53 protein-coding genes and 1 pseudogene (1 of these 54 cut by a window edge) are annotated in these 57,256 nt (G+C 52.7%); 21 read left to right on the forward strand and 33 right to left on the reverse strand.

The window, feature by feature from the left end; translation table 11 throughout:
• Positions 1 to 77: 77 nt before the first annotated feature.
• Genes EDC30_RS18120 through EDC30_RS19845 form a run of 3 tightly spaced genes read left to right on the forward strand, consistent with a single transcriptional unit; the run spans position 78 to position 4,321 of the window.
• Entirely contained in the window at positions 78 to 692 is a 615-nt protein-coding gene (locus tag EDC30_RS18120) for a copper-binding protein (protein WP_481348064.1), read from the forward strand.
• Positions 689 to 3,841 (forward strand): efflux RND transporter permease subunit, encoded by a 3,153-nt coding sequence (locus tag EDC30_RS18125; protein WP_132260276.1) that lies wholly within the window; start codon positions 689 to 691, stop codon positions 3,839 to 3,841. Before EDC30_RS18120 ends, EDC30_RS18125 begins: the two co-directional genes overlap by 4 nt.
• A gap of 15 nt (positions 3,842 to 3,856) precedes the next feature.
• Positions 3,857 to 4,321 (forward strand): copper-binding protein, encoded by a 465-nt coding sequence (locus EDC30_RS19845; protein ID WP_243656854.1) that lies wholly within the window; start codon positions 3,857 to 3,859, stop codon positions 4,319 to 4,321.
• Between the two features lie 204 nt (positions 4,322 to 4,525).
• Here the strand turns inward: EDC30_RS19845 and pdxR are convergent, their stop codons facing one another.
• Positions 4,526 to 6,043, reverse strand: coding sequence for a MocR-like pyridoxine biosynthesis transcription factor PdxR (pdxR, locus tag EDC30_RS18135; RefSeq protein WP_132260277.1), 1,518 nt, complete (start codon positions 6,041 to 6,043; stop codon positions 4,526 to 4,528).
• 142 nt (positions 6,044 to 6,185) lie between these two features.
• Here pdxR and EDC30_RS18140 point away from each other — a divergent pair, with 142 nt between their 5' ends.
• The 4 genes from EDC30_RS18140 to EDC30_RS18155 all read left to right on the forward strand — a co-directional run bounded on the left by EDC30_RS18140 (position 6,186) and on the right by EDC30_RS18155 (position 8,331).
• On the forward strand, positions 6,186 to 6,824 hold the full coding sequence (locus EDC30_RS18140; RefSeq protein ID WP_132260278.1) for an FMN-binding negative transcriptional regulator: 639 nt from the start codon (positions 6,186 to 6,188) through the stop codon (positions 6,822 to 6,824).
• A gap of 98 nt (positions 6,825 to 6,922) precedes the next feature.
• Positions 6,923 to 7,279 carry a cupin domain-containing protein gene (locus EDC30_RS18145; RefSeq protein ID WP_132260279.1) on the forward strand — a complete coding sequence of 119 codons (357 nt, stop codon included), beginning with the start codon at positions 6,923 to 6,925 and terminating at the stop codon, positions 7,277 to 7,279.
• Between the two features lie 32 nt (positions 7,280 to 7,311).
• Positions 7,312 to 7,932, forward strand: a complete 621-nt coding sequence (locus EDC30_RS18150) for a LysE family translocator (RefSeq protein ID WP_132260280.1) — start codon at positions 7,312 to 7,314, stop codon at positions 7,930 to 7,932.
• A gap of 69 nt (positions 7,933 to 8,001) precedes the next feature.
• Positions 8,002 to 8,331 (forward strand): antibiotic biosynthesis monooxygenase family protein, encoded by a 330-nt coding sequence (locus EDC30_RS18155; RefSeq protein ID WP_132260326.1) that lies wholly within the window; start codon positions 8,002 to 8,004, stop codon positions 8,329 to 8,331.
• A 202-nt stretch (positions 8,332 to 8,533) separates the two neighbouring features.
• Here EDC30_RS18155 and EDC30_RS18160 read toward each other — a convergent pair whose 3' ends face one another.
• Genes EDC30_RS18160 through EDC30_RS18175 form a run of 4 tightly spaced genes read right to left on the reverse strand, consistent with a single transcriptional unit; the run spans position 8,534 to position 10,535 of the window.
• On the reverse strand, positions 8,534 to 9,334 hold the full coding sequence (locus tag EDC30_RS18160; protein ID WP_132260281.1) for a sulfite exporter TauE/SafE family protein: 801 nt from the start codon (positions 9,332 to 9,334) through the stop codon (positions 8,534 to 8,536).
• A 2-nt stretch (positions 9,335 to 9,336) separates the two neighbouring features.
• Entirely contained in the window at positions 9,337 to 9,774 is a 438-nt protein-coding gene (locus EDC30_RS18165) for a YeeE/YedE family protein (RefSeq protein ID WP_132260282.1), read from the reverse strand.
• A gap of 9 nt (positions 9,775 to 9,783) precedes the next feature.
• Positions 9,784 to 10,215, reverse strand: coding sequence for a YeeE/YedE family protein (locus EDC30_RS18170; RefSeq protein WP_132260283.1), 432 nt, complete (start codon positions 10,213 to 10,215; stop codon positions 9,784 to 9,786).
• Positions 10,212 to 10,535, reverse strand: coding sequence for an ArsR/SmtB family transcription factor (locus EDC30_RS18175; RefSeq protein ID WP_132260284.1), 324 nt, complete (start codon positions 10,533 to 10,535; stop codon positions 10,212 to 10,214). Before EDC30_RS18175 ends, EDC30_RS18170 begins: the two co-directional genes overlap by 4 nt.
• A gap of 218 nt (positions 10,536 to 10,753) precedes the next feature.
• Between EDC30_RS18175 and EDC30_RS18180 the strand changes: the two genes are divergently transcribed.
• Genes EDC30_RS18180 through EDC30_RS18190 form a run of 3 tightly spaced genes read left to right on the forward strand, consistent with a single transcriptional unit; the run spans position 10,754 to position 12,412 of the window.
• The gene (locus EDC30_RS18180) at positions 10,754 to 11,167 is read left to right on the forward strand and encodes a hypothetical protein (protein ID WP_132260285.1); all 414 of its coding nucleotides are present in this window, start codon (positions 10,754 to 10,756) and stop codon (positions 11,165 to 11,167) included.
• 22 nt (positions 11,168 to 11,189) lie between these two features.
• Positions 11,190 to 11,939 carry an MBL fold metallo-hydrolase gene (locus EDC30_RS18185; protein WP_132260286.1) on the forward strand — a complete coding sequence of 250 codons (750 nt, stop codon included), beginning with the start codon at positions 11,190 to 11,192 and terminating at the stop codon, positions 11,937 to 11,939.
• A gap of 29 nt (positions 11,940 to 11,968) precedes the next feature.
• Positions 11,969 to 12,412: a protein tyrosine phosphatase family protein gene (locus EDC30_RS18190; RefSeq protein WP_132260287.1), complete on the forward strand. Its 444-nt coding sequence runs from the start codon at positions 11,969 to 11,971 to the stop codon at positions 12,410 to 12,412.
• Between the two features lie 50 nt (positions 12,413 to 12,462).
• Here EDC30_RS18190 and EDC30_RS18195 read toward each other — a convergent pair whose 3' ends face one another.
• Positions 12,463 to 13,155, reverse strand: a complete 693-nt coding sequence (locus EDC30_RS18195; protein ID WP_165973874.1) for a DUF305 domain-containing protein — start codon at positions 13,153 to 13,155, stop codon at positions 12,463 to 12,465.
• 292 nt (positions 13,156 to 13,447) lie between these two features.
• Here EDC30_RS18195 and EDC30_RS18200 point away from each other — a divergent pair, with 292 nt between their 5' ends.
• Positions 13,448 to 14,386: a diguanylate cyclase domain-containing protein gene (locus tag EDC30_RS18200; RefSeq protein WP_132260289.1), complete on the forward strand. Its 939-nt coding sequence runs from the start codon at positions 13,448 to 13,450 to the stop codon at positions 14,384 to 14,386.
• A gap of 37 nt (positions 14,387 to 14,423) precedes the next feature.
• Here the strand turns inward: EDC30_RS18200 and EDC30_RS18205 are convergent, their stop codons facing one another.
• The 4 genes from EDC30_RS18205 to EDC30_RS18220 are packed head-to-tail and all read right to left on the reverse strand — an operon-like array spanning position 14,424 to position 21,261.
• Positions 14,424 to 17,099: a bifunctional acetate--CoA ligase family protein/GNAT family N-acetyltransferase gene (locus EDC30_RS18205; RefSeq protein ID WP_132260290.1), complete on the reverse strand. Its 2,676-nt coding sequence runs from the start codon at positions 17,097 to 17,099 to the stop codon at positions 14,424 to 14,426.
• Positions 17,100 to 17,120: 21 nt separating this feature from the next.
• Positions 17,121 to 18,104 (reverse strand): zinc-dependent alcohol dehydrogenase family protein, encoded by a 984-nt coding sequence (locus EDC30_RS18210; protein ID WP_132260327.1) that lies wholly within the window; start codon positions 18,102 to 18,104, stop codon positions 17,121 to 17,123.
• Between the two features lie 23 nt (positions 18,105 to 18,127).
• On the reverse strand, positions 18,128 to 20,776 hold the full coding sequence (mgtA, locus tag EDC30_RS18215; protein ID WP_243656855.1) for a magnesium-translocating P-type ATPase: 2,649 nt from the start codon (positions 20,774 to 20,776) through the stop codon (positions 18,128 to 18,130).
• A gap of 35 nt (positions 20,777 to 20,811) precedes the next feature.
• Positions 20,812 to 21,261 (reverse strand): pyridoxamine 5'-phosphate oxidase family protein, encoded by a 450-nt coding sequence (locus tag EDC30_RS18220; protein WP_132260291.1) that lies wholly within the window; start codon positions 21,259 to 21,261, stop codon positions 20,812 to 20,814.
• Between the two features lie 191 nt (positions 21,262 to 21,452).
• On the opposite strand from EDC30_RS18220, the gene EDC30_RS18225 reads away from it, so the two are divergent.
• The 4 genes from EDC30_RS18225 to EDC30_RS18240 are packed head-to-tail and all read left to right on the forward strand — an operon-like array spanning position 21,453 to position 27,007.
• Positions 21,453 to 22,919 carry a complex I 51 kDa subunit family protein gene (locus EDC30_RS18225; protein ID WP_132260292.1) on the forward strand — a complete coding sequence of 489 codons (1,467 nt, stop codon included), beginning with the start codon at positions 21,453 to 21,455 and terminating at the stop codon, positions 22,917 to 22,919.
• Positions 22,907 to 25,573, forward strand: coding sequence for a formate dehydrogenase subunit alpha (fdhF, locus tag EDC30_RS18230; RefSeq protein WP_132260293.1), 2,667 nt, complete (start codon positions 22,907 to 22,909; stop codon positions 25,571 to 25,573). Before EDC30_RS18225 ends, fdhF begins: the two co-directional genes overlap by 13 nt.
• Positions 25,542 to 26,126 carry a CBS domain-containing protein gene (locus EDC30_RS18235; protein ID WP_243656856.1) on the forward strand — a complete coding sequence of 195 codons (585 nt, stop codon included), beginning with the start codon at positions 25,542 to 25,544 and terminating at the stop codon, positions 26,124 to 26,126. The genes fdhF and EDC30_RS18235 overlap by 32 nt, the downstream gene beginning before the upstream one ends.
• Before the next feature lie 41 nt (positions 26,127 to 26,167).
• Positions 26,168 to 27,007 carry a universal stress protein gene (locus EDC30_RS18240; RefSeq protein ID WP_165973875.1) on the forward strand — a complete coding sequence of 280 codons (840 nt, stop codon included), beginning with the start codon at positions 26,168 to 26,170 and terminating at the stop codon, positions 27,005 to 27,007.
• A 167-nt stretch (positions 27,008 to 27,174) separates the two neighbouring features.
• Here the strand turns inward: EDC30_RS18240 and EDC30_RS18245 are convergent.
• The 7 genes and pseudogenes from EDC30_RS18245 to EDC30_RS18275 all read right to left on the reverse strand — a co-directional run bounded on the left by EDC30_RS18245 (position 27,175) and on the right by EDC30_RS18275 (position 32,131).
• Positions 27,175 to 27,788: pseudogene (locus tag EDC30_RS18245) on the reverse strand (tyrosine-type recombinase/integrase).
• 184 nt (positions 27,789 to 27,972) lie between these two features.
• Positions 27,973 to 28,311, reverse strand: a complete 339-nt coding sequence (gene fdx, locus EDC30_RS18250; RefSeq protein ID WP_132260295.1) for an ISC system 2Fe-2S type ferredoxin — start codon at positions 28,309 to 28,311, stop codon at positions 27,973 to 27,975.
• 64 nt (positions 28,312 to 28,375) lie between these two features.
• The gene (locus EDC30_RS18255; protein WP_132260296.1) at positions 28,376 to 28,582 is read right to left on the reverse strand and encodes a heavy-metal-associated domain-containing protein; all 207 of its coding nucleotides are present in this window, start codon (positions 28,580 to 28,582) and stop codon (positions 28,376 to 28,378) included.
• Positions 28,583 to 28,684: 102 nt separating this feature from the next.
• Positions 28,685 to 28,972: a hypothetical protein gene (locus EDC30_RS18260; RefSeq protein ID WP_132260297.1), complete on the reverse strand. Its 288-nt coding sequence runs from the start codon at positions 28,970 to 28,972 to the stop codon at positions 28,685 to 28,687.
• A gap of 26 nt (positions 28,973 to 28,998) precedes the next feature.
• Entirely contained in the window at positions 28,999 to 29,289 is a 291-nt protein-coding gene (locus EDC30_RS18265; RefSeq protein WP_132260298.1) for a DUF2933 domain-containing protein, read from the reverse strand.
• A 21-nt stretch (positions 29,290 to 29,310) separates the two neighbouring features.
• A complete protein-coding gene (locus EDC30_RS18270; RefSeq protein WP_207907325.1) occupies positions 29,311 to 31,707 on the reverse strand; it encodes a heavy metal translocating P-type ATPase in 2,397 nt (798 codons plus the stop codon).
• A gap of 46 nt (positions 31,708 to 31,753) precedes the next feature.
• A complete protein-coding gene (locus EDC30_RS18275; protein ID WP_132260299.1) occupies positions 31,754 to 32,131 on the reverse strand; it encodes a hypothetical protein in 378 nt (125 codons plus the stop codon).
• 365 nt (positions 32,132 to 32,496) lie between these two features.
• Here EDC30_RS18275 and EDC30_RS20035 point away from each other — a divergent pair, with 365 nt between their 5' ends.
• Positions 32,497 to 32,874: a four-helix bundle copper-binding protein gene (locus EDC30_RS20035; RefSeq protein ID WP_132260300.1), complete on the forward strand. Its 378-nt coding sequence runs from the start codon at positions 32,497 to 32,499 to the stop codon at positions 32,872 to 32,874.
• Positions 32,875 to 32,982: 108 nt separating this feature from the next.
• Here EDC30_RS20035 and EDC30_RS18285 read toward each other — a convergent pair whose 3' ends face one another.
• From EDC30_RS18285 to EDC30_RS18310, 6 genes are all read right to left on the reverse strand, one after another.
• Positions 32,983 to 33,696 carry a DUF305 domain-containing protein gene (locus EDC30_RS18285; RefSeq protein ID WP_165973876.1) on the reverse strand — a complete coding sequence of 238 codons (714 nt, stop codon included), beginning with the start codon at positions 33,694 to 33,696 and terminating at the stop codon, positions 32,983 to 32,985.
• Positions 33,697 to 34,028: 332 nt separating this feature from the next.
• On the reverse strand, positions 34,029 to 34,385 hold the full coding sequence (locus EDC30_RS18290; protein ID WP_132260302.1) for a copper-binding protein: 357 nt from the start codon (positions 34,383 to 34,385) through the stop codon (positions 34,029 to 34,031).
• Between the two features lie 16 nt (positions 34,386 to 34,401).
• Complete coding sequence (locus tag EDC30_RS18295) at positions 34,402 to 34,851, reverse strand: DUF411 domain-containing protein (RefSeq protein ID WP_132260303.1); 450 nt, start codon at positions 34,849 to 34,851, stop codon at positions 34,402 to 34,404.
• A gap of 35 nt (positions 34,852 to 34,886) precedes the next feature.
• Positions 34,887 to 36,284: a multicopper oxidase family protein gene (locus tag EDC30_RS18300; protein ID WP_132260304.1), complete on the reverse strand. Its 1,398-nt coding sequence runs from the start codon at positions 36,282 to 36,284 to the stop codon at positions 34,887 to 34,889.
• Between the two features lie 12 nt (positions 36,285 to 36,296).
• A complete protein-coding gene (locus EDC30_RS18305; protein WP_243656857.1) occupies positions 36,297 to 37,712 on the reverse strand; it encodes a TolC family protein in 1,416 nt (471 codons plus the stop codon).
• Between the two features lie 14 nt (positions 37,713 to 37,726).
• Positions 37,727 to 38,095, reverse strand: a complete 369-nt coding sequence (locus tag EDC30_RS18310) for a hypothetical protein (protein ID WP_132260305.1) — start codon at positions 38,093 to 38,095, stop codon at positions 37,727 to 37,729.
• 877 nt (positions 38,096 to 38,972) lie between these two features.
• Here EDC30_RS18310 and EDC30_RS18315 point away from each other — a divergent pair.
• The 3 genes from EDC30_RS18315 to EDC30_RS18325 all read left to right on the forward strand — a co-directional run bounded on the left by EDC30_RS18315 (position 38,973) and on the right by EDC30_RS18325 (position 40,921).
• A complete protein-coding gene (locus EDC30_RS18315) occupies positions 38,973 to 39,416 on the forward strand; it encodes a hypothetical protein (RefSeq protein ID WP_132260306.1) in 444 nt (147 codons plus the stop codon).
• Positions 39,417 to 39,626: 210 nt separating this feature from the next.
• Positions 39,627 to 39,995 carry a copper homeostasis periplasmic binding protein CopC gene (gene copC, locus EDC30_RS18320; RefSeq protein ID WP_243656858.1) on the forward strand — a complete coding sequence of 123 codons (369 nt, stop codon included), beginning with the start codon at positions 39,627 to 39,629 and terminating at the stop codon, positions 39,993 to 39,995.
• Between the two features lie 2 nt (positions 39,996 to 39,997).
• On the forward strand, positions 39,998 to 40,921 hold the full coding sequence (locus tag EDC30_RS18325; protein ID WP_132260307.1) for a copper resistance D family protein: 924 nt from the start codon (positions 39,998 to 40,000) through the stop codon (positions 40,919 to 40,921).
• 185 nt (positions 40,922 to 41,106) lie between these two features.
• Here the strand turns inward: EDC30_RS18325 and EDC30_RS18330 are convergent, their stop codons facing one another.
• The 4 genes from EDC30_RS18330 to EDC30_RS18345 all read right to left on the reverse strand — a co-directional run bounded on the left by EDC30_RS18330 (position 41,107) and on the right by EDC30_RS18345 (position 48,170).
• Positions 41,107 to 46,494 carry an NACHT domain-containing protein gene (locus EDC30_RS18330; protein ID WP_207907326.1) on the reverse strand — a complete coding sequence of 1,796 codons (5,388 nt, stop codon included), beginning with the start codon at positions 46,492 to 46,494 and terminating at the stop codon, positions 41,107 to 41,109.
• A 334-nt stretch (positions 46,495 to 46,828) separates the two neighbouring features.
• The gene (locus EDC30_RS20025; RefSeq protein ID WP_132260308.1) at positions 46,829 to 47,146 is read right to left on the reverse strand and encodes a YHYH domain-containing protein; all 318 of its coding nucleotides are present in this window, start codon (positions 47,144 to 47,146) and stop codon (positions 46,829 to 46,831) included.
• Positions 47,147 to 47,170: 24 nt separating this feature from the next.
• Positions 47,171 to 47,482 carry a hypothetical protein gene (locus EDC30_RS18340; protein ID WP_132260309.1) on the reverse strand — a complete coding sequence of 104 codons (312 nt, stop codon included), beginning with the start codon at positions 47,480 to 47,482 and terminating at the stop codon, positions 47,171 to 47,173.
• A gap of 94 nt (positions 47,483 to 47,576) precedes the next feature.
• Entirely contained in the window at positions 47,577 to 48,170 is a 594-nt protein-coding gene (locus tag EDC30_RS18345) for a hypothetical protein (RefSeq protein WP_132260310.1), read from the reverse strand.
• Between the two features lie 526 nt (positions 48,171 to 48,696).
• On the opposite strand from EDC30_RS18345, the gene EDC30_RS18350 reads away from it, so the two are divergent.
• The gene (locus tag EDC30_RS18350) at positions 48,697 to 49,185 is read left to right on the forward strand and encodes an SOS response-associated peptidase family protein (RefSeq protein ID WP_279389775.1); all 489 of its coding nucleotides are present in this window, start codon (positions 48,697 to 48,699) and stop codon (positions 49,183 to 49,185) included.
• Positions 49,186 to 49,377: 192 nt separating this feature from the next.
• Here the strand turns inward: EDC30_RS18350 and EDC30_RS18355 are convergent, their stop codons facing one another.
• The 6 genes from EDC30_RS18355 to EDC30_RS18380 form a co-directional block, all read right to left on the reverse strand.
• The gene (locus EDC30_RS18355; protein ID WP_132260312.1) at positions 49,378 to 51,066 is read right to left on the reverse strand and encodes a hypothetical protein; all 1,689 of its coding nucleotides are present in this window, start codon (positions 51,064 to 51,066) and stop codon (positions 49,378 to 49,380) included.
• A 122-nt stretch (positions 51,067 to 51,188) separates the two neighbouring features.
• On the reverse strand, positions 51,189 to 52,064 hold the full coding sequence (locus tag EDC30_RS18360) for a hypothetical protein (RefSeq protein ID WP_132260313.1): 876 nt from the start codon (positions 52,062 to 52,064) through the stop codon (positions 51,189 to 51,191).
• Between the two features lie 186 nt (positions 52,065 to 52,250).
• A complete protein-coding gene (locus EDC30_RS18365; RefSeq protein ID WP_132260314.1) occupies positions 52,251 to 52,697 on the reverse strand; it encodes a TetR family transcriptional regulator in 447 nt (148 codons plus the stop codon).
• The gene (locus EDC30_RS18370; protein WP_165973877.1) at positions 52,678 to 54,513 is read right to left on the reverse strand and encodes a tyrosine-type recombinase/integrase; all 1,836 of its coding nucleotides are present in this window, start codon (positions 54,511 to 54,513) and stop codon (positions 52,678 to 52,680) included. The genes EDC30_RS18365 and EDC30_RS18370 overlap by 20 nt, the downstream gene beginning before the upstream one ends.
• Positions 54,500 to 56,128, reverse strand: a complete 1,629-nt coding sequence (locus EDC30_RS18375; RefSeq protein WP_132260316.1) for a hypothetical protein — start codon at positions 56,126 to 56,128, stop codon at positions 54,500 to 54,502. Before EDC30_RS18375 ends, EDC30_RS18370 begins: the two co-directional genes overlap by 14 nt.
• Complete coding sequence (locus EDC30_RS18380; protein ID WP_165973878.1) at positions 56,125 to 57,099, reverse strand: tyrosine-type recombinase/integrase; 975 nt, start codon at positions 57,097 to 57,099, stop codon at positions 56,125 to 56,127. The genes EDC30_RS18375 and EDC30_RS18380 overlap by 4 nt, the downstream gene beginning before the upstream one ends.
• An 89-nt stretch (positions 57,100 to 57,188) precedes the next feature.
• On the opposite strand from EDC30_RS18380, the gene EDC30_RS18385 reads away from it, so the two are divergent.
• A protein-coding gene (locus EDC30_RS18385) for a hypothetical protein (protein WP_132260318.1) crosses the window boundary here: on the forward strand, positions 57,189 to 57,256 show its 5' portion. The gene runs 298 nt beyond the window's last position; the window shows 68 of its 366 coding nt (coding positions 1-68); it begins with the start codon at positions 57,189 to 57,191; the stop codon falls past the right edge of the window.

The raw sequence follows: 57,256 nt of genomic DNA on the forward strand, positions 1-57,256 counted from the left end.
GCCAATGATTTGTTCTTCGGTGAATCGCTTCTTCATACTGCCTCCCAAGAGGCAGACTCTACATCAAGTCCGTACTAATCTCGGGTAGCAGGTCACAGGCACGCCTTGAACTAGACAACCGGGATGGCAGCCTGATTCCCGGCATGCTCATGCGCGTACGCCTAGGTACAGACAAGCCGGCTTCCCGCCTTCTTGTTCCCACTGAAGCAGTGATTACAAGCGGTAAACGCTTCGTTGTCCTGGTAGCAGGAGAAAACAATGCCATGCAACCTGTGGTTGTCACGACCGGCCGGGACATCGGCAGCGATACCGAAATACTGAGTGGCTTGAGTGAAGGGCAAAAGGTCGTCGCGTCCGGCCAGTTCCTAATCGACTCCGAGGCGAACCTGAAATCCGTCCTTCCAAAACTCTCGGGTAATCAAGATAAACCGGATACCAAGCCTGCAGCCAAGACCAGTGCTATTTTTCAGGCGGTTGGCAAAGTTGAGCAGGTGACGCCCGAGGCGCTCACTATCTCTCACAATGCCATCCCGGAACTTAAATGGGGCGCAATGACAATGGATTTCGATAAGCCTCGTCCTGACGCATTCCCAGAAATCAAAGCGGGACAGGAAATCCATTTTTCCTTCAAGGAGACTGACGAGGGATACGTGCTTGAAAGCGTGTCGCCATCTCATGGAGGCCACAAATGATTTCTCGAATTATTCGTGAATCCATCGCTCACCGATTCTGGGTATTGCTTGCCGCAGTCGCGGTGGCCGGATGGGGGCTGTGGTCGCTTGGTAAGACACCGTTGGATGCCCTTCCCGACTTGTCGGATACCCAGGTCATCATACGTGCTCAGTATCCAGGCAAAGCACCGCAAATTGTCGAAGACCAGGTCACTTACCCGTTGACCACCGCCTTATTGGCAGTGCCAGGAGCGAAGACTGTCCGAGGATACTCGTTCTTCGGTGATTCCTTTGTCTATGTGCTCTTCGATGACAGCACGGACTTGTACTGGGCACGCTCTCGCGTACTGGAATACCTCAATCAAGTGCAGAGCCGGCTACCGCAAGGGGTACGAGCCGAGCTCGGCCCGGATGGCACTGGCGTAGGCTGGGTCTATGAGTACGCTTTGGTAGACCGTACGGGGCAGCATGACCTGAGCCAATTGCGGGCATTGAACGACTGGTTCATGCGCTTTGAGCTGAAAACGGTTCCTGATGTCTCTGAAGTGGCGAGCATTGGCGGCATGGTGAAACAGTACCAAGTCGTACTTGACCCGGACAAGCTACGTGCATTCGGCATTTCCCATACCAAGGTGATGGATGCCCTATCCAAAGGGAATCAAGAATCTGGCGGGTCGGTTGTGGAAATGGCCGAAACAGAATACATGGTTCGCTCCCGGGGATACTTACGCTCCCTGGAAGACTTCCGCAATGTCCCGCTATCGGTCAATGAGGCAGGTACGCCCGTTATGCTCAGGGATGTCGCCACTGTACGTCTTGGGCCGGAAATGCGCCGTGGTATTGCCGAGCTGAATGGTGAAGGCGAGGTGGCTGGCGGCGTGGTGGTTATGCGCTCCGGTAAGAACGCGCTGGAAACCATTGATGCCGTCAAAGCCAAGCTGGCGACGCTCCAGACCTCACTTCCGAAAGGTGTTGAAGTCGTCGCAACCTACGACCGTTCTAATCTGATTAACGCTGCAGTCAAGAACTTGCGCAACAAGCTCATCGAGGAATTCATCGTCGTTGCTATTGTTTGTGCGATTTTCCTGTTCCACCTGCGCAGCGCCTTTGTCGCCATTGTGTCACTGCCCTTAGGCGTACTTGCCGCGTTCATCGTGATGCGTTACCAGGGTGTCAACGCCAATATCATGTCACTAGGCGGTATCGCCATTGCCATTGGCGCCATGGTCGATGCAGCGATTGTCATGATTGAAAATGCGCATAAGCACTTGGAAAAATACGAGCATGACCATCCAGGGCGGGAGCTTCAAGGCAAAGAACGTTGGTCCTTGATTGCCGAAGCCTCTATCGAGGTTGGACCAGCCTTGTTTTTCTCGCTGCTCATCGTGACCTTGTCCTTTATCCCTGTGTTTGCTTTGGAAGCTCAGGAAGGCAAGCTTTTCTCGCCGTTGGCCTACACCAAAACCTACACGCTTGCAGCAGCCGCCGGATTGGCAATCACCTTGGTGCCTGTCTTAATGGGATACCTCATCCGTGGACGTATTCCTAGTGAAGCATCCAACCCCATCAACCGGGTGTTGATACACGCCTATCGCCCTTTACTGGAGACGAGTTTGCGGCACCCAGTCGCGACCATTGGCATCGCTGTTGTCGCGCTAGTTTTGACGGTCATTCCGCTGTCTCGTCTTGGCGGTGAATTCTTGCCGCCGCTGGATGAAGGGGACCTGCTGTATATGCCTTCGGCGCTACCCGGCTTGTCTGCCTCCAAGGCCAGCGAGCTGCTGCAGCAGACGGACCGGCTCATCAAGACAATACCCGAGGTGCAAACCGTCTTTGGCAAAGCTGGGCGGGCAGAGTCGGCAACCGACCCGGCACCGCTGGAAATGTTCGAAACCACCATCCAGTTCAAGCCTCGTGACCAGTGGCGCCCTGGTATGACACCGGCAAAGCTGGTGGAAGAACTTGATAGCGTCGTGAAGGTGCCCGGTCTTTCCAATGTTTGGGTACCGCCTGTACGCAATCGTATTGACATGCTTTCGACCGGCATTAAGACACCGGTCGGGATTAAGGTGTCCGGACAGGATTTGGCCCAAATCGATAAGATTGCGCAGCAAATTGAGGCTGCCGTGAAACCCGTAGCAGGCGTAACGTCTGCATTGGCAGAGCGTGTTGGTGGCGGGCGCTACATCGATGTCAACATTGACCGGTTACGCGCAGCGCGCTATGGGCTTTCCGTCGCCGATGTGCAATCCGTCGTGTCGTCTGCGATTGGCGGAGAAAACGTTGGCGAAGTGATTGATGGGCGACAACGCTTCCCGATTAACATCCGTTATCCGCAGGATTATCGCAATTCTGTCCAATCGCTGCGGGAATTGTCAGTCGTAACGGAGCGCGGCGCCCAGATTCGCCTTGGTGACGTGGCGGACATCCAGGTGAACGATGGTCCGCCAATGATTCGCAGCGAGAACGCACGTCTTTCTGGCTGGGTTTATGTGGATGTGCGCGGCACCGATTTGCGGACTGCTGTAAAGGCCATGCAAGAAGCGGTTGCCAAAGAGGTCAAGCTCCCTGCTGGATACTCAATTGGCTGGTCAGGTCAGTTCGAGTATATGGAGCGCGCTGCGGCCAAGCTTCAGACGGTGATTCCATTGACCTTGGCTGTCATTTTTATTCTGTTGTATCTGGCATTCAGGTCTACGTCTGAAGCGTTATTGCTCATGTTGACCGTGCCATTTGCCCTTATCGGCGGCTTCTGGTTTATCTGGCTTCTGGGGCATGCTGTGTCCATTGCGACGGCAGTCGGCTTCATTGCCTTGGCCGGATTGGCGGCAGAATTCGGCGTGGTGATGCTGGTGTATCTACGTAACTCTCTTCATCATCGACTACAGGCTGGGCAATCCCTAAGCAAGGAGTTGATTATGGATGCCATACGCGAAGGGGCTGTTCTGCGTGTACGACCCAAAGCAATGACTGTAGCAGTCATCCTGGCTGGCTTATTGCCGATTATGTATGGTTCTGGAGCAGGCTCGGAGGTCATGCAGCGGATAGCAGCACCGATGGTTGGCGGCATGATTACCGCTCCGCTGTTGTCGTTATTTGTCATTCCTGCGGCTTGGCGGCTCCTGCAAGAGCGCAAGCTGCGTAGAATTGGCACTGGCCAGTCATATTAACAAGCACAAGTTTGAGTGCTGGCTGCGGTATTGACTTTTTTATTGCCAATAGAGGAAAGTTTGCCGAACTCGTTTCTGAAAATTGCCGCAGCATGCGGCGTCGTTGCGCTTGCCTTGAGTGCTTTTGCGGGCCAAGAAAAAGGAAATAAGTCTGCGGAAGTTGACAGCACGAGGAAGGCTTGTGGAAGCTCCCATCCTGACAAGAATGCGGCGGAGATGGGTTGCCGGCCCAATCAAGTCAAGATGCCTCTAGCCATGAGCGATGGAGTAGTAGAAGAGGTGGATAAGGAAAACAGAAGCATCACGCTTAGGCATGGCCCTATCAAAAGTGCGACCATTGAGATGGGGCCTATGACCATGCCTTTTCCTGTAAGGGATGCCTCATTATTGGCTAAGGTGAAGGTAGGCGACAAGGTTAGATTCACTGCCGAATTCATTGACAATGAAGCGACAATCACTTCATTGGTTGTTCGCAAGTAGACGGTAATTCAGGCAGTTGGGACGTTAGCCCATTTCAGCTCAACCGTCTTCCTTCACCTGGTTGATTGCGTATTCACATCAATGTGGCCAGTATTTGGCATACTAATTTGCGCAGCTAAAAGTCTTAATACGAAAAGTCTGCTTTCGGCCAGAAGCGGACGTACGCGTCCTCACGGCAACGACGTCACGCGTTCTAGCGAACTTTCATGAAATAGCGCGGGTGCGTGGTTTGGTTTTTCTCAGCGACCTAATGATTACAGCAAGGGCGCGAACCGCTGCTTCCATCTGTTCGTTGCTGAACCCGCCTAAACCAAGAACCAGCCCCGAACGACCATTGCCCTGAGAATACATTGGAGACACAGCGCGCACAGCGACTCCCGCCTCCATAGCGCGTGTAGCTAGCAGGGTGTCGATTATGTCACTCGCTAGCCAGAGCACCAGGTGCATGCCCTGATCACTCGGCTGCAACCATCCCAGGTCCTGGGGAATCCATCGATTGAGCATGCTTATCAACTGACTTCGCCGGTCAGCGTACACACTGCGAATGCGTCGGATGTGCCGGTCAAGATGGCCTTCGTTAATGAAAGCAGCGAGGACGTGCTGGTCGGCGCTTGGTGCATGTCTATCCATGAGCAAGCGCGCACCGCAGAAAGCCGGCACCAAAGCGTCAGGGACGATGGCATAGCCAAGGCGTAGGGACGGAAAAAGGATCTTACTGAAGGTGCCAAGATAAACCACACGATCCGGTGCAAGTCCTTGCAGTGATGGAAATGGGTGGCCAGCATAGCGCAGTTCGCTGTCATAGTCGTCTTCCACGATCCAGGCACCGTTCTTCTGCGCCCAAGCCAGCAGTGCATTCCTGCGCCCCATGCTCATCGGCATCCCCAAGGGGTATTGATGCGAAGGCGTGACGAATGCAGCTCGCGCATGCTTTGCCATGGCGACGCCTGTTTCAACGTCAATGCCGGCATCGTCAACCGGAACGCGCACCATACGATCCTGTCGTCCAGTGCTTTCAAAAATCCCCGTGATACCTCGGTAAGCAGGGTCTTCCACCCAAGCCAGGTCGCCAGCGCCAAGCAGAACCTGGCAGGCAATGTACAAGCCTTGCTGGGTCCCAGACGTGATGATGACTTGGTCAGCGCTGCACTGCACCGAGCGCGACCTCCGGACGTACGCGGCCACCGCTTCCCGAAGAGATTTGACGCCTTGTGGATGGTCGTAGCCCGACGGCGCACCTGATCCGCGAGCACGGATGCGGTTGCCGAGCCGTCTCCACGTTTCGTCGGGTGCCGCTGGCCCGATAGGAACAGAAACAGCAAAGGGTACTGGCGGGAGTGTCGTGAATTGCTCCGCGAATTTAACAAAGCCAGCTGCAGGTGTCGGCAGTACAGGTGGCGCGGCATTGGCTACTGGATTTTGCGAACCTCTATCAGTGGAGCGCGATTTGGCGAGTGCTGACGTCACGCGTGTGCCGGCTCTTGGCTGAGAATCGAGAAATCCCTCGGCGACTAGTTGCTCGTATGCCTCCAGCACTGTACCGCGCGCGATGCCGAGCGAAGTGGCCAACTGTCGGGTTGATGGCAAAAGATCGCCGGGCTTCAAGTTGCCAGCACGTATAGCTTCGCGTAGCGCCTGCGTTAATTGGCGGCCAAGATGCCCGCTTGTGCGGTCCAGCCCGCTAATCGGCGGTAATTCTACGGCTTGGGGGCGCCTTGGCATGTAATTCTGGCCTACTAAAATATGCTGATTGTGGATCTACATGGTAATCCAGAAAATAACGATAATCCAGGCCATACGATGAACCAACGGCAGGGAAGCGCCTAGAGCTCGGCGAACTTGCCACAAGGTCAGGAGAACCGATATGTACGTACCCGCCCATTTCAACGAGTCGCGCCCTGAAGTGTTGCAGGACCTTATCAAGCAGCATCCTTTTGGCATGCTGGTCACACATGGTGCAAGTGGGTTAGATGCCAACCATATTCCTTTTGAACTCAATCCTCAGCAGGGTGAGTTGGGTGTGCTGACTGCCCATGTGGCGCGCGCCAACCCAGTGTGGCAGGATGTCGCTTCTGGCGATGAGGTGCTGGTAGTTTTTCGGGCTGCTGATGCTTATATTTCGCCCAATTGGTATCCGTCCAAGCAGGAGTTCCACAAACAGGTGCCGACCTGGAATTACATGGTAGTCCATGCCTATGGGCGCATCAGCATCCGCGACGACGAGCGCTTCGTACGTGGCGTGGTCGCCCGATTGACCAGAACCCATGAGGCTACTCAGCCGACGCCTTGGAAGATGACCGATGGCCCCAAAGATTACATTGACACCCAGCTCAAAGCAATCGTGGGTCTGGAAATTGAAATCACACGCCTTATCGGCAAGTCAAAACTGAGTCAGAACAGAGAAGTACGTGACCTACGTAGTGCTGGCGAAGCGCTCAAGGCCCAAGGTGATAGTGTGATTGGCGATGCCATGTTGGCCTGTGCTAACACCAAGTCAGCATAACTCCAACCGGTGTCGAGCCATCTGGACTCGAGCAGTCACCCTAGCAGCTTCGGACCAACGCGCGCATCCCAAGAAACACGACAAGCAGGAGATCTCATATGAGTGATACCGACCGTGATTTCATTTTTATCTGCCATGCCGACTTGCCCTGGACGCCGTCAAAGTTCACGCAGGGAGTCGAGGTGAAAAACCTTGGAAAAGCCAATGACCGAGCCATGCAGCTGGTACGCTTTCAGCCTGGTGCCTCGTTTCCAGCACATTTGCATGCGGACGTAGAGTTTTTGTTCATGTTAGAAGGCGAAGTGCTGCAGAACGGCCATAAGCTGCACGCAGGATGCTCCACCGTTGCGCCTGCTGGCACATACGATACTGAGTTCATCAGCCCGTCAGGTTGTACCTTCTTGTTGATATATGCTTTGAGCACTAGCGACAGATTCAACGCTCAGACAAGTTAGCCAAAATTTAAGGTTTATTCAGGACCCAAGCCATGCTTCCATCCATTACCTTCCTGCTCACCGCGACACTCCTGGCCATTACGCCCGGACCGGGCATTGCCTATGTTGTAGCTCGTACAGTTGCCGGTGGAAGGGCAGAAGGAATTGCATCCTGTATCGGCACCGCCATTGGCGGAATGGCCCATGTCTTGGCAGCTGCACTAGGCCTGTCTCTACTGCTTGCCCAGTCTGCTCTTGCCTACACCATCGTGAAATACCTTGGGGCGGCTTACTTAATTTACCTCGGCGTTAAAATTCTTGTCTCGCGTGCTGCATCTACGGAATTGCCAACGATTGAGCGAGCAGGAACAAGCAAGGCACTGAGAGATGGCGTTCTTGTTGAGGCACTCAATGTAAAGACTGCGATGTTCTTTCTTGCCTTCATTCCCCAGTTCGTATCAGCCAACCATGCATTGGCATCGCAATTCATTTTGCTCGGAACGATTTGTGTCCTACTTAATGCCGCGGTAGATGTGTTGGCTGTGCTTGCTGCAAACCGTTTCGTTGCCTCTGGCACAGCTAAAGCGACAAGAGAGCGATTACTGTCACGAGTGTCTGGAGCCACCATGCTTTCTCTTGGATTGATTGTGGCCGCAGCCAATCGAGAAAGTTAGAGCTAAAACACTGTTCATTCCAGCTTCATAATTTCCGGACTATCAATCACTATGGCAATCACAAACTCTATTTATTCCTCGACCTTTATTTTCGCCAAAGGCCAATATGACGAGGAGTTTTATAAGTTGGATGAAGAAATTGCAGCGGTAGCCAAGTCCATTCCCGGCTATATTGGAGAGGAAGCCTGGGAAAACCCGAGCAACGGATTGATCTCAAACGTCTACTACTGGGAATCTATAGAAGCCTTGCAACAATTGGTCTCGCATCCTAAACACCGAGAGGCAAAAGAAAAGCAATCCAAGTGGCTCGCCGGCTATCAGGTCGTCATTTCCCAAGTTCTACGCACATATGGCGATTCAAAGCTCGCAGATTTGCTTCCCAAACTTTCCACATCCTAATTTGCGTGTTATGTCCGCTTCGGGTCGGAAGCGGACCTTTGCCAATGACTGCTTCCGACCCAAAGCGTACTATTACCCCAGCGGCCTTAATATACTTTAGTCTGATCTACCTGGCTGATGCCAAAGGGAGGACGGAATGCACTCGCTTTTGGCAGCATGAGGCATTACGAAACTCATTCCCTTTTAAAACTTGTTAGAAGCTTTAAATAAAAGCCTTAATTAACATCCCAATTCCAACCGCCACCGCTACCGTTGCAAATCCTTTCTGCAAATGCTCTCCCTTGAGAGAGTGAGAAATGATTTTCCCCATGATTATTCCCCCCACCGCTCCCCCTGCAAACGGCAAGGCGGTCAACCAGTCAAAGTTGCCGGAGGATGCGCTAAATATCACACCGCTCACTGCAATGAGCGCAGTTACGGCCAGCGAGGTGGCAATAATCGATTGCGTATCCAGGTCGCTATAGCGGCGCAGGCATGGCACCATCACGAAACCACCGCCTACGCCAAGCAACCCGGAAAGCAGCCCGGCGACGGCACCTGCGGTGCCTAAAGCACGGGCACATTGACTCGTCCAGACAAAGCGCCCATCGGCTGCGCTACGCACGCAAGGCAATGCCTCGGCACAGTCGATCCCCTGGGCCGGTTCGGGTTCGTTGGCTTGTCTGAACGTCCGGTAGGCGACGAATAACAGAACTGCGCCAAAAATCACGCTCAGCCATTGTGCGTCGGTGCGCTTGGCTAGCCACACGCCTACTGGCGACAGTACGACGCCCATTGCCGCCATCAATAACGCCGCGCGGTAACGTACAACGCCTTCCTTCAGACCTAATACCGTCCCCAGCAAGGCAGCGATACCGACGGCTAACAATCCGATTGGACCTGCATCAGCAACACTCATGTGCAGGCCGAATACCAATAAAGGCACTGCCAATATGCCCCCGCCGGCGCCGGTCAGCGCCATGATCGCACCGACAATCAAACCCAAGCCGATATTAGCCGCCATGGTTAGCTCGCCGTAGACGCCTTCGATAGTCCTATCCGATCCTGGATCTCGTAAATCGCCATTCCAGCGAGCATGGCGAGAACGAAGAGCAAGGGCTTGCTACTGCCTGTCGCCAGCGAGGCCAGCGCAGGCCCAGGGCAATATCCGGCCAATCCCCATCCAATTCCAAAGGTCATGCCGCCTAACACCAGGCGACAGTCGATCTGGGTGGCCGTCGGCATACGCATGACGTCGCCCAGAAGGGACTTTTCGCGGTCAGAAGCAAATTGAAAGGCGAAGGAAGCAACTAGGATCGCTCCTCCCATCACAAATACGAGCGATGGATCCCAAGTGCCGGCCAAATCCAGAAAGCCGAGCACTTTGGCAGGATTGGTCATCCCGGAAATAATCAAGCCGATACTGAAGATTACGCCGGTGACAAATGCCATGACGAGTTGCATGATGACTCCTTAACCCAAAAGATGGCGTACAACAAAGACGGTCGCGAACCCCGCCAGCATGAAAGCGGCGGTCGCCACCAGCGATCTTGGCGACCGCCGCGACAGACCGCAGACGCCATGGCCGCTAGTACATCCTGAGCCGTAACGTGTTCCTACTCCGACCAGCAAACCTGCTAAGACCAGCGTGGTTGTATTGGCATCAATGCGGACTTCTGGAAGCCCGATGATTAATCCATAGAGAACCGGTGCGATCACCAGCCCGAACAGAAAGGCAAAGCGCCAAGCGATATCGCCTTTGACGGGCCGTAACAGGCCGCCCAGAATGCCGCTGATACCGGCGATACGCCCATTAAAGAGTAGGAAAACCGCCGTCGCCAATCCAATTAGGATGCCGCCGCCCAACGATGTCCATGGGGTAAAGTTTGCCCAATCTATAGTCATTTCCTTGCTCCTTTACCACGATGGCAATACAGCTCGTACAAGACTTGCAGCACAGCCAATGCTTCCTTGCTGGCGATGGTGTAGTAAATCTGCTTGCCTTCCCGGCGTGTCATAACGAGTTGCTCCTCACGTAAAACCGTTAGCTGCTGCGAAAGCGTCGGCTGCGTGACGCCAGTCAACTCTTCAAGCTCGCTCACGCAAAACTCGCCCTGCGTCATTTGACATAGAAGCAATAGCCGGTCAGGGTTCGACAGGACCTTTAATAGGCCTGTTGCCTCCAAAGCTGCTGCCTGCAAGGCTGCCAAATCAATCTGCTGCATATTTCCTTAATAGTCTGTATCCACCATGGTGGTGGGATCTTTAAACATTATATGAACTTATATATTATTATCTTATCAGACGTTGCAAGGAGCCGCTTAGTTCAATGTGATGTCTGAAGTTTTGCAGAGCAGCGGACTCACCAGGTAAAGCAGCGCTTTTCCACAATGAATGACGAAGCTGAGCCATTGAATAACATTTACTTCGATTGGAGGTTGGCATGTTTACGTATGCAGAAGATCCCACCAAATTCAGCGCTGACCGTGTCCGGCGTTCTACCGCCATTGATCTCAACGACAGGATCGACAGAGTTACAGAAAGCAATATCCAACGTTATGCCAACAGCAACCATTCGACAATTCTGAAACGCATTGAAGAGTTGGATAAGGAATGGGATGTAGAGCGGGTCCTGGAAGTCAATGCGTCCACGCTGGCATTGACCGGTTTGGCATTGAGCTTAACCGTGAACAAAAAGTGGCTTGCCTTGCCTGCGGTGGTGATGGGATTTTTGTTTCAGCATGGCGTACAGGGCTGGTGCCCGCCTTTACCGATCCTGCGACGTCTCGGCATACGCACACGCAGCGAAATCGACCGCGAAAAGTATGCGCTGAAAGACCTCATGGCACGTCGCTGATTTTTTCTGAATGGGAGTAGCCATGATTTTCCGCCAGTTGTTTGAACCCTTATCGAGTACCTATACTTATTTGCTGGGATGCGAAGACACCGGACAAGCGATACTGATTGATCCGGTGATCTCAGCGATGGAACGGGATCTCGCTGAAATCCATCGTTTGGGATTGAAGCTTGCTTATAGCGTCGACACCCATATTCACGCCGACCATATTACTGCGGCCATGCACCTGAAAAAGGAAGTAGGCAGCAAGATTGCGGTTCCCGCACATGACCGCCTTCCCTGCGCAGACGTCGGCATCGAGGAAGGTAAACCATTCCAAATGGGTAGCATTACGCTGCAGCCGCTCCACACTCCTGGGCACACCGATGGTCATTTCGCCTATTTGTTTGGCGATAGACTTTTTACCGGGGATGCCCTATTGATTGAAGGCTGCGGGCGAACCGATTTTCAGAACGGCGATGCGGATGCGTTATATAAAAGCGTGCGGGAAAAGCTCTTTACCTTGCCGGATGAAACGCTGGTCTACCCGGCGCACGATTATAAAGATCGCTTCGTGTCATCCATCGCACAAGAGAAGAAACGCAATCCACGCCTGGGTGGGGACAAAACGCTCGAAGAATTTAAGGAGATTATGGCAAATCTGAATCTGCCATACCCAAAGTTTATTGATTACGCGGTGCCAGGCAATAAACAATGCGGCGTCTGTCCAAGTGATCTGCCCGAAAATCTGGACAAATACTGTCAGCAAATGACGGAAAGTCCACAAGGATAACCGCCTTCAGTGCATTGAAAGGATTAATCATGGAACGGTTCAAACAGATTGGCGAAGACGTGTTCATTGGCCCTCAGCCGACGGCCGCAGATCTGAAGGAAGCCAAGCAACGGGGCATTGCAACAGTGATTGATTTTCGCATGCCGGCAGAGACGTCTGCATCCAATGAGGAACTAGCAAAAAGCTGCGGACTGGACTACGCTAATATTCCCGTCAATAAGGAGTCGCTGTCCAAGGAGCAGATTAGCCAGCTAGATGAAGTCATGCAGCACAAACGAGGTCCGTTTCTACTACATTGCGGAATCGGGACGCGGGCGGCGACGCTGTATGCGTTAAAGCTCGCATCCCAGCATCACTGGAATGCCGAGCAAACCTTTGAAGCGGCGAATTCCATGGGATTTGATTTACAAAGTTCGCCCCAATTTGCCGAGTTCGTGGCCCGCGCAACAGAGAACCACACACCTGCCAAATAACCAGATGTGATGGCGTTACAAGTCGCTTTTGTTAGCGCTTAGAAATCCTACTACTTTTGCGTCACTTTCCACTGTTTTTTCCAAGCCTCCATTTTTTTCATGTCTTCCTGCTGGCTGGCTTTCATTTTCTCCGCCATATCCTTCACTTCTTGATGGGTAAACTTTGGCATCATGGCGCTACTGATCTTGATCGCTTGCTGGTGATGGCGAGTCATCATGTCTAAAAACATTTTGTCAAAGGTCTCACCTTTGCTGTTTTCGAGCTTTTGCATACTTGTTTGTCTGCCTTTCATAGCCCCTCTCATACCAGGCATTTGCATGTTGGCAGCGCTTCCCTGATCTGCAAATAGCTTCTGCCTGACTTCTTGCATTTGATTGATATCTTGACGCTGCTCATCGATCATTTTTTTAGCAAAGGATTTCAGTTCATCATGGGCCGCTCTGGACTCAACAAGCTCCGCCATCTTGATGCCTTGCGCGTGGTGCGTTGTCATGGTATCCAGAAATTGTTGATCCGCAGGAGCCTTATCCGGATTGGCGTGGCGTTGCATGCCAGGCCCACCTTGATGCATGCCGGTTTGTGGCCATTGAGTTCCTGATTCGCTTTGGCCTTGTGCTGAGGCTGGGCCGGCCAATATCAAGGCTGCAACCATAATTGTCAGTGTTTTATAAGTCGGCATAAGAATTCCCATCAAAATTAACACTCCTGCGATACATCCCCTCTTGCTAATATCTGCAGACATGGGTGCCTGTAAAAAACGGTAGCAGCTGCAGCTCATTGAAGTGTCACGCCGCAACACCTATCGTTGGAAGGCCCGTATTTAGCTTAGGTCTGGAGCTCATCTAGGACTTGAGGCCACGCAAAGCTGCTAACGCAAATGAAATCTGGCGGGCCTGATTGAACGTACTTCGCGACGATGAATTCCAATCATTTAGTTGCGAATAGTGTTTCCATTATTGCTAAATGCGACTAAATTACAAATCAGTAGTAGTCGCACTGAAGAGGTCTTCCCCTCGTTTTGAAGAATTCTTCCTATGCAAACTGAACCTTCTTTTTCCAGGCCAAAATCTCAACCACTTGCTGAAGAGACGTTGACAAAGGCGTTAAAACGCATTGCCAATGCAGTTTTCATCACTGACAAGGCAGGACATATCGTTTGGGTAAACGATGCGTTCAGTCGCTTATCGGGATACACTGAAGCTGAAGTAATCGGTTCTTCACCCACGATTCTCAATTCCGGCAAACAAAGCCATATGTTTTATAGTGATTTATGGCACACAATTTTGCTAGGCAAAACATGGCGCGGTATTGTGGTAGATCGGCGCAAAGACGGCATGCTGTATACGGCCGACGAAATTATCACGCCCTTGGTTGATGATGAGGGCAATATCACTCATTTCATAGCCATCCAGCACGACATTACCCCGCGCTCCCAGGAGCATGAGCGGGAATCGTTTCTTGCTTACCATGATGTTCTCACCGGACTATCGAATCGCGAATATTTCCTGAGCAAACAACAACAGGCAATGTATCAGGCGAGCCGAAACCATCAAATGGTCGGATTGCTATTCCTGGACCTGGATCGGTTCAAGCTTATTAACGATACGCTCGGGCATACGGTTGGGGATGCGCTCCTGGTAGCAGTCGCAGAAAGATTGCGCTCTGCCGTCCGGAAAGATGATGTGGTTGCACGTTTTGGCGGCGATGAATTTGCCATACTCGTGTCGGAGATTCATGATATCCAGGTTGTCCTGACGTTGGCCAGAAAGCTTCTGGAAGTGCTGTCCCACCAGTTCGTACTCGGCGGGCATACCATTCACACCTACGCAAGCATCGGTATCGCGATATATCCAAACGGTTCGGACGATCCGGAGGCATTGCTCGCTCAGGCTGACCAGGCCATGTACCAGGCAAAAAAGGATGGCGGCAACAGATTTCAGCTTTATGCGCCAGTTGCGTCTGAAATGCATTAACAAAGCCAATGCCCTGAGGTTGGATCATGGTCGTAGACTAATTGAGGGGCAAGCTAAGCAGCACCGTACTGCCATCATTCGATGTCTTGACACTGAACCCGAATCGATTCGCCAAGCGCAGCAAATTCACATTTGTGCAGAGTGTCTCGCCAACGAGCTGCTGCAATTCGCGGGCATGACAATAGCCAATCAGCTTTGTCATCAGGATCGTACCAAGGCCCTGCCCTTTCAAATCTGAACGCACCGTCACCGCAAACTCGGCACTGATATTGTCAGGATCAGCCACGCACCGCGACACGCCCAGCATCTCGGCGCCACGGTCAGCACGCATTCTGATAGCCACGAATGCCATTTCGCGGTCGTAATCGATTTGCGTGAGACGTGCCAGCCGAGACGCTTCCAGCTCTCTCATTGCGACGAAAAACCGGTTGCGCACATCTTCCTGAGTCAAAGCGTGAAAAAATTCCAGATGCGCTGGCCCATCTTCCGGCCTGATCGGTCGCAGCAAGATCTGCTCGGCATGCCACGTAATCCACTCCTCAAGTTCGGAAGGATAAGGGCGAATCGCTAACCGGTCTACGCTCTCCGGGTATGCCGGCTGCACTCTGATTCGCGCGTCGAGTGCAATCACCCCGCCTGCATCGGCAACCAAGGGATTGATATCGAGTTCGACGATTTCCGGAACATCCACGATCAGTTCCGAGATCTGCACCAGAGTGCGATAGATCGCATCCATATCCGCAGGAGCACGATTGCGGTAACCTCCAAGAAGCTTGGCGATGCGTGTGCGCCACACCAGGTCTTCGGCCAGTACTTGATTGAGTGGGGGCAACGCGATCGCATGGTCCTTGATTACTTCCACAGCGATTCCTCCCTGCCCGAACATAATGACTGGACCGAACAGGGAATCGGTTGCGACGCCAATAATCAATTCCCGTCCTTCCGGACGCCGTGCCATAGATTGCACTGAAAATCCCGTTGATCTGGCATTTGGCATCAGTTCCCGAAGACGTAACATCATCAGTTCGCCCGCCAAACGCACCGCCTGGCCGGTATCCAGGTCGAGTGCCACGCCGCCCACATCAGATTTGTGAATCACATCTGGAGACAGTATTTTGAGTGCGACAGGATAGCCGATTGCCTCCGCAGCCTGCACTGCGTCGTCTACGGTGACAACCTCCCGGGTCTTCACCACCGGAATGCCATAAGCGGCGAGCACGGTCTTGGCTTCGGGCTCCGACAGCATCTCGCGCCCGGATGAAAGGGCAAGCCTTATCACATTACGCGCAGAGTCGCGATTGATAAGATCTGCCTTGGGGATTGAGGCCGGCACCTGCATCAGGAGTTCCTGATTGCGCCGGTATCGAACCATTTGCAGGAAACCGCGGATGGCATTCTCCGGGGTTTCATAGGTCGGAACACCGATCTGCGAAAAGCTGCGCCGTGCATCGAGCACCGCGTCCCCGCCAAACCAGCACGACAGTACGTTGCGGGAAGAATGGCGTACGACCGGGGACAGAATCCTGGCGATGTCATCACTTGGCACGATTGCGGTCGGCGCATGGATCAGCAAGGTGGCGTCAACTTCCGGGTCCTGGTTCAGGATTTCCATTGCTTGTGCATAGCGCTCACCAGGGGCATCGCCAATGATGTCGACCGGATTGCTGTGCGACCAGTTTGGCGGCAGGACCCGTTCAAGGTTTTCCATGCTTTTCCGTGAAAGCACGGCAAGCCTCCCGCCCCCTTCGATCAGTGAATCGGTTGCGATCACGCCGGGGCCGCCTCCATTGGTCAGGATCGCCAGACGATCGCCGTTCAGCGGGCGCATGCGGGCCAGGGTTTCGACGGCATCGAAGAGTTCCTCCGTGGACAAGACGCGTATCATGCCGGCACGACGAATGGCTGCGTCATAGACTTCATCGGAACCTGCCAGGGCGCCGGTATGCGAACTTGCCGCCTTTGCCCCTTCTGACATGCGGCCAGCCTTGATCACGATGGTTGGTTTGCTGCGCGCGGCTGCACGCGCCGCCGACATGAACTTGCGCGCATGGGTGATCGCTTCCATATACAGCAGGATCGACTCCGTTTCGCCATCACCGGCCAGATAATCGAGCAAATCGCCAAAATCCACATCGGCGCCATCTCCAAGCGAAATAAATTTCGAAAAGCCGATCCCGCGTGATTTCGCCCAATCGAGAATGCCAGTTACCATGGCGCCGGATTGGGAAACGAAGGCAATCTTTCCGGGAATGGCATTCACATGAGCGAAACTGGCATTGAGCTTCATATGCGGGACCAGCAAACCGACGCAGTTGGGACCGAGTATGCGCAACAGATAAGGTTTGGATGCGGCAAGCATCAACTCTTGCATGGAATTACCTTGCCTATCCGTCACCACGGTCAAACCCGCAGTCAGCACTACTGCCGCCCTGGTCCCGCATTTGCCCAGTTCACGAATCAATCCGGGTACGCTTTCAGGCGGAGTACAAATTATTGCCAGATCCGGCGCGAGCGGCAGCTTTCCCACCCGGGAGTACACTTTCCTGCCTGCCAAAGTACTGTGCTTTAAATTAACGGGAAAAATATCCCCGGCAAAGCCACCGGCGATCAGATTATTGAATACCGTCGCCCCTACGCTATGCAGCCTATCCGAGGCGCCGATGACCGCTACCGAATTTGGGTGGAATAAGTGGAACAGATTCCGAATGGTCATGATACGGATGCGTTTTCGGGGTTAAGGAATGAGTACGGCGGCGCCGTCAAATGCACCGTCGCGCAGCGCGTTCAATGCGTCATTGGCACGCGTTAACGGAAACGGAATCGGCATCGTCTTCAAGGGTATGTGATCCGCGATCTGGAAAAACGCCCTGCCGTCTTCCCGCGTCAGATTCGCCACCGAGCGCACGGAGCGCTCTCCCCAAAGGATCGCGTAGGGAAAAGCCGGCAGATCCGACATGTGGATTCCCGCGCATATCACCGTTCCTCCCTTGCGGGTGACAGTCAATGCCTGTGGCACCAGTGCCCCGACCGGAGCGAAAATAATGGCTGCGTCCAGTTCGGCCGGCGGCCGGGCATCTGCATTTCCAGCCCAGGTGACACCCAGTGATCGGGCGAAGTCTTGGGAACGGGAGTCTCCTGGCCGTGTAAAGGCAAAAACCTGTTGTCCACGATGCCGTGCTACCTGGCTGATGATATGTGCCGCCGCGCCAAAGCCATAAAAGCCTATTCGTTCGGCATCCCCTGCCATGGCGTAAGCGCGATAGCCGATTAGGCCGGCACATAACAGCGGCGCGACATGCATGTCATCATAGCGCTCCGGGACATGGAAGCAATAGCGTGCATCCGCGACCAAGTATTCCGCATAGCCACCATCGTGGTCAAATCCCGTGAATCGAATATCGTTGCACAGGTTTTCATGCTCGGCCAGGCAGAACCGGCAATGACCGCAACTGCCGGCCAGCCACGGCACACCTACCCTGTCATTGATCGCAAATTCCTGTGCAGACGTCCCTCGCTCCACAACAGTTCCAACGACTTCATGCCCGAGGGTCAGCGGCAAATGGTGCGGCACAAGATCGCCATCCGCTATATGTAAATCGGTACGGCACACTCCGCAAGCCCGGACCTGAATCAGGATCTCATGCTCTCGCGGAACGGGCAGCACAAGCTTTACGCATGTAAGCGGCTGGCCGACCTGCTCCAGTTGCATGGCTACCATATTCATCTGCGGCCTCTCACAATTTATTGAACATGAAAAGCAGGTTTCGAAGTCATACTTGGCTCAAAATGCGTGTAAAAGATCTTCTTCGCCACTTCTACAACGACCAGATACACCAAGACCAACGCCCCGATAACGCCGTAGTACGGCCAGGAAAGACGAACAAACCCGAAATACGCCCCCAAGCTTGATATTGGAAGAAGTATGGCGATGCCTAAAATCGCTAGTGATATAACGATCAAGCTTGGGTGTGGCCGGCTTTGGAATGAATTTAAGCTCGTGCGTATGATGAAAATCACCAGTATCTGAGTTGCCAGGGATTCGACGAACCATCCTGTCTGAAACATTTGCTCGTTTGCATGCATTACATGGAGCAGTAAATAGAAAGTCAGAAAATCGAAAAGCGAACTTACTGGCCCCAGGATCAACATAAATTTCAGCAGGAATGACATGTCCCACTTTTGCGGCATGGTCATCTCCCGTTTATCCACTTTATCGAAAGGAATGACAGTGCCAGCCAGGTCGTACAAGATATTATTCAGCAGAATTTGCACGGGCAGCATCGGCAGAAATGGCAGGAACAGCACCGCGCCAGCCATGCTGAACATGTTGCCGAAATTCGAACTGGCACCCATCATGATGTATTTGCGTACATTGCCGAAGGTGCGACGTCCTTCCAATACACCACCGGCTATCACGCCCAGGTCCTGCTGAAGCAGGATCAGATCGGCAGCTTCGCGCGCGACGTCGACTGCGGTATCGACAGAAATGCCGACGTCGGCATTGTGAAGCGCAGGTGCATCATTGATCCCGTCGCCCAGATAGCCGATGACATGTCCATTGGCTTTTAATGCCAGAATTATCCGGTTTTTCTGCATGGGATTGACCCGGCAAAACAAGTCAGCCGATTCGACCCGGTTGCGCAGCGTCGCATCATCCATCTGCGCGAGTTCCTGCCCCATGAGCACTCCGGAAACCCGCAACTTCAGCGATTTACAAATATATTCCGTTACGAGTTCGCTATCGCCTGTCACAACCTTGACTTTCACGGCATACTGAGCCAGCTTTTCCATCGCGGCCGTCGCGCTGTGTTTGGGCGGATCCAGGAAGGCCAAAAATCCCATCAGTGTCAGCTCGTCCTCATCTTCCAGCCGGGCATGATCGCGGTCGAGCGGCATCTCCTTGACCGCCACCGCCAGCGTCCGAAAGCCATCCTTTTCCAGGGAATTCAGCTGACTGTGCACCTGAGCTAGAAGGCCAGCATCCATCGGCACGGCACTAACCTCCAGATGTTCGGGGTCCAGACAAACCGAGGTGCAATGAGCCAGCACGTCCGATGGCGCGCCTTTCAAAATCAGCCACCGGCGTTCCCCGTCCTGGGCATGATATGCCAGCAGCACCGACAGGCGGCGCCTTTCGAAGTCAAACGGCACTTCATCAAGTTTCCGCCATCCGGATACATCAATTGATTCATGCGCCAGCACGGCATCTTCCAGCGGCGTTCGCAGCCCGGATTCAAAGAAACAGTTCAGCCATGCATAGCGCAATACCGTTTCGCTTGATTTGCCATGGATGTCGAGATGGCACTCCAGCCGGATACTTCCCTCTGTCAGTGTGCCAGTCTTGTCCGTGCAAAAAACATCGATTGCCCCGAGATCATGAATGGCTGACAGGCGCTTGACCACCACATGATTCCCGGACAAACGCAAGGCCCCGCGCGAAAGCGTGACAGTAACGATCACGGGCAGTAATTCCGGCGTCAGCCCGACTGCCAGCGCCAACGCAAACATAAATGATTCAAGATGCGGCCGTTGCATAATCAGGTTGACTACGACGACAAAGCCAACAAGCATTATGGTAATGCGCAGGATGAGCATGCCGAACTGGCGGATTTCCCGCTCAAATGCGGTTTCCGCCCTTCGTTCGGTAACGGCCTGTGCCACGTGTCCAATCTCGGTTTGCGAACCGGTCGCGCAAACTAGCACTGTCGCTTGTCCTGAGATGACACTGGAACCCATAAATACCGCATTTGCGGCATCATGCAATTCATCGGTAGCAGGAACGATGTGGGAATTTTTTTCTACCGGATAGGCTTCGCCGGTAATTGCCGCCTGCTGGATAAAAAAGTCCTGCGCCGACAACACTCTGCCATCCGCTGGAACCAACTGACCGGCGCGTAGCACCACAATATCGCCCGGCACAATTAGTCGCGCATCTGTGTCCTGCTCTTTTCCGCCGCGAATTACGGTAGCATGCAGCGCCACGGACTGTTTCAGTTTCTCCGCCGTTCTCTCGGCACGATGTTCTTGAATAAAGTCGAGCAATACGCTTAGCAATACCATCGTGGCAATGATTGCAGAGCCAACGGCATCGCCTGTGGCGGCAGAAATTGCACCCGCAAACAATAAAAGCAGGATCAATGGACTATTGAATCTTTGAATGAACTGTAGGAACAGATGGGGACGAGGGTGGTCGCGGAAGCTGTTCAGCCCGAAACGTGAAAGCCGTTCTTCTGCTTGAGTAGGCGATAATCCTTCCCGGCTTGTGTCGAGCGCGGCAATGTTTTTATCTAGGGGATAACGCCACCACGGGTGCTTGCCATCGACAAATTCTCCCCTTCCAAACTCTGAGGAATGACGAGCTATCAAATGTGCTGCTGGCGGAGTTGCCACGGTTATTGCTGCACCGGCGAGGGCATTTACGCGATTTATGCCTTAATCGTTTCCGTGTGGCCAAAACCTTTCGTATAGTCCAACATAGAAATCACTTGAGGACGAATCTTGAGGAAAGCCACTTGGTCTTTTTGGCCGGTCTCGGCCCATTCAACGGCTTCTGGAAAGCGCGCAAGCAGGCAATCGATCGCTTGCTGAATATCCCGGGGATCACTTACCACCTCTGCAATGCCACCTATCGACAATCCTTTAATCTCACTCCAGTTTTTATATGCGTTATTGATCGTCAGCGACACCTTATTGTTTTGGCGAATATTCTGCGCTTTCTGGCTATTCTTTCCTACGCCTACATACAGTGTTAGGCCGTCATAGGCGAAACTCACTGTCGTCGCCTGAGGATACCCGTCTGGACGGATCGTCGCCAGAGTCAAATCATTGGCATTCGCCATGACATTCATGATGAAATCCTTATTGGCCTGATCCATTGCAACTCTCCTCATCCAAATTAAATGTCTGTCGACATCCAAAGTCTGACCCTACACAATCCATTTTCGGACGCAGATTTTTTTCTGATGAGAGAGCAGAATCGACCTTGATACGCGTCAAGCGAAGAACCTTCCCGTCTATTAAGCTTTTTCTATCGATCCTTTCCTAGCCCGAAGTCGAAGGAAATGCGATGGCACCTTTAGCTGCGCAGCGCCATGCTGCAAATGGCAGCTACTATCACCTGAGCCAAGTTGCGCTCGTCGGCCATGCATGCGAGGGCATGGCTTGCTTTGCAGCACGGAAGGATAATCCGCAATGCTGGGATCAGGCTCACGCCCGCATGCCCCCTGTATTTTGTCTGGGCCAATGCTATCAAGCACCTGCAGTTTTCGGTAACGATGTCAAACCCAACGTTGCTGCATTCGCACGTCAGCATGTACTCTTAGGCAATTTACTCAAAGGTGGTGCACGCCGCCTTGAAACCTATGTGGAGAACGGCGGCGGGATCGCGCTACGCCATGCAATTGCCATGCCGCATACGGACCTGATTAGCGTGATTGCAGCTTCAGGCTTGCGGGGACGAGGCGGCGCCGGATTCCCGACAGGCCGCAAATGGGCGACAGTTGCTGCTGCAGGCGCATCACGAAAGTACGTCGTCGCCAATGCCGATGAGGGCGATCCTGGTGCCTTCAGCGACCGCCTGCTGATGGAGGATGATCCTTTCCTCCTGATTGAAGCCATGCTGGTCGCCGCTATCGCTGTCGGTGCCGAACACGGCTATATTTATCTGCGGAAGGAATACCCAGGCGCGCTGGCAAGCCTGCGTATGGCGCTGCAAGAGGCTTATCAGGCCGGATGGCTTGGCCCATCTGTGCTGGACACATCGCATCGCTTTGAACTCGAACTTGTTATCGGCCAGGGAAGTTATGTGTGCGGAGAAGAAACCGCAATGCTGAACTCCATTGAAGGCAAGCGCCCGGAAGTCCGCGTACGCCCACCACAGATCACGGAACATGGCTTGTTCAGTGCCCCTACATTGGTTAACAACGTGGAGACGCTATGCGCCGTGCCGTGGATCGTGACGCATGGCGCGCAAGCGTACGCGGAGCTGGGTACGCCCGCTAGCCGCGGCACCAAGCTGGTTTCGCTCAACTCGCTTTTCCGGCGTCCGGGCTTGTATGAAGTGGAATTCGGCACGCCCTTGCGGCAAATCGTCGAGCAAGTCGGTGGCGGAATGAAGCGCGGTCGACTGCTGGGCATCATGGTCGGTGGCCCCCTCGCCGGCCTCGTGCCGCCCGCCTTGCTGGACACGCCGTTCGCTTACGAGGAAATGCAAAGTATAGGTTGCGCAGTAGGACATGGCGGCATGATTGCCTTTGCCGACGATACGTCTATCTCGGAATTGCTGGCCGAGGTATTCCGCTTCGGCGCCCTGGAATCATGCGGCAAGTGCACGCCCTGCCATCTAGGCAGTCCGGAACTGGCGGCCATGTGGCAAGCGGTGCTGAATGGCCAGCGGATCAGCCGGCAGCGCTGGCATGCCCTCGTGGATGCGTTAGCAGAGTCCAGCCTGTGCGGGCATGGCAGAGGCCTGGCGGAGTTTGCTCGTGCCATCGAGCGCCATTATCCACAGGAGGTGGCCCGATGCTTCGCGTAACGCTGAATGGCGTACAAGTCGAATGCGCTTACGATTCCACGGTGCTGCAAGTGCTCCGCGCAAATGGCTGCGATGTCCCTGCGCTTTGCCATGACGACCGGCTCAAGCCTGTTGGCGCCTGCCGCCTGTGCATGGTGGAGATCGAAGGAGAGCCGCGCCCGGTGGCCAGCTGTACTACCCTGCCGGCAGAGGGCATGGTGATACTCACTGACACTCCCGCCCTGCGCTCGCTACGCAGCACCAATCTATCGCTGCTCGCCACCCATTACCCCGTCGACGCGGTCCAGCGCGATCCGGCCCATCCTTTCCATCGCCTGCTGGATGAATACGGGGTGCTACCCGGCAATCAGCCCCGTGATTTCCTGTTTCATGACGCCAGTCACCCATACCTTGGCGTCGACATGGACCGCTGCATCAGCTGTTACCGTTGCGCACGGATCTGCGACGAAGTGCAAGGCCAGTTCGTCTGGTGGGCATGGGAACGCGGGGCGCGAACCCATCTCGCTCCGGACGGCGATACCCTGCTCGACGGCGGCTGCGTTTCCTGTGGCGCCTGTGTCGATAGCTGTCCAAGCGGGGCGCTGTTCGACAAACGCAGCACGAAGCCCGAACGCTGGACCCGCAGCACCTGTGTATATTGCGGCGTTGGTTGCCAGATGGATGTCGGCAGCAGCAATGGCCGGGTGGTGCAAGTGCGTCCGGCCGCCAGTCCGGTCAACCGCGGACACCTTTGTGTCAAGGGGCGATATGCCTTCGAATTCAATCACGCTGAAGATCGCGTGACGACACCTTTGCTTCGTCAGGATGGAAAATGGCATGCCGTCAGCTGGGATGAGGCGCTCGATTACACAGCCGGCAAATTACAGGAAATAGCGGCTCGCGATGGTTCCGATGCCATCGGCGTGCTCGGTTCGGCGCGCGCCACCAATGAAGAAAATTACCTGGCACAGAAATTTGCCCGCGTGGTGCTGAGAACGAACAATGTCGATTGCTGTGCCCGGGTCTGCCATACGCCATCGGCCAAGGCATTGAAGACCATGCTGGGCACCGGCGCGGCGACCAATTCGTTTGACGATATCGAGCGTACCAAGCTCTTCCTCCTATGCGGCTGCAATCCGACCGAAAACCACCCGATCGTCGGGGCACGCATCAAGCAAGCAGTCCGGAATGGCGCCCAGCTGATCGTGATCGATCCGCGCCGAATCGAGCTGGCAGACTATGCGACACTGCATTTACCCGTCCGTATCGGCCAGAACATCGCGCTGTTCAATGCCATGGCGGCCACAATCATCGATGAAGGCTTGCTGGACCATGGCTTTGCCGCCGACCGGGTCGAAGGATTGGCGCAGTTCGTTGAATTCATCCGTGACTATGCCCCGGAAAAAGTGGCTGATGCCTGCGGAATTCCTGCCGACTTGATCCGCTCGGCCGCCCGTCTCTATGCCAAGGCGAAACCCGCCATGTGCTTTCATGGGCTGGGCGTAACCGAACATACGCAAGGCACGGAAGGCGTGATGACGCTGATTAATCTGGCGCTTTTGACTGGGAATCTCGGCAAGGCGGGCGCCGGTATCAATCCCTTGCGCGGACAAAACAATGTCCAGGGCGCGGCTCAGATGGGCTGCGACCCAAATTCACTCACTGGCGCCCAGTCCATTTCAGAAGCTCGCACCAGATTTGAAGCAATCTGGCGCGCGCCGGTTCCACAAAATCGCGGCCTTGATCTGATGGCAATGATGGATGCAGCTGCGGCGGGAAGCTTCACGGCCCTGTGGGCATTCGGCTATGACGTCTATCTCTCGCTGGCAAATGTCAACCAGACCGGCAAGGCGCTGGAGAAATTGGATTTGGTGATTATCCAGGACTTGTTCATGAATCAGACTGCGCGCGCTTTCGGCCATGTCTTCCTGCCGGCCGCCAGCGTGTTCGAAAAGGACGGCACCTTCATGAATTCGGACCGGCGCGTGCAACGCGTGCGCCAGTCCGTTGCGCCGCCAGGCGATACCAGGCCGGATTGGTGGATCATCCAGCAGTTGGCTGCACGCATGGGTCACGCGTCGCAATTCTCGTTCGATAGCCCGCAAAGCATCTGGAATGAAGTCAGATCGGTCTGGCCAGCCGGTGCCGGACTATCCTATTCCCGCCTGGAGCGCGAGAGCATCAACTGGCCCTGCCCCGATGAAAGCCATTCCGGCACCCCTTTCTTGCATGCCGGGAGGTTTGCAATTGGACAACGTGCGTCACTGGCCTGCATCCCTGTCATGCCGACTGCCGAGCAGCGAGACGCAAATTATCCATTTATGCTCACCACAGGCCGGACACTGACACATTTCAATGCCGGCACGATGACTTACCGAACGCCGAACACGCAATTGCAGGCGTCGGATGTCCTGGACATGGCGACAAGCGATGCGCAGCGGCTAGGCTTTCACGATGGCGAACCGGTGCAGTTAAGCAGCCGCTACGGCAGCACCATTCTGCCACTACGGCTGTCCGAGGCCATACAACCTGGTGAACTGTTCACCAGTTTTCATCACCCCGACCAGCTGATCAACTGCGTGACTTCCCCCTACCGTGATCGGATCGTCAAGTCGCCGGAATACAAAGTGACAGCAGTGCAGGTTGCGCATCTACCGCAAAACATTAACGGCTAGCCGACATTGCTTTGTCGCTGACCTATATCAACCAGTTTCGGCCTATTCGGCACAAACTGGCATTTTCCTCACCCATTCCATGGAGGCGATCATGGGCGAGTCAATGAATGCCGGAGAAATTTGTAATCGCGTTGTAGTGTTTGCGACGGAAGACATGACGTTAAAGGAAGCCGCGGATCTGATGCGTACCGAACATGTCGGCAGCCTGGTAGTCGTACGGGAAGCTGACATCGGCCGCATTGTCATTGGCATGCTGACCGATCGCGACATTGCGATCGTTGCCATGGCAAGGGAATTTGATCCACAGACATTGCGCGTTGGCGACATCATGAGCACGGATTTGGTAACGGCCCGGGAAGAAGACTCCATCAACGATATTCTGTCCATGATGCGCGTTCATGGAGTCCGCCGTGTACCAGTTACGTCAGAGAACGGTGTGCTGATCGGCATTGTCACGCTAGACGATATGCTGGACATCCTGGCCGAAGAAATGCGCGGCTTTGTCCAAGCCATCAAAGGCGCGCAAAAACATGAGCGGCGCGTCCGGGTATAAACGCACGCCGGCGCAGAATCACTGGTTCAATGGAGGCCGCCATGTCATTCAAGACCATTCTGGTTCATGTCAACGAATCCAAGCACCTTCAAAAAAGAGTCGATATAGGTGCCAGGCTGGCCAAAGAATACAATGCCAGCTTAATCGGAGTAGCGACAACAGGCGTCTCCCAATATTTTATCGAAACACTTGCGCTTAGCCCAGACGACTCTACCGTTCTTCCCTATCTAAATTCGTTTAGGGAACGGGGCGAAAATTTATTGGAGCAGTTTAGGCTTTCCATTCATCAACTTAACGCCAGTCAGGTCGAGACCCGCCTGGTTGACGATGAGCCGTTAGGGGGAATGAGTTTACATGCCAGATATGCCGATCTTGTTATATTGGGTCAGTTCGATCCCGAGGATCCGGCCCAGAACGGACAAATCTATCTGCCGGAATATGTGGCCATGAATGGCGGATGCCCGGTTTTATTGGTTCCACATTCGAGCATAATAAATAATATCGGCGACCGTGTGCTCATTGCCTGGAACGGTAGTCCGGAGGCTAAACGAGCCATCTTCGCTGCACTGCCAATACTTCGACGTGCAAAGGCAGTTGAAGTCGTGTCATTCATCACATATGGACAAATGGAAGCTATTGGCACGCATCCTGCAACTGATCTTTCCACATATCTTGCCCGTCATGGCATTTCTGCTAAGGTAGTAGAAGAGGATGGGATGACTGATATTGGAGACGCATTGCTATCGATAGCATCGAATTTTTCATCTGACCTACTTGTGATGGGCTGTTATGGCAATTCACGAATGCGTGAAATGCTCTTGGGCGGGGCTACGCGTAAGATCTTTCAGTCCACAACGGTGCCAGTGCTTTTATCTCATTAAAAAATACATTGAAGTTTGGTTTCCATGCAAAGCGGGAGCAGGCGTATTGTGCGTGTTGGCTCATGTCTGTGATACTGATGGCATAGGTCTGCCGGTGACAATAATGTTGCTAGGAAGGTCCGCTTCTGGCCGAAAGGCGACGTAGGCCACAACGCCGCCTTTCGCGCTCAGACCTCCGTTTGCTCTGCTATTTCTAGAGCATCGTCCACTTCAATTCCTAAATAGCGAACTGTGCTCTCCAGTTTTGTATGGCCTAGCAAAAGCTGGACTGCACGAAGATTTTGGTGCGCCGGTAAATTAGAGTCGCTTTGGTCCTACGCATAGAGTGCGTTCCATATGCAGCCGCATCGAGGACGATTGAATCCACCCAGCCTTCGACAATGCGAGTGTACTGCCGGGTTGATAAATGGGGTGATGTTGATACCCGACTTGGAAAGAGATGTTTGGTGCTGCTGAGTTTGGCCGTCTTGATCCAGTCGGAAAGAGATGCCCGGGTCTGATCGGTAATCTCAAACTGGACTGGCCGGTTCGTTTTGCGTTGCATGACCATTGCCCTTGGCAGAATGCTGTTTCCCTGAGCGATGTCACCAACTCGTAGGCTAACCAAGTCACACCTGCGAAGCTTGCTGTCGATAGCGAGATTGAACAACGCAAGATCTCGTGTTCGCTCAGCCAATTGCAGGCGAATCCGTATGGCCCAAATCTCTTTCAACTTTAGCGGCGCCTTCTGGCCAACCAGTCTGCCTTTATTCCAAGGTTCTTTGCTTTTCAGTGTTTTCATGAGTTCCTCCCTGAAGTTGTGAAAGGAATCTCATTCTGCGCTCCTAGAAATGGCCGCTATCGACCGGTTGAATCCAAGACCCATAGCAGCCAATTTTTGCAATTTTTTGCCAGCAGTATGTTTGCGTTAGCTATTGCGCTATCACTGATGCGCAGCCAAGCTTTCGTAGATGGTGTTTCCTATCTCAACCGTTCTCCTTCACCTGGTTGATGGAGTATTTGGGGATTTCGACTACGAGGTCAGCTTTGCTGACAACAGCTTGGCAAGAAAGGCGGGAGTTGGGCTGTAGCCCCCAAGCCCTATCCAACATGTCTTCTTCGTTCTCTTCTGGTGTATTGAGAGACTGGAATCCCTGCTGAACATACACATGACAGGTGGTGCATGCCCCGACTTTGCCGCAGGCATGGTCTAGTTCCACGCCATGCTCAAGCAAGGCATCGCAAACAGAGATACTTTCGGCGACCTTGAACGATGCGCCATCGGGAGCGTAGTCCGGATGCGGTAGAACTTCGATTATCGGCATCACTTACTCCGCAATAAAAAAGGGACAGTCTTTCTGCCCCATGAGTTTTTACTTAGATTTACACTCAGACAGAGGTGCTTGCTACCACGGGAAAGCCCGCATCAGCGATAGCCGATTTGATTGCATCCAAGTCGGCGCTGGTCTCGACATGAACCTTTTTTGCGGCAAGGTCCACATTCACCTTTGCACTGCTGTCGACCGCTTGTACTGACCGCCTTACGCCATTGGCGCAACCGCCGCATGTCATCCCTTCAACTTGTAACTCATACATGGCATTACCTCCTTCAGTTGGTCTAGTCTTACTTTAGGCCTTCCCACCATGGGAAGGTCAAGCCCTGTTAAATATTTTTCTGGTCACTCTTGATGCGTTTGCCTAGACGAAAAGTTGCAAGGTGATATACCCAATCAGCGCTAAGACCATGAGCCAGCAGCCCCTGTATGTGACCTTTTCCCACATCGCCTGCATGACATTGGACTGGATTTCGAGTCGGTGCTTTGCATACATTGCCCATCCATGGACAGCGATACCAATCAATACAGCCGGGACGGCATAGGGAAATAGCCATTCCTTGAATAAGAGCGCGACCCCGGCACCAAGAACCCCAGCGCCGATGGCCCCCAACATGTCGAGTTGCTTGAGGCGATTGCGTCTAAGGTCCATGCGTACCTTGCTTTCTAGTGAATCAGCTATGAAGCCTTGTCATTATCTTCGCTACTGAAGTCTTTGCCCCGGCCTGTTGGGCCAGATTGGCTATGACCACCGTGGCCACCATGTCCATGGCCGCCATGCATCAGGTGCATGAGGGGGCATAGAAGCAAAAGCAGATATGGCCAAGTTTGACCGAGATGAGTCCAGTGCTCTCGAATCAGATAGAACGCTACGACCAATCCCACCATGATGAGCGCAACTCCACCGCTGGACTTCCAGAATGGTATTGGTTTATCGGATTGTTCGGAATGGTTACTGTACTGTGCCATTTGTTCCTCCTAACCGTTTGGCTACTTTCCTGTCCCACGAAGGCGCAGCGCGTTCGTAATGACCGACACTGAACTCAAGCTCATTGCCAGCGCGGCGACGATGGGCGATAGTAATTGCCCGGTGAATGGGTACAGCAAACCGGCTGCCAGCGGGATACCCAGTGCGTTATAAACGAAAGCAAAGGCCAGGTTCTGGCGCATGTTGCGCACGGTCGCGACAGAAATTTCACGCGCACGAGCAATGCCGCGTAAATCGCCCTTAACCAGGGTGACATGTGCACTGTTCATGGCCACGTCGGTACCGGTTCCCATGGCAATGCCGACATTGGCCTTGGCCAAGGCAGGGGCATCGTTGATGCCATCGCCCGCCATCGCCACGACTTTTCCTTGGGATTGATAGCGTTCCACAAGGGTTAGCTTGTCTTGCGGCTTCACTTCGCCATACACTTCCGCGATACCAAGCTTGCTCGCGACAGACTTGGCAGTCGTGACGCCATCGCCGGTCGCCATGGCAACGGTGAGACCGGTATGCTTGAGCAATTCCAAGGCTTCGGGGGTCGTCGATTTAACGGGGTCGGAGACGGCTACCAGGCCAACTAGTTGCCCGTCCATAGCAAGATACATGACGGAGGCGCCTTCGCTGCGCAGTTTTTCTGCCTCGTCGGCCAAGCTATGCCAACTGACTTTTTCATCATCCATCAACTTGGTATTGCCCAACGCAAGACGATGGCCAGCTACTACGCCGCGCACGCCGATGCCGCTAGAAGATTCGAATGTTTCCGGTTTGTGTAATTCTAGGCCGCGCTTACGTGCCTCGTTGACAATCGCTTGCGCCAACGGGTGCTCGCTGCCCTGGTCGAGGCTTGCCGCGGCAACCAATACATCTGTTTCGTTAAAGCCTGGAGCTGGTACCACGCGGTCGAACGCCGGCTTCCCTTCGGTCAAGGTGCCGGTCTTGTCGACAATCAGGGTGTCGACCTTCTTGAAGCCTTCAATGGCTGCGGCATCCCTAAATAGCACCCCTTGTGTAGCAGCGCGTCCGGTCGCAGCCATAATCGACATGGGTGTCGCCAATCCCAATGCGCACGGGCAGGCGATGATAAGGACTGCCACGGCGTTCACAAAACCGTACACCCAACTCGGTTCCGGTCCAAAAAAGCCCCAACCGAGGAAGGTCAGCAAAGCGATGGCGGCGACTATCACGACGAAATAACCAGCAACCACATCGGCTAGGCGCTGCATCGGCGCACGGGAGCGCTGAGCCTGCGCCACCATTTGCACAATTTGCGACAGCATGGTTTGCGAGCCAACTACTTCAGCGCGCATGACTAGACTGCCGCTGGTGTTGAGCGTGGCGCCAATGACCTTGTCGCCCGAGCGCTTGGTAATGGGAATAGGTTCGCCCGTTAGCATGGACTCATCCACGGCACTTTCCCCCTCCAGCACAATGCCATCAACCGGCACCTTCTCGCCAGGACGGATACGCAGCATGTCACCGATGTGAACATGGGTGAGCTCAATATCCTCTTCTGTACCATCTGGCCGAATACGCCGTGCCGTCTTGGGCGACAGGCCCAGCAGGGATTTGATGGCGGCGGACGTTTGCGAGCGCGCCCTCAATTCCAGGATTTGGCCGAGTAGCGTCAGAGAGACGATGACGGCAGCCGCTTCAAAATAAACCCCTACGCGACCATCTTGCCGGAAGGCGGCAGGAAATAAGTCGGGAGCAATGGTGGCGACCACGCTGTAACCGAATGCCGCCGATACCCCCAGTCCAATCAGAGTCCACATGTTCGGGCTGCGGTTGACGATGGATTGGATACCGCGAGAGAAGAAAGGCCACCCCGCCCAGAGTACTACCGGGGCGCTCAGTGCCAGTTCAATCCAGTTTTGATACGGGATTCCTCCGTGGAAGAACTGGTGAGCTCCCATCGCCAGCACCGTCACGATAATCGTCAAGGGCAATGTCCACCAGAACCGACGGCGAAAATCTTTCAGCTCAGGATTCTCTTCCTCCTCCAGTTCCGGTATCACTGGCTCCAGGCCCATGCCACAAATTGGGCAGTTGCCCGGTTGTGGCTGCCGAATTTGCGGATGCATCGGGCACGTATAGATTGTGCCGGTCGGCGCTTCTTGCGTTGGCTGCGCCGGTGCAGGAGCAGGTGCTGGTGCAAGATACTGTTGCGGATTGGCGCGGAACTTGTCCATGCAGCGCGTACTGCAAAAGTAATAGTCCTTGCCTGCTTGCTCTATCTTTTTCTCAGGATTCGCCGCCACACTCATGCCGCATACCGGGTCGGTAAAGGGCTTGTCTGGATTTTCCGCCATTTTCATGTCGTGACCATGTTCATGATGGTGGGTATGGTCATGGGTATGGTCATGGCCATGGTGGTGATGCTGGTGAGTGTCGTTGCTCATTTGCGAATCCTTCTATTTTTTATTAGTCAGGGATGCATAAAGGAGATCATTTTCCTCGCGGCTGATTTTTCATATATTCCTGCATCATCTGCATGTGAGACCGCATCATTTCCATGTGCTGTTGCCTCATTTGCGGCGACATTTTGTTCATGTGCTCGGCCATGATGGCTTTTTGCTCTTCTGGATATTTTGCGCCCATCATCTGCTCGTGCATCTCGCACATCGACTTCATGTCGCCTGAAGACATCATTATTCCCTTGTCACCAGCTTTTCCCTTGCTCTTTTGTGGTGCGGTGGACTCAGGGTGATGCTGCTGCTGATGCTGTTCTTGCGTGGCTGCAGCCGCTGCATTACCCATACCCATAAATGCAGCGGCAACTAAGATGATGGCGACTTTGGATGCCAATGCTGAATGCGGTTCCATGATGTGCTCCTATATATGACAACCATGAGGTAACAAAACGACGTGACACGCAGGCTTCCTTAACATTTACACCATACTAAACAACGACTTGCGAAAATTAGTTGACCTATATCAAAATTTGCAAGGTCAAAGATTTTGCAAATCTACGCCTACAGTGGGCCTGAGTATGGCCTTTCTCCAGTCGAGGTAAATGTGCATGAGAACCTAAGATGCTCATGCGGTCTAAAAAACACGTGGCCATCCAATGTGATTGAGATGCAAGCAGCAACCTCACTGTCGCGTTCATTCTCTTCGCCACGTTATCCAGTAATGTTTTCATCACCGTACTTTGCGGTCGATATATCGACCGATTAATGGAGAAGACCATGGCTCATCAACAGTTCCAATCCTGCATTGAAGCGTGTAATGACTGCGCCGTAGCATGTGACCATTGCGCGGCATCCTGTCTCCAAGAGCAAGATCCGAAACCAATGGCGCGCTGCATTGCTCTCGACATGGACTGCGCACAAATCTGCCGCCTTGCTGCAGCGTATATGTCACGCGGTAGTGAACTCGCGTCTGTCGTTTGCCAGGCTTGCGCAGAAATTTGCGAAGCTTGTGGCGATGAGTGCAGCAAACATCAAATGGCCCATTGCCAGGAATGCGCACAGGCGTGCCGTCGCTGCGCAGACGAATGCCGCCGGATGGCTGGCATGATGCCCGGAAAACAGGCCGGCATCGGTGCAGGCGCCACTGCGCACTAAGCCTTGAGCAGCTTATCCCGCTAAAAATCAACAATGCAGGATAAGCTGCCATTACTCTAGCTCTCCATTTATGGTGTTAGTAAAACTTGCTGACTGTCTTTATCCTTACTACTCACGATTACTTGCTGAGGGCTGGAAATCGCAAACATTAAACCGCTTGCATAGCTGTTCCCGCATATTGTTAATCTCTATTTTTTGGTGTTCCACGATGCCGTGGCAGTAATTCTTTAGTGGCTCATGCCGTATATCGACTTTGACCTCGCAGTCTAAGCTTGGATGTAACGCACCGTAATGATGGTTACTAAAAACTTCCAGATAGGCGCGGTCGAATTGATTGCCTGCTGCTGTCTGCTCAAGGCGCTGAATTTGTTGCTGCCCTTCCTGAGTCAACGTGGGCGTGTGCTGCTGTCCATACCATTCTTGCAGAAAGCGCTGTGCAGTTTTGATTTCTTCGCGTTGCATCCGATTCGCTTGACGCGCCATGGATTTAATTTCATCCGAGCTTGCTTTCGCAGGGGTTGGGGAGGTTCCTGGAGTTGGCGCAGTTCCTTCTTGCGGGTTGTTCAGCGCAGCATCTCGTTGTTGGTCAGTGCCTGCCGCAAGCTCGGTAATGCGCAATGCGGAATAGTGGTGGTTGATAATGTTCGTAAGGTAATTCCGCTCAAACTGTGCGGTTTGTCCTCTACCTGGCTCATCAGCATGGGCCAGCGTGAAAAATGGAGTGGACAGCATTACTGTCGCTACTGAACACACCACCTTGGCAATGCATTTCACATGTTTCGGCGTGTCGGTATTGGGTCGAAGTTGCGAACGGATACTCATGGTGGATTTCCTTAAGGTCGATGTTGAGAACATTGCCCTTCCCATTTATTCCACAAACGAATGCCTAAGCGACGCTTTGTGTTTTCCCCATAAGAGCACGTCAATACACTTTTGTTCGCAAAATGTTAATGTCGTGCCGTATTCCTAGTTTCACTCTGTTCGCTCGTCATTGGCGCTAAACCAATGTATGACGCGAGCACCATCCTGGAACGTCATTCCATCATTTGAATTCATAGTCTCACTATGCCAAGGTAATCAGTACCGTCTGGCATAGGGGAAGCAAGCAGCGCACGCCATTATTAGGCGTACATTAGCTTGTTCTCTTAACCGAGTCAGCTAGCTTTTTCAAGCTTTACCACGGTAGGGGCGCCACCTTCCTTCTCAGCGACAAACCTAACTTTGTCTCCGACCTTTACCTGGTCAAGCATGACAGGGTCTTTCACACGGAAGACCATGGTCATCGCCGGCATGCCCAAGTCTTTCAGCTCGCCGTGACGGAGAGTGATTTTCCCGGCTTCCTTATTGACCTTTTTCACCTCGCCGTCCACCATCTGGCCCGCTATACCTGCGCCCTTCTGGCTACCGTCAGCCGCGTGATGTGCGTTATGGTCAGTTTGTTGGGCAAACGTCAGCGGAGTCGATGCGAGTGCCATTGAAGCTACGATTGCCAATTTCGAAATTGCGTTCATGGTTACTTCCTTTCGATTAGTTGCCGTTGTAATGCTTATAGGTTGAGGTGCGTCCATTTGCCTGCACCAGGAAAACGTCATAGGCATCCTTGCGCGGACCTTCCATGCCAGGAGACCCCATCGGCATTGATGGCACCGCCAGGCCAACTGCCTTCGGCTTTTCCGCCAATAGGCGTTTGATATCCGCCGCGGGGACATGCCCCTCGATGGCATAGCCTTGCACCTTCGCCGTATGGCAGGAACCCAGGTCCTGCGGGATGCCGAACTTCTCGCGAAAGTCGGACGGGCTTTCGACATTCTTGACCTTCACATCAAAGCCATTGTCTTTCAGGTGGTCGACCCAAGCGGTGCAGCAGCCGCAATAGGCGCTCTTATATACTTCGACGACCGGCCCGGCAGCTTGGGCACCCAAGTGCAGGCTCAGTACACCAGCCAGGACGGCTTGCATCAGAATGCGTCGTTTCATATCATGTCCTTCCATTAGTGGTGATATGGTTCTATTCAATGGTGGCCTTCTTGGCCGCCGGCTCGAGGCGCTTTCGGTAAAGCCTTAGCTGGCTTATCTGCGGGCTCCATCAGTTTTCCACCCGCTGACTTATTGCGTGCAGGCGCAGGTGTCTCGCCCTTCCATTCGTAGGCGACGGTGCCGGCCGGATGCTTGTACCAACCCGGGTCCTTATAGTCGCCGGGCTTCTGGTCACGGCGTACCTTCACCACCGTGAACATGCCGCCCATCTCAACCCCGCCAAACGGCCCTTGGCCGCTCATCATCGGCAGGGTATTGTCGGGAATCGGCATTTCCATTTGGCCCATGTCACCCATGCCGCGTTCTCCCATGACCATGTAATCCGGCACGAGCTTGTTGATTTTCTCAGCGACGCCACGGTGGTCGACGCCAATCATGGTCGGTACATCATGTCCCATGGCATTCATGGTGTGATGCGACTTATGGCAATGGAAAGCCCAGTCACCCAAGTCCGTAGCCTCGAACTCAATCGCGCGCATCTGGCCAACTGCCACATCGACCGTGACTTCCGGCCAGCGCGAAGCCGGATTGGTCCATCCACCATCAGTACCTGTGACCTGAAATTCATGACCATGTAAATGAATGGGGTGATTCGTCATCGTGAGGTTACCCATGCGGATGCGCACGCGGTCACCTTGCCGCACGACCATCGGGTCGATACCCGGGAACACGCGGCTGTTAAAGCCGAATAGATTAAAGTCGAGCATGGTGGCGACCTTTGGGGTATAGCTGCCCGGCTCGATATCGAAATTATTGAGCAGGAAGACAAAGTCCCGGTCGACCTTCATGAAATCCGGATTTTTTGGATGCGTGACCCAAAAGCCCATCATGCCCATCGCCAGCTGCACCATTTCATCGCCGTGTGGGTGATACATAAAAGTACCCGGGCGCTTAGCCACGAATTCATACACGAAGGTTTTGCCAGACGGGATGTGCGGCTGCGTCAGACCGGTTACTCCATCCATGCCATTGGGCAGACGTTGCCCATGCCAATGCACGCTGGTGTGTTCCGGTAGCTTGTTCGTGACAAAAATGCGCACGCGGTCGCCTTCCACCACTTCAATGGTCGGTCCTGGCGACTGGCCATTGTATCCCCACAGGTTGGCTTTCATGCCAGGGGCGATTTCGCGCACGACCGGCTCGGCCACCAGATGGAATTCCTTGACGCCGTTATTCATCCTCCAGGGCAGCGTCCAGCCATTGAGCGTGACCACTGGGTTGTACGGCCGGCCGTTGGGAGGCATCAGCGGCGCCTGGGTAGAAGCCTTGTCCATCATCGGCGCTTCAGGAAGCGTGGCCGCACCGGCGCGGCTAACCAGCCCTGCTCCGACCAAGGCCGCTGCGCCGGTAAAGAAATCTCTGCGTGTAACCATGATTCGTTCCTTCTAATGTCCTTGTGCAGCTTCACCTGAAGCCGGTGTACTTAATTGGGCGTTGTTGCCGCCGCTGCCATTGATGGCCGTTTGCAAGTCGGTGTCCGCCAGCCAGTAATCGCGTTGCGCTTCGATGGCTGCATTCACGCTGCCAACCTGCGCACGTGCATCTGCCAGCAATTCGAAGACACTCGCGAGCATGCCGTTGTAGCGCAGCAGTACTTCGTCGGAAATCTTCTTGCGCAGCGGGACAACTTCGTCGCGGTAATGCTTTGCCACGTCATACGTGGTGCGGTAGGCGGAATACGCTTCCCGCACTTCCGAGCGGGCACGTACGGCGGTATCGGCCGTGCGATGTACGGCCTGCATGTAGATGGCTTCCGCCTTTGCCACGTTGGCCCCGCTCCAGTCGAAAATCGGCAGCTGCACCTCGATTTCATAGCCATTGCCACGCGACGCTCCAGTCTCGCTCTTGTTCTGATAGCCGATATCCAGCACATTGATGAAGCGGCTGGCTTTCGACAACCCGAGTGCCTTGGCGGTCGATTCGGCACCCCGTTTAGTCATCTGGATATCCAGTCGCTGTTGCATGGCTTGAGTCTCGGCATCCTGAATAGGCTTCGGCTCCTTAGGTAAGTCGGGAAGCCGGTCAGGCAATTGGAACGCCGCCTGCTCGTCCCACACGCCCATCAGCCGGGCAAGCCGCTCACGCGCAGCGGCGGCATTGTGCCGGGCGCGAGCCACTTGGGCCGTTGCATCGGCATAGAAGGCTTGCTCGCGTGCCTGGTCCAGCTTGCTGAAATTGCCGACCTGCGCCATTCGCTTGGCCAGCTCCGCGCTGGCTTCCGCGGCACTGGCGACCTGTTCCATGTATTTCGCCGTCTGCTGTGCTGCGACGGCGTTGAAATACGCTTTGCGGGCATCCGTAGCCAGCCTCACCGCCCGTGAAGCGGCTTGCAGTTTGGCTTGCTCAAAGCGACGTTCTTCAATGCCGCGGCGAATAGGAATAGTCAACAAGCCAATTACGTCGAACATGATGCTGCGCTCGATCTCGACATCGTTACCGGTACGCATCCTGCCAAATGAAAAACTGGGATTACGCATCCAGCCAGCGCTTACCAGGTCGGCTTCGGCGATACCCAGTTCGGAGAAGGATGCTTGCAAGCCCTTGTTATTCAATAACGCGACCTGCACCGCGGAGTCAGGCGTCAACGGCTTACCCAGCAATTGTTTAAGGGTTTCATCCGTTGGTTTCGTATCGGCATTCGGCTTGGCAATCTGCACGGCTTGGCCGGTACGTTCCTTGGTCATGGCTGAGACGGCATCCATGCCGCCATCCTTGGAAAACGTGGTGCAGCCTGCCAGCACAAGCAAGGCAACTCCGGACACAACCGCTTTGAGACTGGATAGGTGTTTTTGCATAGCCATTCTTCTATCCCTTCTTACTGATGATGGTGATGTCCATGCTGCGTGGTCATGGGCGTCGTCTGGGACAATGCTCGCGCATCTTTTGCAGCAGATTTAGGTTGCGTCGCCGGCGCCGTATCGGCGTTTCCCTGGATATGCCCAGCATGACCGCCTAACTTGCCGACGGCATCATTAGCGTTTCGCCATACTTTGTCCGGCGTTGTTTCCTCGTCCGAGGCGACTTGGTAATTTCGGAATGCCGATACGTAAGCCGGACCGGAAGCAGTAGTGCTGGCATCCAGTGGGCTGCGCTGATGAGATGCTCCCTGCGCCGTATTCTGGGCACTGGCGGCCAGCGGCAAAGCCACTAGCAGGCCAAGAGCTAGATATTGTCTTGCTTTCATGTTCTTCTCGTAACCAATGAACGGGCGTGCGACAGCACGCGGCTCATGCGAGGTGCTCAGATTCGGGGACGGGCCAATGCCGTCCGCTACATCTAGCCTTCGCAGCGATTAAACGAGAAGGGACTTAGGTGGTCGTTCCAAGTCGGTCGAAGGGGAGCCAACGACCAAAGGGAGAGGAGTAAGAAGAACCGCTTCCGAACCCCTAAAGGTCGGCGTAGTATCCCAGGCTAAAGGCGGCGCTGCTGCACCGATACAGCCGGCAGAGCAGGCGCTGCAACCGGCATGCGGATGAGCGTTGGATGCTGAACCATCTGCTGTGCCGTGATCGGACGTCGCATGGTGCATCTGTCCTGCGTCAGCATAAGAGTCATGCAATGACATACCGGCATCTTGCTGGTGGTGCATGGCATGCCCTTGGTGACCACTGTCCTGCATGGCTTTTTGCATAGCTTGGTGATGAGCCGGCGTACAAGACATAGGCATGCTAGCGCCCACCGCATGTAGCGGGAGCACGGCTACTAAGAGCCAAAGCAGTAATGTCTTGAAAATACGGTTCATTTGAGCACCAAGTATAGCAGCTGAACCAACGGAACTAAGATTTACAGGCTAAGTACACTATAAAGCTTCCCATAGGGGGAAGGTCAAGAATTGTTTTTCATTAACTAGTAAAGCTGACTAATTTACTCGTCTTTAAAACAGTTCACAGCAACTCCGACAAGGGGAACGGAATTAAATTCCGCATGAAAACTGAATGCTGATTTCTACGGGTCCGAGTCGATGCATCGATGATGCTGTTATATTTTATTTCGATGAGGAAAATTAAACTTTGGCTAGTTGAGCTGCATATCGCAATTTCGCTCTATGCTAGACTAGCTAAATGCTTCGTATCTTTAAGACATTTTTGCTTTTTCTCTTGATATCGGCTCAGCCAATTCAGGGCATGGCGGCTGTCATCAAAATGTCTTGTGGAATGGGGCAGCATGAACCAATGTTTGTTTCAATGCTTCAAGAGCATCATCGCACTGACGAGCTGGAAGGTTATCAGCATCACCATTCAACTGGCGTATCTGCTGACGATGACCGTCATGTTGGTTCTGGCGAAACGGTAAATAATTCGCTTTCGAACAATAAACAATTCCCAAAAAGCTCCACTTGCAGCGCATGTGCTGCTTGCTGTACAGGCGCAGTAGCACCACCATCCGCAGTTATTTTGCCAGCAGCCTCGGCAGCGTCCGAAGTAATCTTTATTGCGCCTTCCACTTCGGTTACCCATTTCATCCCGGGCAGCCTCGAACGACCTCCCAAGTCTATTGCCGCTTAATCGGCACAAGGACCCGAGCGTAACTCCCTACCTTTTCTAGACAGGCGAGTCTCGGAACGGGACTAGTATCCCAGTGTAAAAACTGCATAAGGTCGGTTAGGTGATGTGCCTTATGGCGCAATGCGCCTGCCGTAGTTAGTTCAACACTGAAAATCGGAACTGCGTCCGTAAGGATGCAGCCATTTATCCCTCTGAAAATTGGAGTCACACATGAAATCATCACGTCGATATGTTCTTTCCATGCTCTTTGCTGCGGTAGCTGCGACTGGCACGGCCGGAGCGTGGGCACACGCCACGTTGCAAAGCTCGATTCCGGCAAAGGATGCCGAAGTTACCGCTCCAAAGGAAGTGACGTTGCGCTTCAATGAAAAGCTCGAAGCTGCATTCAGTTCCGCGAAAGTCATCAATAGTAATGGCAAGCCCGTAACGGCAGGGAAAGCAGCGTTGGACGCCACCGACCCGTCTGTGCTGAAAGTGCCTGTCCAGAACCTCACTCCGGGCAAATACACCGTGCAGTTTGGCGTAGTGGGTCACGATGGTCACCGCCGCAAAGGCGAATATTCCTTTACCGTGAAGTAAGCATGGAATCAACACTGCCGCAAGTCGCTTCGACTGCGCTGATTAACATCAGCTTGGCCTGGATAGTCGGCATCCTGGCGTCCAGGTTCTGGTTAAGGGCTCGCACAGCCCCTTGGCAAGAGGCGGCCGTCATCTGGCTGTCTCGCACCATGGTGGTTGCCCTGATTACGTGCTTAGCCGGCGTTTTCCTATCGCTATGGACTGAATCAGCTGTGATGGGAGACGTTCCATGGCTTGAAGCCTGGCCTGCTTTTCAGGCGATGCTGATATCGACTCATTACGGGAATGCAGGGAGCGCCGCAGCCATAATTTTGGTGGGCGCATTGTTTGCGCATTGGCGCCTGAGCCGCTCAGGAGGACAAGTGCGCTACCTGGGAGCCATGGCCTTACTCGTTTCCTTGGTTGCTGTAGCACGTGTCACGATTGGGCACGCGTTTGAACATGGACTCTGGAGCATAGCTGTGTGGACAGAATGCCTGCATCTGCTTGCCATTTCGCTGTGGGTCGGCGTGGTACTGATTTCAGGGTGGGCGATCTTGCCGCGCGTACTGGTAAGCGAGACTTTTCCGTCTGAAGAGCGCAGCGCCTACTTGGCCTCCATGTCAAATTGGGCCACAGCGGCTTTAGTCGTAATTTTGGCAACTGGCGCCTATAACTCTTACCGTGTCTTAGGCAGTCCCCGCGATTTGGTTGAAACAGGCTACGGGTATGTTTTCGTGTTCAAGCTTGGCGTGGTCGTGCTGGCCATTGGCCTCGGAGGTTTTAACAAATTTTTCGGATTGCCTTCAGCGCAGTCTCCCAATCTAGTGAAATGCAAGCGGGGGCTTGGCATCGTTATTGTAGCTCTACGAGTTGAGACTATTGCGCTCTTGTTGGCCTTGATAGCTGCAGCCATCATGACGACTAGCGCACCACCAGGGCAATGATGGCGTTAGGACTTAGAGGGAACCTTGTGCCCTTCCTCACGGCTTCCCCCAAAGGCAGTTAGTGGCTTGCGTCAGCAGCTATCCTACATACAATAGTGCGTACCAAATGCTCGAAACGCAAAACTCAGCTCGTGCAGTCTGGCTTTTGTGCTTTTGTACACGCACATCGCCTTAGCATGCTTTTTTCATATCGTCGCTGGACGCCCCTGAATTCCCCTAAACGCTTCCGTCTGCTCCAAAGCTGCGCTACGCCGGTCTCCGAGGTCAATTAGGGCGTCCAACACATTCAGAAGCTCCTGCGCGTCTTCAAGACGCAAGGGAAAATTCCAATCAGCCTGTCGCTGCACAATACCAGCTATTCGAGCTGGCAACATCGTTCCTGCCCATCCTTTCTCGGCGTTACCGATAGCCGAAAGTGCAGCGTTCACTTGCTTACCAAATTTGGAAAGCGGATATGCTCGCCCGGCTCGCTCGCAAAGGTCGAGAAACTTCCCCATGACGAACGAAGACCAGCCTACGTGTCGGATCACGCGATTAATGATTGGCATGACAGTTTCAATTTCTGACCAATCTCCGTTCGCATAACGTGCGGCTCCTGAAGCAGTTTTTTCGACGTTCACGAACAAGAGAGCAGCGATCATTTCTGGCATTGCATGACCATTGACCTCCCCGGCACGCCAACCGTTCGGCTCGAAGGTCGGATCATTCAAGAGGCGCGAGACGCATTCATCCAATACTGGAATAGCGTTTTCTGGTATTGATGTAGCATCACAAATATGGCGACGTACAACCATATCCGAAAAGCGTGCGAGTATAGAAAGCGCTTGCTCGTTGTCGGCCAAAAACGGCTTAATAAATGTGTCGCGCGCCACATCGAGCAGTACAAAAGGAATCACTCGGGCCAATATATCGCCAATACTGCTGTTCCACTCAAACAGATCGGTACGCTTCTCGTCAGAACGCCTCTCGGGATCCCATGAAGGCATGAGGCTCTCAGTAGTCCAATTGACGAGATCAAGTAGGAATGGCTCCAGCATTGGACGGTAGGAATCAGACACCATCCATGTCTCGAAGGGCAGTTTTGTTAGGAGTTTCGATGCCGTTTGAGCGTTGAAGAATACGCTCGGAAGTTGCCAGAATTCTTCCGCCGCTTCTTTTTTTCTGCTTGCACTTTCCTTAACCCATGCTGGTGGAAGCTTTGGCATGGGACCGCTTTTCTTTTTTTTGAGTGCAGTAAGTGCAGCGGAGAGGCTGTCCATACGCGCTTTTCGGTTAGGTGCTTGATCCCATCCATCCTCTTTGAATTCCGCGCGATGAACGATGCAAAGGCGTACGGCGAGTTGGGCCGCAACCCAGCGAACATGTTCGTCCTTGTCGAAAAAAAGTGCATCAAAAGCCAGTTCGCTCACACTATCTAGCGGATAGAGAGTCAGCTTAAGTAGCCGCTCCACGCTGTCTGGCCGCGGCAAATTGGATCGCCGGTCGTGGTGCAAAGCAATGACGAGACGTGTTGTTGGATGCCAGGGAATTGCAGAACCGCCGTACACGTCTTGCGGCTCGTTCATGGCTTCAATTCTCGCCATGACATCCCATGCCCACTCGTAGTCATCACTTTGCGAATCACCAAAGCGGATCACACAAGCGGCAACGCTGGCTATCACGGACTGCGGCGAAGAAGCACCATCGTCTCGTTCATCGAACTCGAACTTCCGATCGATACTCTTTGCATGCGTAACGGCTTCGTCAAGAGACCAACCAGCGGCAATTTTATTGGCCTCCAATGATTGGACTGCCCAGCCGACGATATTGAATCCCTTTAACGATGTGCTACTTTCCTCTAATCTCTTCTGCTCCTTAGCGGTTAGCGGCTGTGGCGATTCATAAGTGATCGCAACACTGGTTGCGTCATATTGGGTTTGCTTAAAATTATTCCGGTCACCTAAGCCTGCCCACCGCTCGGCCTCTTCCTTCAAAAAGGCGGTATACACATCATCTAACTTTTGCTCTTCAAGCTCATAGGGCAACTCATTGGGAAACCGTGCGAGGGCCGTCTTGAACTTCTCGCTGATCACTTTGTCGCCGCTTAACGCGAAAAACATCGCGAGTTGTCTAATCTCTCGCTTGCGACACTTTCGTTGATCGAGAAATTCTTTAGCCTCAGCCTTTTCTCCCGTCAGGCGAGATAGAAAGCCAAATCCCAATAGATCGATGTCCTTGCTAGGCTCCTGTACAAAACGCGCAGTATCGTGCCGCCAAAGCCGTTGGCACGCCGCGACGGAAAGCGTTGTTTCGGTGGTATCCCATGTCTCCAGTGTTAGCAAGAGCGCGATACCTAGAACCGCATAGCACTCGTTTCCTTCAACAATATCCTTGATTACGTCACTGGCCGACCGACCTCCTTCGATTTCTTTGAAAGCCCAATAGCTGAGGGCTAAAAAGGCACACGCTAAGGGGTTGGGAGACAGCTGTCCCAATCCCCAATTGTAAACATGCCAGTCGCCCCAAAACTGTTGGACGCCCCACGGAAAATCAATCAAAACAGCAATGGGGGTTCCCATCTCCTTACGATTGATCGAATGAACTTGCCTCCACCCCTTCGTCGCATGATTGGCGAGATTGCGAACCAACCGCAAGGCTACAACAGACTTGTTTACGAACAAACTCTTGAATGGCTCGTGAAGTGCTGAAGTCGGGAAGTAGACATTGTTGTAGCGTGCGATACCGATGTCATCGAGGTCGTATCGCTCACCTCCAATAGGGAAGAAGGCGTGGTGTAGCGCCAAGTTCTGCTGCCGGGTTCGTTTCTCCTCTGGAATGGCTCGTAGAGCTGCGAGATGCTTGTAATGTTCTTCGCGTTTTTTCCGTTCCCGTGTGAGCCTGTCTTCGGGCAATTCTTCAAGTAGTTCGGCCTCTGCGAGATCAGCTACAAGGTCAGGATCAACTTGGCTCATGATAGGTGAAAAAGCAATGAGATCGGCATACACTGCCGCTCGCCGTTCCTTGTCCGAAATGGTTCGCTTGAATAGCTCTTTAGCGAAATCAGGGTAGCTTCGCGCGGAGCGCAACAGAATGGAGCGCAGCGACTTGCCGAGTCGTGAATCTTCGTGGCGGCTAAGCTTCCGCGCCTCTTCTTTATCGCCATCCAATTTATCGTGCAATTCGCCTTTTTCAAACCGCACAAGCCATGCATTGGAGAGTTGCAGAATAGCTTTAGACCGTTCGTTTTTGATATCTGACAACGCGTTTTGCCAAACGTCGAAGATCTCCAAGATTTTTGGAATCAGCCTGACGGGAATGGCATCTGCTTCGCTGATGACCCAGTCGATAAGTCGGCCCCATGCGTGGAAATCAGATGGCCACCCGAGCATGTCGGCGACGATCAAATTGTCTACGCCCTCAACCGGGGTTTTGATGTTGCTAAGTACGTAGGGGCTCGGGATCGTGTGTTGTGCCTGAAACCAGACCAGTGCTTTTTCAAATAACGCGTAACCGCCAAACTTAAGCAGCTGGAAAAACTCCACTTTGGCGCTCTCGAATACAGGTGTGAATGGCGGCGCCGTCAGCCACTCACGCAGCCATTGACGTCGTAGGTTTTTGCTCGAAAGCGTACGATATCCCGCGCTCCAGCGGCCGCTATCTGTCAGCGCTTCCTGAGCAATGAGACCAACAACACGGCCTAACAAGGGAGGCTCTCCTGCGGACTCCAATGCATTCGTCCAGTTGTCTGCAAGATCAATCAGGAGCCGGAAGAAAGTCCATTCAAAAAAAATGTCGTGCGTGAATGAAAGGGACGATCCTCCTCGCTCTTCCCGAATGATTTGATCAGCCTTAAGGGCTGTAATTTGCTCAATGGTGGAGTCTTTCAACTCCCGAGTAGGAATGCTCTTTCCGAGATTGCGGACGCCCTTCTCGGCGATATCAATTAATGCGCGCTGTCGCTGAGGTATGGTTTCGACAACAGTATGGTGACCCGCCCGTATCCACCAGGTGGCGATTAAATCAACTTCCGTTTGAGGCCCGGCACCCGCCGGGATTGATCGGTCAAGTACCGCAGCAAAGAATGGACGGCGCGCTATGTCTCGAACAGAAGGGTTACCGAACAGGAGTTCGCGGAGGTGTGGCTTTGATTGAGCAAGTTGCTCCGCTTCCCCGTCTGAGAACGGGCGAACAATAACATCACCGATCCCGGTCTTCGCGTACATTGCGGTAGGAAACCATGCACGGAATGCTTCGAGGCCCTGATCGCGTGAACTTACCAGCACTTTCCAATGACTTAGGCCCGGCTCGCCGTGAATCGCATTCATAAGATCAACGATCAGACCCTGCTGATCGGGGCGGACTCGGTCAATCCCGTCGATAAAAAGAATGGGCGTTCCAGTTGATCCGATCTCCAAGAGTAATTGCACGACGTCTGGGTTCAACAATCCGAGGCTTGCTGCAAACGTGCTCCAGCCAGTTCCTGTTAGACGGTCATTCTTCAAAAAAAGGATCGGCCCAACAGCCAAGGCATTATGAGCAAAGCGTTTCAGGACAGCTGACTTGCCGCACCCTGGTAGCCCGCCGATGGACACTACCCGGTGAAGCTGGAGCTGTTTCGTAATGCCTTGCTGGAGCTCTTCACGTTCAACGTGAAAATCACCTACCGTCTCGGATACAACATTCAGTGATTCCAATGAATATGCATTGAGACGATTAATGTCATCACCGAAACAGGGGATCACTTTGAGCCTGACCACTCCGCGCAACTGACTCAGAAGCGAGGCGCGAGTCCATTTCGTAGCCTTTCCCGATCCTTCTCGTGCAATCCGACAAAGGCGGTCGAACAGCAAAATATCGTATCCGTCCTCGTTGATAGCGATGATTTCTTGAAGGCGATTAACCACTTCTGTTCTTAGTGCACCACCCTCTTCGAAGCCATTGAGATGAAGAGCGACGAAATGTTGATAAAAGCTGACTTCCTCGTCACAATTTGGCGAGCCAATGAGGGGCAGCAGCGCGTTTCTTAGATCCTGTTCGTCCTTTCCCGCGTTGCCTGTTGGTGAGAATCGCTGGGCGAAATCTGCGCCCGTCGTACTGGCCATCCCCCAATCGGTTAGCCGCGTCAGGTTACGAAATGTGTCGGCTGTGACGTACTCGACGGCGAAGCCGCACTTATCGACACCCTTCGTGAAAGTCCCAAGGGCTTGGGTGTTGACCGCTGCAGAAATGATCCCGCGGAACTCTTCGTTGGACGCAGCACCGCTAATCGTTATGGATCTTTTGATTTGGAGGCTAAGAACCCGCCTCGTACCCACGTCTTCAAATTCGACAACAAGATCATCCATAGGATTGCCATGCCCTTGCTGCTGAACAGCGACGCTCGTGACGAAACCTGCCTGCCCCGCAGCGCGTTCGCGGCGCAAGAGTTGCGCAAGGTAGTAGGCAACTACAGTGTCCTCGTAACTAAAACCTGCTCCTCCAGTCAGTTCGGTTGATGTTGGTTTGTTTTTTGATGACGAAGTCATGGCCGATCCCAAGCTATATTGACTATTTTTAAAACCATTTCGCAAGGCAGTTTCGCGCAGCAAATCCACAGTATTTTACAACCCGTCTGTTCAGACAGGATGCAGTAGATTCTGCGGCGAGCTACTCGGTAGATATGAAAGCACCGCGATCCCACTAGGCGTGGTTACCGAGCGCCTTGCCTTTCGACGCGTGGAATGAACATCAGTCCCGGATCATAACTCCGTATCTGCGTGGATTTTTTGAATGTCCGCTCTGGCCCGAATTCGACGTTCGCAAATGCCCGTTATCGGCTCTTAGCAGGCATTTAATAAGCCTCAAAAGCGGGCGATTGGAAGCGATTAATGAGTAGGCTAACCCGCATGACGCGTCGGTGTCGAACTGCAGGCTAGGCAGTGGCTATGACTAACAGCCACCATAATTCTTTCTTCCACTTTTTGTAATGGTGTATGTGCCACCTCTCGGACCAACAAAACAGCCAGGAGGTAGGCCGCGCGATTGTGTCGTGTACTGCTGAGGTGTTACCGTTGACTGATTGTTGATGGTTGGGTCAGAAACTTGCCTTGGTGGGACGGATCGTTGCCCTCCTCTATGACAGTGGTATTCCCCTGTTTTTCTATTGGTATGACAGCCTTCCCCATTCAACCCGCCTGGATGAGCCAGAGCGGCAGCGCCGAAAAGTGTTGAAAGCGCCATCATTAAGAGTTTTCTAAATAGGCCCATATCAATACTTAGGTGTCCGCTCGATCATTTTTTGCCAAAGATGTAACCAACCAGCGTTCCGAAGAGAACACCGAGCGACGTGTCGAACTTTCCTAGGTAACTCAGGAGCGCGGATGCGATGACCACGATGACGATAATTCCAGCTTGAAGCCATTTCTCGAAAGCTGCGTGGCTAGTGGTCTTTTCGAGTGTAGCCTTCTTGACGTCTTCAACGATGCTTAAGATACGCGAGGCGATATCGTGGCCTTGCTGCGACTGAAGGTAGTTGAGTAGTGGTTGGAGATCGTTATCTCCTTTTCCCTCGCCTCGATCAATCGGTACGACTTCTCTATTCATGTGTGCGCCTCGCTGCCCAATGTGGATTCCTAATGATTGAGTTCACCGACCTGCCCAATGTATCGCTTAGGCGCAGTCGAATGAAACGTTAGGACTATGGCCAATTGGAAATTGCTGTGAACTCGTTTCCGTCGCCTGTAGTTACTGTGAAATAGGAATTTATCGCTCGCGGAGTTGGCCAACCGGTTTCACTATACCCCCCTCTATTAGTCGCACTACCCCAATCGAACTTGCTGCCGCAGCCGCCTATTTCATGAAGCCAAGCCGCGAAGGATTTCGACGTCATCGCGGGTACGGATAGGAGAAACGTTTTGAAATTCTTGGGCTCAATGACGACAGGAAACTTGGGATCGACTGGCCCGTCTATACTTATTGGACCGAAACCAGAAACGGGACCGGCTGGAGAAAGCGTCATGGAGAAAATATCTTTGACAGTTACTGGCTGCGACGAGGAATTAAACACATTGACGCGCCAGAACGTATATACGATCGTTGGTCCTCCATCAATACAAACTACCTTTTCGACTCGTTTCGACGGTATGTCGCTGGGCCGCGCCTCGATCTTCAAGGCTTCGTGATTAAGAGTGTTCGCTTTTCGGGCCTCATATCCCTGCCAGAAGGTAGCAAGTAAGGCGACAACGCTGATAACCAATGCTAGGCGAGATTCTGTGAGCTTGAATGTGGGCATGAGGCAGTTCTATCTCTTACTTACATGGACAATTAACTCGAATATGCATAATTGGCAGTCGGTATGAACTTGAAAGAGATACCTCGAAAGGTAGGGGTGCGAATAAGGTTTCACGGGAGCACTGCTCATTTACTCAAGGATAAATAAACGGCGAAATGACACTCCACGCGACGGCGTCAATATCTTGCACTAATTACAATTCCTATAGCCCATACACGGAATCCTTTTATGTCTATTAGGCAAGATAATACCCCTGATGACGGGAAAGATTCCATCCCATAAATATGGGAGAAAATGATATGAGGGCACACCTTTTTTCCTAACTAGAGCCCGTTTAAGTGGCAAAAATGACTGTCCGTTACAAGTCGCAAAGACGTTGATGTATTAAGAGCTGTCGCTGGCACCTTAAAATTAACGCCATGCGATACCTTGCTCAATTCAGCGGCCGCACGGCATTTGCTGCTGCTTAGGCTGGCAGTTTAGGGAACCTCTTCGTTGGGCTGGCAGTCGACTGCCTTTTTACGGCATCGGGCCAGGCAGCTGGTCAGACGTCATGCATCGGCTCCTAGATGGTACCGAGCAGTTCGACACCATTCATTGGGGGTATCGGCCAGTTTTGGCAGTCGAAAGAGACCTACCCGAGCGCACCACAGCTCCGCTTGAAAACATCCTCGTCAAGCCGTATTACAAAGGCTTGATGGACACCGGTCGGGCAATTTTGTCAGTTGATGCATGGTATGAGCTAGAAGACACCGGCAGGGACGCCAAACGTTGGCGGTTCCAACATCAGAGCGGCGAGCTTGCTCTTGTTGCGGTTGTGGCGCGATGGGAAGTTTATGGCCATCAGCCGCCAGGCGCTGGTTTTGCGATCGTCATGTATGGAGGCCGCCCGGCGATCTTGGCGCCCGAGGACGCGAGACAATGGCTGGATCTCAGTTTGTCCGCTAACCGTGTAGCTTGCCTAGTGCGCGACAAAATACTGCCGGGATCTCAATTTGTGCGGACGGAGAACTGACGGCTCGCACATAGGATGTACTCATGATATTCGCCGGCCATTAAATCTGCTGTTGGATGTCCGCTTCTAAGCCATTGCTGCCTTTCGGACCGTCATGGCCTAAAGGGCACGTAATTACGAAGAACTGAATTTCAAGACAATTGCCTACACTGCTAAACCCTCGGCCAAGCTACAGTTGTGAAGCTCGAAATCCTAACTTCGTTCTGTCCTTGTAAGTGGCACTATTCGTCCGCTGCTCGAATCAAGACGCTCAACTGCAACTGATCGGGAAAATCCAACGTTCTGCATCCGGAGCAAAAGTTCAGCGACCTCCACGATAGAACGCTTCTGCCCCTCGCGAGCGTCCCCCACAGGAAATGCAGGATTTGTGATAGCCAGTTCCATCAACGCTTTTCCCCACGATTCGCTTTTGCGCAGAGGTGTTAGGCCTTGTTCTTTGAACAAAGAAAACAGATCTCCGTTATTACGAACCTTCGAAGCCTGTGCAAGGAGCGCTGTCCGGGCCAAAGTCACATCGATCACGCTTGGATTGTTCTTTTGATACTCGTGAATTGCAGTTTCGATGAGCTCGCTTGCTGAAAAATTGCCGCATTCCATATCAGGTTGCGAAATAAAGAAGCGGCCATGGAACCGTCCTTCGTCAGCTGCTTTACGTAGCATACGCAGATATTCTTCGCGATCGCCGTCAAGAACCACGACACTGAAGATGCCTAATTTCATGTCGGCCTCCAGGGACTCGACGAAGGCTAAACCCCTGCCGCGCTTCTCCGCGACGCTACCGCTTAAATTAATTAATTGGACATGGTCAAAGCTGCCTACAGCATGCACTAGGGCACCATACTCCGTATCTCCCTCGACATAGCACCGGACTTTTACACCAAAATCGAGGCCGAGCTGGGTCAGGTAATCACGCAAGTCGCGCCTTGGCGCATCGAACACACGCTCATTCCCATATAACATTTTGCGCGCACCTGGAAACCACTGTCCCGGGCCAATTTCATCCTCTTCAGGCCAAGCTTCTGCAAACGCCTGCTCGGCTGCCCGCCGGATAGTTTCAGCCATCGCCAGGAAATACATTGCACAGCCGAGTTGCCCTTTGAGTCTTTCACGTTCCCGCCACTTCATCAGTCGCAATAACACGTGTACTGAGCGATTTTCGTCGAGGGTTTCCGCGGCAAACGCTAAATCTGAACGCATCGCGCGAAGTACGATCTTGCCACTTGCAACAAGCATGTCGCGCAAAGAATGTTCAAAATCTCCTGACGGCGGCGCACCGATGGGCTGAGGTTCGCGATCCCTGAACACGATATCGTAGGTCACTGGCTCGACAACCGCCGCGGTTTCTACTATCTGATTCCAGTAATGAAAACGCTCACCGAACTCGATGGATGATGTCCAGCGCTGAGCTCCTTCCTGCAAATGCTGGACAACGTTGGATATCCCCGGTTGATACACTAGATATTGCATGCTCGATGTACCGATTCTTAGTGTGCGCTTGACATGGTGCAGCACATAGACCCGGAAAGGATGGAATGCCAGCGAATTCTCCAGCGGGCCTTTTTCATGATTTAGGAGTGCGGACCCGTAGCCTTCCGGGCGATCGCTAATGCGGCGAAAATCACAGTAGGTATATTCAAATCCCTCGCTGACGCCCTCTATACGGCTCAATCCCCAATCATCTATAGGTCCATCGCTCATCACCAAATCTGCACGAAGCAACCCAATCTTCCAAAGACCAGTTATTTCGGCAGCGGAAAACCAACCCAACCCAAGATCCTTGGCTAATTTGGCAAGTGCCTCGGGGGTAAGCAAGCGCTGTCGCCAGTTTGCAAAGCCAAGAACGACTTCCGCGCGCATACGCTCAAGCGTAGATGCTGTCATAAAACTCCATCGAAAAAAAGGACATCAAAACTGTCCAATATCGGCCAAGAGTAGACGATCGTCATCGACGCCAGATTCAATACGCCGTGAGTGCTCAACGATAATTATTAATCGGTTTATTTTTATAGTTCGAATTTAAATTCCCAGCGTTTAAATTCCTCTCTTAACCGATCTTTTCTACGTTCTCGTTCTTCGGGATCGTCCACATAACTTGTGCCTATAAGATTCAGAAAATTCGGATGCATGCCAGCCGTGATGAATCGTTCCTCTCCCTTGATCTGAATATGAATTTCACGCATACGTTCAAAAAGCGCATCTGGCGCCATCTTGTCATGCGGGTCATAAGCACGGTCCGTAAGTTTGGTATCAAATGCAAGCCGCTTATAAACATAGAATAGCCAAACCTCGTTCAAGTCCCCCCATAATCTATAAAAAAAAGCCGTTACGCCCGCCAGAAAAGTGAATACTCGCTGTGATGATTTTAGATATTGCCCACTGCCATCGGTATTCTTATATACGGTTTCGTAAATCCGAAGCAATGCGCGTCCTATCGCTTTGAGAATGATTTCCTGTTTGAATTTGAAAGGAACCGGTTTGGCGAACGGCACTGCGGTCAAATTGTCGATTATCTCGGATACAGCCGAACCGAAAGTAATGAGAGTAAAAGTTATTCGCGCACCAAAATTATCAGCCCAACCTTCAATAGCTATGGAATCTGTCTTCGATTGATCCTTATGCGACACATGTTTGTTGACATAATGAGCCAGCTCATGACCTAAGATGATCAAGCAGAACATTACGTCGTCGAGCGATTCAATTGGTTGCTGAGCGCCGAAGGTATTGAACCATAAGGTGCTGCCTTTTTCGTTGCCGGTGACCTTAGCAGGACCGTTTATGTTGGCTGTTTTATAATTTACTCTAAATTGAGCATTTGGATTAAAGAAGCCTTCAAAATCAGAAATTGCAGCCTCAATTACGCTCTCGTAAATATATTTCATGAGGTTTTTCGAGTGTCCAAAGGGATTATTGTTGTTATAAATATTAAACTATTCGACGTCCTAATCGAACACAAGGTAGTTGACCCGACAGAATAAGCAGCCGCTGTTTTTCGCATCTCCCATCGAGTTGGGTCGCCACTTAGTTTCGGCGATACAGTAGGGATCTACGCTTTTTGAGCAGGATTACTAATTGCGATTATTATTACCTCTGAAATTACCTATCCGCACATTCTCCCCGGCTAGTCCCTTCAACAGCAGAATTTCTCGACGTAATGCTTCATTGATTGAGGCAAGCTGGGTAATTTCTTTAAACTGGCTTTCTACCTGCTCCCGTAATTTTCGATTCTTTTCTCGCTCGACCTGCAGTAGCGCCTGCTTCTGATTGCGCTGCTCTCGCGTTCCTTTTCCTATAATTTGCCGCACTTCTTCTGCCAGGTCTGGATAACGCATGTGAATCAATTGCGGCGATACCTTAGCTTCTTCAGCTACTCGTTTGATGCTGATCTTTTCCTCTGTCTGTTGTAGCCGGCGAAGCGCCAGTTTCAAATCATTTTGTGTTCGTTCTCGATCACGTTGACGCGGAGCGTTTTGGACGGTTTTTTGAACACTGTTTTTAGGCTGCTGCGGTTCCATTCTGTCCTTCCTCAACTGCCACACCTAATTCATGCAGGATACGGGCAGCTTGCTCAAGGTCTCGCTCCACCCGCTTTTGAGCTCCAGGCCCTAACGTCTTGGACTCCTCTAACAATTCGCTATGGTGACGATATGCTTCCTTCCAGATGGGAACAAAACGCTGGTCAATGACACTATCGCCACAGCCTCCGCAGCGCCCACGCTCATAAATTCCGGAGCCGCCACATCCCTCTTCCTGGGCAAGACACCATGAATGTCCGGTAGAACGGATCGTAAGCTTATCTGCTGTCTCTTCGATCAAGGCCTCTCGGTTCGGGAAATCATGTGCCCGCATGCCCATAATTCTCTTGCCACCACCACCGGCCAGCAAATCGTCAGATTGAATCCAACGACTGATCGCCTCTACCTTCTGGCGGTGCGCCTCGTCCAGAATCTCGTCATACAAAGCTACATCTTGATAGGGGCTAGCGGCATAAAGCCGTGACAAGTCGAGGCTGCTGTGCTTGAACTGCTCCTTCAAGAACAACATGTCTCCAAGTCGATGTCGCACAAATGTGAATGCGTACAACCGACGCATCTGATGCGGCGAAAGCTGCCAGTCCACTCCAGCCTGCCGGGCAAATTTTCGGCAAATATTCACCCACCCTGTATCGGACACAGCCGTAACGGAGCCCTTAGCTTTTCCCAGAAACAGACGGTTCCGATTTGCCTCAGCATTGGCAATAGCTTGTAATCCTTCAGCCCTCTGCATAGCCGGATCGCTTTTCCAAGTTGCCAATAGCTCGTTTAGCTCGCGACGATATGGAAGCGACCAGCGTTCCATTATTCGCAGAAGCTCATGCCCCATCGATGGCATCAAGTAATCGACACGGCCCTTGCCTGTTTTGTGCTCGATTGATGTGATCCACTGAAAAGTGAAACCGTTCTTGCTTTCTGTACGCCCAGCACCTACTTCGATACTGCTCAATTCCGAGCTACGCATGCCAGTCAGAACGCCAAGTAGATAAAAACAGGCATTTCGGATTGCGGTTATCTCCGGATCTTTTCCTGTACACCGCAGTCCGGCGTCGCGTTCATTCATCACGATATCGGCACTGAGAAGAATATTCTCCGCATGTAGGAACAAGCATCTGGCCACGTGGCTTGGAATAAGCGGAGTCTTTGCTTCGAACCCGAGCTCCCGTTTTGTAATTCCGACCCAGCCAGCCATTTCCATTGCGCTAGAATCTGGCCATGGGTGAATCTGCAGGCTATCGACCTGCTGGCTACGGAATTGATACAGCAATTCGAGAGCAAAAAACAAACGAACGAGCGTTCCGGGCCTATAGTTTTTTTCCCTTTGTTCATTAACAAAATTGGCGATGTGTATGGGCTGTACGTCAGCCAATAAACTAAGTCCAAACTTCGAAAAGTGACAGCAGATCGTCTTTAAATCAAAGAGTACATTTCCTAATGTGGTTGGTTTTGCGGTGCGTGTCGGACCAGAGATGCCGACCTTCCAGTACTGGAACAACACGATCTTGCATGATTCCCTAAACGATTCGGGGATAGTGTTCCAGCATAGGCGCTTTTTGCTCGCTTTTACATTGGGAGTGGACACATATGGCCACATTTCCCATGTCAAATCGCCGTAACGGCTCAGAATGACTACATTTCCTTGAGCATCCTTCACTGAGCTGATAACGATGGCATTTCGCTGTTCCTCGGCGAAGGAGCCAACATCTACCGGGTGAATGATCTGCATATCATAGGCTTTCTTGCCTCTGACTTCAGCAGCTCTATCAGCTCGGTGCTTGGCGGCTTCAAACTGTGGCATGGTTAGATTCCGTTGTTCCCATGGTATAGCTTTGCCAAAATTTGATGGGGTGGATACGTGCCTTTTCCTTCGCAGATGCCACCATCGCCGCATCAAATTTTTCTACTGTAAAAGCGTCAATCAGCTGCATAGTGTGCAAAAACCGCTCACGCCACTCGTTCGTTCTTGCCCTATCCCGTTCCAGATCAAGGAACCAGTAAAAACTGAACAGTCTGTGCAAGTCTTCAGAAGAGCCGACAATAGCGTAGCTGCGGCAGGAAAAGCAGCTAAAGAAGTTATCACAATGATCTCCGTTTTTGGGCGCCTTGTCGCCATTGATACTATCCTTGCAGCTACCTACTGGGGTATTTTGCAAGTTAAGTGGAATCACTTTTTTGCCATTGGTGTCACCCGCATTTCCAGTTCGATGAATCTCAGGCAAAGCTTCCCCCAAAAGAGTAGCGTTTTCGCGCATCTCGTTTGTGCAGACCAGATAGTTGCTATCAGCGATTTTTGGCGTATGGCCCATGATCGCTGCGACAGTGAACAGATCCCCATTAGAGAGAACCCAAAGGCGGTTTTCCAACGTCTTACGTAGGCGTGACAGGGAAAGACCCAGCGGCTGACCGTCATCCCCGTGCAAACAATGACGATTGATCAAACCTAATATACCCTGCGTCATATAACTCATTGTAAGCACCGTTACTACACCTCTATCTTGGTTTTTTTTGCTACGGTAAAGCCATAACCGTTTTTGGTGATTCTTGCTAGCCTCGACCACCACTGCCTCAGTCAACTCCAGTACCTTGCGCAACACTCCCACACCATCCATCGGAATAGAGATGGGCAAATGCTCTTCTCTGGAATATCGCAAACTTTTTAATTGCGTCGCATTACCACGGCGCTTGAAGCTCTCTACTAGCATCATGTTCGGCATGAAAGGGTGAGGCTTGAGGCAATCACGACGAAGCTCTAACATAGGGGTAGTATTCATGCCGGTGCGCATGGCTAGAAATAGCGCATGTACTATCAAAGCTTCACCCTCTGTACCCTTAAATTCTTTCTTGTGAATAGCAATCAGATCTTTTTTCAATGCCTCAGCGAGACGGATACGCTCATTCGGCGATAATGGCATTGCGCCCTTTTGATTGCGAGCACCTGGGAAGGGATTTGCAGGAAACAGATCCCTATGTGGAGGTACGATACTACGTCGCTGGAGCCCATTCAGGACAGATTTGGTTTTAGTATAGATATTCCTCTGGGTAGTATAAGTCCGTTCATGACGTTCCTTTATCCAGACAATGTAAGTCTCTATGTGAATTCGCTCGATGGATTGTGGCAAGCAAGGCACATTACTCTCTTGCAGAAACTCGAAAAAGTTCAATATCCCTTGGTTGCAGTAACTACTAACTGATGCCGGCGTAAATTCTCGACTTTTGATGAAGGCACGTAGTTGCCCAGCACATGCCCATACCCATTCATCCATACCCTTGTTGAGCCATGGGGTAAGATCCAAGATTCGCCAACTTGTGGGATTCTCAGGCAGCTTAACAATGGTTCCGCCTTCCTCTTCAGGAATTGGGCCGGTAGATATCGGTACCAAAGTAGGAGCGACAAAGACTTTTTTTCTTGTCACGTTGGTTCCGGGTTGAAGATCTCATCCAATTCGTCTTCGTGCGCGAGAATAAGTTGGCCTTCCAGTGAATTCACCAGATGCAGATAGCCCCGAGTAGTAACTAGATTCGCATGCCCGAGACGGTCAGCCACATAGATTAACGGCTCACCTTCAAAGGTATCGCTTTTTCTCAGGCTAAAGAGCAGATAAGTGGCGTAGGTGTGCCGGAGCATGTGCGCTGTCACACGAATTTCAACACGTCTAGACAACGCGGCAAATACTTCGGTAACACTCTTTTTCTCGTATGGTACGCCCCCTTCCGTCAGGAATAATGTCGGGAACGATTGATGTTTCTTATTATTTCTTTGTCGCTTTTGACGATGGCGCACCGAGTACGCCCAAAGATCTTCCATAAGGTCGTAAGGCATATCAATCCCTCGAGATTTGCCTCCCTTGAGCGCCATATCCTTGGAATCAAGATACAGTCGGATTTTTTCCCCAGGCTGTAAATCTATGTGTCTGCTCGGATCGAACACGTACTTTTCAGGGAAAGTACGGCATTCAATTTGCCTTAGTCCAGTCCGCACCATCAGTTCAAACATCAAACGATGATTGAGATTGAATAGTGCATCCCGGCATACAGCGACCTGCTCCTTTGTGAGGATCTTGATCTGCCGTGCCCTCGCCTTTGCTTTGGCGCTTGAACTCTCTACCTGAATGCTTGCGGAATCAGCGCAGGAAGGAAAACCAGGCTCCCTACTGATACGTACCTGAATAATTTCAAACGGGAGGGAGCCAATTAACCTCTGCTTTAATGCCCACAAATAAAAGCGCTGAATGACCCCGATTCGCTGGTTTACCGTGCTGGGATCTAATTCTAGATGTCCTATAGACCAATCCCGGTAAGAATCCAGAACACTAGGCAAGCCATTCATCGGAGGGCTTGTCCAGTCTAAGTTGTTTGCTAGTACAAACGCGAAGTAGTCATACATCGCCCTTCCATACGCTTCCCATGTCCTCTTACTGCTAATGCGTCCGTTTTTAGTAAGAAGATCCCACAAGAAGGTCTGAGCTGGCTCCATTGGCTGACTATCGTGATCCAGCAGTAGAGGAAAGCCAGCATACTTCCGTCCAGCTACGAAAAGCGAA

The organism is Paucimonas lemoignei, from assembly GCF_004342585.1.
GTDB classification, from domain to species: Bacteria; Pseudomonadota; Gammaproteobacteria; order Burkholderiales; family Burkholderiaceae_D; genus Paucimonas; species Paucimonas lemoignei.

What these genes read in the sequence shown, in the direction of transcription:
- EDC30_RS18125 (WP_132260276.1), top strand. Translation starts at nt 689, where the DNA reads ATGATTTCTCGAATTATTCGTGAATCCATCGCTCACCGATTCTGGGTA.
- pdxR (WP_132260277.1), bottom strand. Translation starts at nt 6,043, where the DNA reads ATGCCAAGGCGCCCCCAAGCCGTAGAATTACCGCCGATTAGCGGGCTG.
- EDC30_RS18140 (WP_132260278.1), top strand. Translation starts at nt 6,186, where the DNA reads ATGTACGTACCCGCCCATTTCAACGAGTCGCGCCCTGAAGTGTTGCAG.
- EDC30_RS18145 (WP_132260279.1), top strand. Translation starts at nt 6,923, where the DNA reads ATGAGTGATACCGACCGTGATTTCATTTTTATCTGCCATGCCGACTTG.
- EDC30_RS18150 (WP_132260280.1), top strand. Translation starts at nt 7,312, where the DNA reads ATGCTTCCATCCATTACCTTCCTGCTCACCGCGACACTCCTGGCCATT.
- EDC30_RS18160 (WP_132260281.1), bottom strand. Translation starts at nt 9,334, where the DNA reads ATGGCGGCTAATATCGGCTTGGGTTTGATTGTCGGTGCGATCATGGCG.
- EDC30_RS18165 (WP_132260282.1), bottom strand. Translation starts at nt 9,774, where the DNA reads ATGCAACTCGTCATGGCATTTGTCACCGGCGTAATCTTCAGTATCGGC.
- EDC30_RS18170 (WP_132260283.1), bottom strand. Translation starts at nt 10,215, where the DNA reads ATGACTATAGATTGGGCAAACTTTACCCCATGGACATCGTTGGGCGGC.
- EDC30_RS18175 (WP_132260284.1), bottom strand. Translation starts at nt 10,535, where the DNA reads ATGCAGCAGATTGATTTGGCAGCCTTGCAGGCAGCAGCTTTGGAGGCA.
- EDC30_RS18180 (WP_132260285.1), top strand. Translation starts at nt 10,754, where the DNA reads ATGTTTACGTATGCAGAAGATCCCACCAAATTCAGCGCTGACCGTGTC.
- EDC30_RS18185 (WP_132260286.1), top strand. Translation starts at nt 11,190, where the DNA reads ATGATTTTCCGCCAGTTGTTTGAACCCTTATCGAGTACCTATACTTAT.
- EDC30_RS18190 (WP_132260287.1), top strand. Translation starts at nt 11,969, where the DNA reads ATGGAACGGTTCAAACAGATTGGCGAAGACGTGTTCATTGGCCCTCAG.
- EDC30_RS18195 (WP_165973874.1), bottom strand. Translation starts at nt 13,155, where the DNA reads ATGTCTGCAGATATTAGCAAGAGGGGATGTATCGCAGGAGTGTTAATT.
- EDC30_RS18200 (WP_132260289.1), top strand. Translation starts at nt 13,448, where the DNA reads ATGCAAACTGAACCTTCTTTTTCCAGGCCAAAATCTCAACCACTTGCT.
- EDC30_RS18205 (WP_132260290.1), bottom strand. Translation starts at nt 17,099, where the DNA reads ATGACCATTCGGAATCTGTTCCACTTATTCCACCCAAATTCGGTAGCG.
- EDC30_RS18210 (WP_132260327.1), bottom strand. Translation starts at nt 18,104, where the DNA reads ATGGTAGCCATGCAACTGGAGCAGGTCGGCCAGCCGCTTACATGCGTA.
- EDC30_RS18220 (WP_132260291.1), bottom strand. Translation starts at nt 21,261, where the DNA reads ATGGATCAGGCCAATAAGGATTTCATCATGAATGTCATGGCGAATGCC.
- EDC30_RS18225 (WP_132260292.1), top strand. Translation starts at nt 21,453, where the DNA reads ATGGCACCTTTAGCTGCGCAGCGCCATGCTGCAAATGGCAGCTACTAT.
- fdhF (WP_132260293.1), top strand. Translation starts at nt 22,907, where the DNA reads ATGCTTCGCGTAACGCTGAATGGCGTACAAGTCGAATGCGCTTACGAT.
- EDC30_RS18240 (WP_165973875.1), top strand. Translation starts at nt 26,168, where the DNA reads ATGTCATTCAAGACCATTCTGGTTCATGTCAACGAATCCAAGCACCTT.
- fdx (WP_132260295.1), bottom strand. Translation starts at nt 28,311, where the DNA reads ATGCCGATAATCGAAGTTCTACCGCATCCGGACTACGCTCCCGATGGC.
- EDC30_RS18255 (WP_132260296.1), bottom strand. Translation starts at nt 28,582, where the DNA reads ATGTATGAGTTACAAGTTGAAGGGATGACATGCGGCGGTTGCGCCAAT.
- EDC30_RS18260 (WP_132260297.1), bottom strand. Translation starts at nt 28,972, where the DNA reads ATGGACCTTAGACGCAATCGCCTCAAGCAACTCGACATGTTGGGGGCC.
- EDC30_RS18265 (WP_132260298.1), bottom strand. Translation starts at nt 29,289, where the DNA reads ATGGCACAGTACAGTAACCATTCCGAACAATCCGATAAACCAATACCA.
- EDC30_RS18270 (WP_207907325.1), bottom strand. Translation starts at nt 31,707, where the DNA reads ATGAGCAACGACACTCACCAGCATCACCACCATGGCCATGACCATACC.
- EDC30_RS18275 (WP_132260299.1), bottom strand. Translation starts at nt 32,131, where the DNA reads ATGGAACCGCATTCAGCATTGGCATCCAAAGTCGCCATCATCTTAGTT.
- EDC30_RS20035 (WP_132260300.1), top strand. Translation starts at nt 32,497, where the DNA reads ATGGCTCATCAACAGTTCCAATCCTGCATTGAAGCGTGTAATGACTGC.
- EDC30_RS18285 (WP_165973876.1), bottom strand. Translation starts at nt 33,696, where the DNA reads ATGAGTATCCGTTCGCAACTTCGACCCAATACCGACACGCCGAAACAT.
- EDC30_RS18290 (WP_132260302.1), bottom strand. Translation starts at nt 34,385, where the DNA reads ATGAACGCAATTTCGAAATTGGCAATCGTAGCTTCAATGGCACTCGCA.
- EDC30_RS18295 (WP_132260303.1), bottom strand. Translation starts at nt 34,851, where the DNA reads ATGAAACGACGCATTCTGATGCAAGCCGTCCTGGCTGGTGTACTGAGC.
- EDC30_RS18300 (WP_132260304.1), bottom strand. Translation starts at nt 36,284, where the DNA reads ATGGTTACACGCAGAGATTTCTTTACCGGCGCAGCGGCCTTGGTCGGA.
- EDC30_RS18305 (WP_243656857.1), bottom strand. Translation starts at nt 37,712, where the DNA reads ATGGCTATGCAAAAACACCTATCCAGTCTCAAAGCGGTTGTGTCCGGA.
- EDC30_RS18310 (WP_132260305.1), bottom strand. Translation starts at nt 38,095, where the DNA reads ATGAAAGCAAGACAATATCTAGCTCTTGGCCTGCTAGTGGCTTTGCCG.
- EDC30_RS18315 (WP_132260306.1), top strand. Translation starts at nt 38,973, where the DNA reads ATGCTTCGTATCTTTAAGACATTTTTGCTTTTTCTCTTGATATCGGCT.
- copC (WP_243656858.1), top strand. Translation starts at nt 39,627, where the DNA reads ATGAAATCATCACGTCGATATGTTCTTTCCATGCTCTTTGCTGCGGTA.
- EDC30_RS18325 (WP_132260307.1), top strand. Translation starts at nt 39,998, where the DNA reads ATGGAATCAACACTGCCGCAAGTCGCTTCGACTGCGCTGATTAACATC.
- EDC30_RS20025 (WP_132260308.1), bottom strand. Translation starts at nt 47,146, where the DNA reads ATGGGCCTATTTAGAAAACTCTTAATGATGGCGCTTTCAACACTTTTC.
- EDC30_RS18340 (WP_132260309.1), bottom strand. Translation starts at nt 47,482, where the DNA reads ATGAATAGAGAAGTCGTACCGATTGATCGAGGCGAGGGAAAAGGAGAT.
- EDC30_RS18345 (WP_132260310.1), bottom strand. Translation starts at nt 48,170, where the DNA reads ATGCCCACATTCAAGCTCACAGAATCTCGCCTAGCATTGGTTATCAGC.
- EDC30_RS18355 (WP_132260312.1), bottom strand. Translation starts at nt 51,066, where the DNA reads ATGACAGCATCTACGCTTGAGCGTATGCGCGCGGAAGTCGTTCTTGGC.
- EDC30_RS18360 (WP_132260313.1), bottom strand. Translation starts at nt 52,064, where the DNA reads ATGAAATATATTTACGAGAGCGTAATTGAGGCTGCAATTTCTGATTTT.
- EDC30_RS18365 (WP_132260314.1), bottom strand. Translation starts at nt 52,697, where the DNA reads ATGGAACCGCAGCAGCCTAAAAACAGTGTTCAAAAAACCGTCCAAAAC.
- EDC30_RS18370 (WP_165973877.1), bottom strand. Translation starts at nt 54,513, where the DNA reads ATGCCACAGTTTGAAGCCGCCAAGCACCGAGCTGATAGAGCTGCTGAA.
- EDC30_RS18380 (WP_165973878.1), bottom strand. Translation starts at nt 57,099, where the DNA reads ATGTATGACTACTTCGCGTTTGTACTAGCAAACAACTTAGACTGGACA.